General features: G+C 57.1%; 54 protein-coding genes (2 of these 54 running past the window's edge). 28 read left to right on the forward strand and 26 right to left on the reverse strand.

Going from position 1 to position 56,863, the window contains the following annotated elements; translation table 11 throughout:
• The 6 genes from rsmA to slmA form a co-directional block, all read left to right on the forward strand.
• Positions 1-406: the end of a 16S rRNA (adenine(1518)-N(6)/adenine(1519)-N(6))-dimethyltransferase RsmA gene (gene rsmA, locus Q0Y21_RS00410; RefSeq protein WP_297790465.1), read on the forward strand. Its footprint begins 425 nt before the window's first position; the window shows 406 of its 831 coding nt (coding positions 426-831); its start codon lies off the left edge, out of view; it ends in the stop codon at positions 404-406.
• Positions 399-1,199, forward strand: coding sequence for a symmetrical bis(5'-nucleosyl)-tetraphosphatase (locus tag Q0Y21_RS00415; RefSeq protein ID WP_297790467.1), 801 nt, complete (start codon positions 399-401; stop codon positions 1,197-1,199). Before rsmA ends, Q0Y21_RS00415 begins: the two co-directional genes overlap by 8 nt.
• A 13-nt stretch (positions 1,200-1,212) precedes the next feature.
• Positions 1,213-1,599, forward strand: a complete 387-nt coding sequence (locus tag Q0Y21_RS00420) for a DUF423 domain-containing protein (RefSeq protein WP_297792441.1) — start codon at positions 1,213-1,215, stop codon at positions 1,597-1,599.
• Positions 1,600-1,601: 2 nt separating this feature from the next.
• Positions 1,602-1,802, forward strand: a complete 201-nt coding sequence (thiS, locus tag Q0Y21_RS00425; RefSeq protein ID WP_297790469.1) for a sulfur carrier protein ThiS — start codon at positions 1,602-1,604, stop codon at positions 1,800-1,802.
• A gap of 70 nt (positions 1,803-1,872) precedes the next feature.
• Positions 1,873-2,682: a thiazole synthase gene (locus Q0Y21_RS00430; protein ID WP_297790471.1), complete on the forward strand. Its 810-nt coding sequence runs from the start codon at positions 1,873-1,875 to the stop codon at positions 2,680-2,682.
• A gap of 98 nt (positions 2,683-2,780) precedes the next feature.
• Positions 2,781-3,368, forward strand: coding sequence for a nucleoid occlusion factor SlmA (gene slmA / locus Q0Y21_RS00435; protein WP_297790472.1), 588 nt, complete (start codon positions 2,781-2,783; stop codon positions 3,366-3,368).
• Positions 3,369-3,806: 438 nt separating this feature from the next.
• Here slmA and Q0Y21_RS00440 read toward each other — a convergent pair whose 3' ends face one another.
• A complete protein-coding gene (locus Q0Y21_RS00440; protein ID WP_297792443.1) occupies positions 3,807-4,622 on the reverse strand; it encodes an inositol monophosphatase family protein in 816 nt (271 codons plus the stop codon).
• Positions 4,623-4,937: 315 nt separating this feature from the next.
• Between Q0Y21_RS00440 and Q0Y21_RS00445 the strand changes: the two genes are divergently transcribed.
• From Q0Y21_RS00445 to Q0Y21_RS00460, 4 genes are read left to right on the forward strand one after another with little or no spacing between them, the layout of a single operon-like run.
• Positions 4,938-5,297: a hypothetical protein gene (locus Q0Y21_RS00445; protein WP_297790473.1), complete on the forward strand. Its 360-nt coding sequence runs from the start codon at positions 4,938-4,940 to the stop codon at positions 5,295-5,297.
• Positions 5,298-5,332: 35 nt separating this feature from the next.
• The gene (locus Q0Y21_RS00450) at positions 5,333-6,298 is read left to right on the forward strand and encodes a hypothetical protein (RefSeq protein WP_297790474.1); all 966 of its coding nucleotides are present in this window, start codon (positions 5,333-5,335) and stop codon (positions 6,296-6,298) included.
• 22 nt (positions 6,299-6,320) lie between these two features.
• The gene (locus tag Q0Y21_RS00455) at positions 6,321-6,848 is read left to right on the forward strand and encodes an ATP/GTP-binding protein (protein WP_297790476.1); all 528 of its coding nucleotides are present in this window, start codon (positions 6,321-6,323) and stop codon (positions 6,846-6,848) included.
• 26 nt (positions 6,849-6,874) lie between these two features.
• Complete coding sequence (locus tag Q0Y21_RS00460; RefSeq protein WP_297790478.1) at positions 6,875-7,264, forward strand: hypothetical protein; 390 nt, start codon at positions 6,875-6,877, stop codon at positions 7,262-7,264.
• A gap of 58 nt (positions 7,265-7,322) precedes the next feature.
• Here Q0Y21_RS00460 and Q0Y21_RS00465 read toward each other — a convergent pair whose 3' ends face one another.
• The 5 genes from Q0Y21_RS00465 to Q0Y21_RS00485 all read right to left on the reverse strand — a co-directional run bounded on the left by Q0Y21_RS00465 (position 7,323) and on the right by Q0Y21_RS00485 (position 14,083).
• Positions 7,323-8,624, reverse strand: coding sequence for an aminotransferase class I/II-fold pyridoxal phosphate-dependent enzyme (locus Q0Y21_RS00465; RefSeq protein ID WP_297790479.1), 1,302 nt, complete (start codon positions 8,622-8,624; stop codon positions 7,323-7,325).
• Between the two features lie 99 nt (positions 8,625-8,723).
• On the reverse strand, positions 8,724-9,464 hold the full coding sequence (locus Q0Y21_RS00470; protein ID WP_297790480.1) for a transporter substrate-binding domain-containing protein: 741 nt from the start codon (positions 9,462-9,464) through the stop codon (positions 8,724-8,726).
• Between the two features lie 118 nt (positions 9,465-9,582).
• Entirely contained in the window at positions 9,583-9,897 is a 315-nt protein-coding gene (locus tag Q0Y21_RS00475; RefSeq protein ID WP_297790481.1) for a DUF3301 domain-containing protein, read from the reverse strand.
• Positions 9,894-12,980, reverse strand: coding sequence for an efflux RND transporter permease subunit (locus Q0Y21_RS00480; protein ID WP_297790482.1), 3,087 nt, complete (start codon positions 12,978-12,980; stop codon positions 9,894-9,896). The genes Q0Y21_RS00475 and Q0Y21_RS00480 overlap by 4 nt, the downstream gene beginning before the upstream one ends.
• Positions 12,980-14,083, reverse strand: coding sequence for an efflux RND transporter periplasmic adaptor subunit (locus tag Q0Y21_RS00485; RefSeq protein ID WP_297790484.1), 1,104 nt, complete (start codon positions 14,081-14,083; stop codon positions 12,980-12,982). Before Q0Y21_RS00485 ends, Q0Y21_RS00480 begins: the two co-directional genes overlap by 1 nt.
• Positions 14,084-14,293: 210 nt before the next feature.
• Between Q0Y21_RS00485 and Q0Y21_RS00490 the strand changes: the two genes are divergently transcribed.
• The gene (locus tag Q0Y21_RS00490) at positions 14,294-14,818 is read left to right on the forward strand and encodes a DnaJ domain-containing protein (RefSeq protein WP_297790486.1); all 525 of its coding nucleotides are present in this window, start codon (positions 14,294-14,296) and stop codon (positions 14,816-14,818) included.
• 4 nt (positions 14,819-14,822) lie between these two features.
• Here the strand turns inward: Q0Y21_RS00490 and Q0Y21_RS00495 are convergent, their stop codons facing one another.
• On the reverse strand, positions 14,823-15,629 hold the full coding sequence (locus tag Q0Y21_RS00495; RefSeq protein WP_297790488.1) for a secretin N-terminal domain-containing protein: 807 nt from the start codon (positions 15,627-15,629) through the stop codon (positions 14,823-14,825).
• A gap of 338 nt (positions 15,630-15,967) precedes the next feature.
• Between Q0Y21_RS00495 and Q0Y21_RS00500 the strand changes: the two genes are divergently transcribed.
• Positions 15,968-17,029 carry a 3-deoxy-7-phosphoheptulonate synthase gene (locus Q0Y21_RS00500; RefSeq protein ID WP_297790490.1) on the forward strand — a complete coding sequence of 354 codons (1,062 nt, stop codon included), beginning with the start codon at positions 15,968-15,970 and terminating at the stop codon, positions 17,027-17,029.
• On the opposite strand, the gene Q0Y21_RS00505 is transcribed toward Q0Y21_RS00500, so the two are convergent.
• Positions 16,974-17,645: a LysE family transporter gene (locus Q0Y21_RS00505; protein WP_297790492.1), complete on the reverse strand. Its 672-nt coding sequence runs from the start codon at positions 17,643-17,645 to the stop codon at positions 16,974-16,976. The genes Q0Y21_RS00500 and Q0Y21_RS00505 overlap by 56 nt on opposite strands.
• Before the next feature lie 162 nt (positions 17,646-17,807).
• Between Q0Y21_RS00505 and Q0Y21_RS00510 the strand changes: the two genes are divergently transcribed.
• Complete coding sequence (locus Q0Y21_RS00510) at positions 17,808-19,250, forward strand: dihydrolipoyl dehydrogenase (RefSeq protein ID WP_297790494.1); 1,443 nt, start codon at positions 17,808-17,810, stop codon at positions 19,248-19,250.
• Here Q0Y21_RS00510 and Q0Y21_RS00515 read toward each other — a convergent pair.
• Positions 19,216-19,488 (reverse strand): DUF2061 domain-containing protein, encoded by a 273-nt coding sequence (locus Q0Y21_RS00515; RefSeq protein ID WP_297790496.1) that lies wholly within the window; start codon positions 19,486-19,488, stop codon positions 19,216-19,218. The two genes, Q0Y21_RS00510 and Q0Y21_RS00515, sit on opposite strands and share 35 nt — an antisense overlap.
• 239 nt (positions 19,489-19,727) lie before the next feature.
• Between Q0Y21_RS00515 and Q0Y21_RS00520 the strand changes: the two genes are divergently transcribed.
• Both Q0Y21_RS00520 and Q0Y21_RS00525 read left to right on the forward strand, forming a co-directional pair.
• Positions 19,728-20,201 carry a Dps family protein gene (locus tag Q0Y21_RS00520; protein ID WP_297790498.1) on the forward strand — a complete coding sequence of 158 codons (474 nt, stop codon included), beginning with the start codon at positions 19,728-19,730 and terminating at the stop codon, positions 20,199-20,201.
• 196 nt (positions 20,202-20,397) lie between these two features.
• A complete protein-coding gene (locus tag Q0Y21_RS00525) occupies positions 20,398-21,387 on the forward strand; it encodes a porin (RefSeq protein ID WP_297790500.1) in 990 nt (329 codons plus the stop codon).
• Between the two features lie 78 nt (positions 21,388-21,465).
• On the opposite strand, the gene Q0Y21_RS00530 is transcribed toward Q0Y21_RS00525, so the two are convergent.
• From Q0Y21_RS00530 to Q0Y21_RS00555, 6 genes are all read right to left on the reverse strand, one after another.
• Positions 21,466-22,590, reverse strand: a complete 1,125-nt coding sequence (locus Q0Y21_RS00530; RefSeq protein WP_297790502.1) for an NAD(P)/FAD-dependent oxidoreductase — start codon at positions 22,588-22,590, stop codon at positions 21,466-21,468.
• On the reverse strand, positions 22,590-23,909 hold the full coding sequence (locus Q0Y21_RS00535) for a cyclopropane-fatty-acyl-phospholipid synthase family protein (RefSeq protein ID WP_297790504.1): 1,320 nt from the start codon (positions 23,907-23,909) through the stop codon (positions 22,590-22,592). The genes Q0Y21_RS00530 and Q0Y21_RS00535 overlap by 1 nt, the downstream gene beginning before the upstream one ends.
• 170 nt (positions 23,910-24,079) lie before the next feature.
• On the reverse strand, positions 24,080-25,375 hold the full coding sequence (locus Q0Y21_RS00540; RefSeq protein ID WP_297790506.1) for a TRAP transporter large permease subunit: 1,296 nt from the start codon (positions 25,373-25,375) through the stop codon (positions 24,080-24,082).
• Positions 25,372-25,917, reverse strand: coding sequence for a TRAP transporter small permease subunit (locus Q0Y21_RS00545; RefSeq protein ID WP_297790508.1), 546 nt, complete (start codon positions 25,915-25,917; stop codon positions 25,372-25,374). Before Q0Y21_RS00545 ends, Q0Y21_RS00540 begins: the two co-directional genes overlap by 4 nt.
• A gap of 100 nt (positions 25,918-26,017) precedes the next feature.
• Positions 26,018-27,094: a TRAP transporter substrate-binding protein gene (locus tag Q0Y21_RS00550; protein WP_297790518.1), complete on the reverse strand. Its 1,077-nt coding sequence runs from the start codon at positions 27,092-27,094 to the stop codon at positions 26,018-26,020.
• Between the two features lie 134 nt (positions 27,095-27,228).
• On the reverse strand, positions 27,229-28,272 hold the full coding sequence (locus Q0Y21_RS00555) for an acyltransferase (protein ID WP_297790520.1): 1,044 nt from the start codon (positions 28,270-28,272) through the stop codon (positions 27,229-27,231).
• A 125-nt stretch (positions 28,273-28,397) separates the two neighbouring features.
• Between Q0Y21_RS00555 and Q0Y21_RS00560 the strand changes: the two genes are divergently transcribed.
• From Q0Y21_RS00560 to Q0Y21_RS00570, 3 genes are all read left to right on the forward strand, one after another.
• Positions 28,398-29,465, forward strand: a complete 1,068-nt coding sequence (locus Q0Y21_RS00560; protein ID WP_297790522.1) for a beta-N-acetylglucosaminidase domain-containing protein — start codon at positions 28,398-28,400, stop codon at positions 29,463-29,465.
• 38 nt (positions 29,466-29,503) lie between these two features.
• The gene (locus tag Q0Y21_RS00565; protein ID WP_297790524.1) at positions 29,504-30,019 is read left to right on the forward strand and encodes a macro domain-containing protein; all 516 of its coding nucleotides are present in this window, start codon (positions 29,504-29,506) and stop codon (positions 30,017-30,019) included.
• 131 nt (positions 30,020-30,150) lie between these two features.
• Complete coding sequence (locus Q0Y21_RS00570; RefSeq protein ID WP_297792445.1) at positions 30,151-30,963, forward strand: DMT family transporter; 813 nt, start codon at positions 30,151-30,153, stop codon at positions 30,961-30,963.
• Between the two features lie 6 nt (positions 30,964-30,969).
• Here the strand turns inward: Q0Y21_RS00570 and Q0Y21_RS00575 are convergent, their stop codons facing one another.
• Together Q0Y21_RS00575 and Q0Y21_RS00580 are read right to left on the reverse strand one after the other, a co-directional pair.
• A complete protein-coding gene (locus Q0Y21_RS00575) occupies positions 30,970-31,959 on the reverse strand; it encodes a ChaN family lipoprotein (RefSeq protein ID WP_297790526.1) in 990 nt (329 codons plus the stop codon).
• A gap of 34 nt (positions 31,960-31,993) precedes the next feature.
• Complete coding sequence (locus Q0Y21_RS00580) at positions 31,994-32,170, reverse strand: CopG family transcriptional regulator (RefSeq protein WP_297790528.1); 177 nt, start codon at positions 32,168-32,170, stop codon at positions 31,994-31,996.
• Positions 32,171-32,299: 129 nt separating this feature from the next.
• On the opposite strand from Q0Y21_RS00580, the gene dauA reads away from it, so the two are divergent.
• Positions 32,300-34,033: a C4-dicarboxylic acid transporter DauA gene (gene dauA / locus Q0Y21_RS00585; protein ID WP_297790530.1), complete on the forward strand. Its 1,734-nt coding sequence runs from the start codon at positions 32,300-32,302 to the stop codon at positions 34,031-34,033.
• A gap of 17 nt (positions 34,034-34,050) precedes the next feature.
• Here dauA and Q0Y21_RS00590 read toward each other — a convergent pair whose 3' ends face one another.
• Positions 34,051-35,295: a hypothetical protein gene (locus Q0Y21_RS00590; protein ID WP_297790532.1), complete on the reverse strand. Its 1,245-nt coding sequence runs from the start codon at positions 35,293-35,295 to the stop codon at positions 34,051-34,053.
• 74 nt (positions 35,296-35,369) lie between these two features.
• Here Q0Y21_RS00590 and Q0Y21_RS00595 point away from each other — a divergent pair, with 74 nt between their 5' ends.
• From Q0Y21_RS00595 to Q0Y21_RS00620, 6 genes are all read left to right on the forward strand, one after another.
• A complete protein-coding gene (locus tag Q0Y21_RS00595; RefSeq protein ID WP_297790534.1) occupies positions 35,370-37,316 on the forward strand; it encodes an ion channel DMI1 in 1,947 nt (648 codons plus the stop codon).
• 237 nt (positions 37,317-37,553) lie between these two features.
• Positions 37,554-39,146, forward strand: coding sequence for an isocitrate lyase (locus Q0Y21_RS00600; protein ID WP_297790536.1), 1,593 nt, complete (start codon positions 37,554-37,556; stop codon positions 39,144-39,146).
• Between the two features lie 379 nt (positions 39,147-39,525).
• Entirely contained in the window at positions 39,526-40,317 is a 792-nt protein-coding gene (locus Q0Y21_RS00605) for a dentin sialophosphoprotein (protein ID WP_297790538.1), read from the forward strand.
• Between the two features lie 54 nt (positions 40,318-40,371).
• The gene (locus Q0Y21_RS00610; protein ID WP_297790540.1) at positions 40,372-40,722 is read left to right on the forward strand and encodes a hypothetical protein; all 351 of its coding nucleotides are present in this window, start codon (positions 40,372-40,374) and stop codon (positions 40,720-40,722) included.
• An 18-nt stretch (positions 40,723-40,740) separates the two neighbouring features.
• On the forward strand, positions 40,741-41,433 hold the full coding sequence (locus Q0Y21_RS00615) for a C39 family peptidase (RefSeq protein WP_297790542.1): 693 nt from the start codon (positions 40,741-40,743) through the stop codon (positions 41,431-41,433).
• A 139-nt stretch (positions 41,434-41,572) separates the two neighbouring features.
• Positions 41,573-41,926 carry a hypothetical protein gene (locus tag Q0Y21_RS00620; RefSeq protein WP_297790544.1) on the forward strand — a complete coding sequence of 118 codons (354 nt, stop codon included), beginning with the start codon at positions 41,573-41,575 and terminating at the stop codon, positions 41,924-41,926.
• 5 nt (positions 41,927-41,931) lie between these two features.
• On the opposite strand, the gene Q0Y21_RS00625 is transcribed toward Q0Y21_RS00620, so the two are convergent.
• The gene (locus tag Q0Y21_RS00625; protein ID WP_297790546.1) at positions 41,932-42,993 is read right to left on the reverse strand and encodes a transporter; all 1,062 of its coding nucleotides are present in this window, start codon (positions 42,991-42,993) and stop codon (positions 41,932-41,934) included.
• A gap of 19 nt (positions 42,994-43,012) precedes the next feature.
• Positions 43,013-44,392 (reverse strand): sigma-54 dependent transcriptional regulator, encoded by a 1,380-nt coding sequence (locus tag Q0Y21_RS00630; RefSeq protein ID WP_297790548.1) that lies wholly within the window; start codon positions 44,390-44,392, stop codon positions 43,013-43,015.
• A gap of 255 nt (positions 44,393-44,647) precedes the next feature.
• On the opposite strand from Q0Y21_RS00630, the gene Q0Y21_RS00635 reads away from it, so the two are divergent.
• The 3 genes from Q0Y21_RS00635 (at position 44,648) to Q0Y21_RS00645 (ending at position 48,668) form a co-directional block, all read left to right on the forward strand.
• A complete protein-coding gene (locus Q0Y21_RS00635) occupies positions 44,648-46,459 on the forward strand; it encodes an SLC13 family permease (RefSeq protein WP_297790550.1) in 1,812 nt (603 codons plus the stop codon).
• 109 nt (positions 46,460-46,568) lie between these two features.
• Entirely contained in the window at positions 46,569-47,900 is a 1,332-nt protein-coding gene (gene senA, locus Q0Y21_RS00640) for a selenoneine synthase SenA (protein WP_297790552.1), read from the forward strand.
• A 24-nt stretch (positions 47,901-47,924) separates the two neighbouring features.
• Positions 47,925-48,668: a putative 4-mercaptohistidine N1-methyltransferase gene (locus tag Q0Y21_RS00645; RefSeq protein WP_297790554.1), complete on the forward strand. Its 744-nt coding sequence runs from the start codon at positions 47,925-47,927 to the stop codon at positions 48,666-48,668.
• Between the two features lie 80 nt (positions 48,669-48,748).
• Here the strand turns inward: Q0Y21_RS00645 and Q0Y21_RS00650 are convergent, their stop codons facing one another.
• The 6 genes from Q0Y21_RS00650 to purD all read right to left on the reverse strand — a co-directional run.
• The gene (locus Q0Y21_RS00650) at positions 48,749-50,755 is read right to left on the reverse strand and encodes a hypothetical protein (RefSeq protein ID WP_297790556.1); all 2,007 of its coding nucleotides are present in this window, start codon (positions 50,753-50,755) and stop codon (positions 48,749-48,751) included.
• A gap of 93 nt (positions 50,756-50,848) precedes the next feature.
• Complete coding sequence (locus tag Q0Y21_RS00655; protein ID WP_297790558.1) at positions 50,849-51,490, reverse strand: methyltransferase domain-containing protein; 642 nt, start codon at positions 51,488-51,490, stop codon at positions 50,849-50,851.
• On the reverse strand, positions 51,490-53,061 hold the full coding sequence (locus Q0Y21_RS00660) for a cation:proton antiporter family protein (protein WP_297790560.1): 1,572 nt from the start codon (positions 53,059-53,061) through the stop codon (positions 51,490-51,492). Before Q0Y21_RS00660 ends, Q0Y21_RS00655 begins: the two co-directional genes overlap by 1 nt.
• A 17-nt stretch (positions 53,062-53,078) precedes the next feature.
• Complete coding sequence (locus Q0Y21_RS00665) at positions 53,079-54,011, reverse strand: alpha/beta fold hydrolase (RefSeq protein WP_297790561.1); 933 nt, start codon at positions 54,009-54,011, stop codon at positions 53,079-53,081.
• Between the two features lie 100 nt (positions 54,012-54,111).
• Positions 54,112-56,253 carry a TonB-dependent receptor gene (locus Q0Y21_RS00670; RefSeq protein ID WP_297790563.1) on the reverse strand — a complete coding sequence of 714 codons (2,142 nt, stop codon included), beginning with the start codon at positions 56,251-56,253 and terminating at the stop codon, positions 54,112-54,114.
• Between the two features lie 207 nt (positions 56,254-56,460).
• On the reverse strand, positions 56,461-56,863 hold the end of the coding sequence (gene purD / locus Q0Y21_RS00675; RefSeq protein WP_297790565.1) for a phosphoribosylamine--glycine ligase. The gene runs 884 nt beyond the window's last position; 403 of the gene's 1,287 nt are visible here — the last part of the coding sequence; its start codon lies off the right edge, out of view — the gene reads right to left on this strand; its stop codon occupies positions 56,461-56,463.

Raw genomic sequence — 56,863 nt, forward strand, 5'->3', positions numbered from 1 at the left:
GCGCATGGCTGCCGTGCCCGGTGATAACAATTATGGTCGCTTGGGCATCATGACCCAGTATTTCTGCAAGGTGCAGCCGCTGTTTGAAGTCGGTGCAGGAGCGTTCCGGCCGGCCCCGAAAGTGGACTCCGCCATTGTCCGCATGGTCCCGCATACCACCTTGCCGCACCCGGCCAAAGACCTGGGTACGCTACAGTCTGTCGTCCGGACCGCATTCAATGCCCGCCGCAAGACCCTGCGCAAGGCGCTGGCGGGGCTGGTCACGGTCGAGCAGCTGCAGAGCCTGGGTATTAATGACGGACTGCGACCGGAGAACCTGGGGCTGGCGGACTACGTAGCGATTGCAGACATGCTGGTCGACCGTAAAAACGACAACCCGGCGCAGCACGGGGAGAGTGATGACTGACTACGCCATCGGTGATATCCAGGGCTGTTACGATCGCCTGCGGGACGTTCTGGATAAGGTCAATTTTTCTCCGTCCCGGGACCGGCTCTGGGTCGCCGGGGACCTGATCAATCGGGGACCGGCGTCACTGGAAACCTTGCGGTTCATCGAAGGACTTGGAGAATCTGCCGTTGTGGTTCTGGGTAACCATGACCTGCACTTGCTGGCGGTCGCTTTGGGTGGTCACCAGACCCGCAAGAAAGACACCCTTGATGGTATCCTGGACGCCCCGGATCAGGCCCGGCTGGTGGACTGGTTGCGGCAGCAGAAACTCTGCATCCACGATCCTGATCGCAACCTCTTTATGGCCCATGCGGGTCTGCCGCACATCTGGACGCCGGAACAGGCGGTCGCGCATGCACGGGAAGTGGAAGCGGTCATTTCCGGTAGCGATGCGGAAGAATACTTCACCCACATGTATGGCAATCAGCCTGACCGATGGGATGACAGCCTGACTGGCATGGACCGGTGGCGGATAATCACCAATTACTTTACCCGCATGCGCTTTATCACGGCCGATGGCACCCTGGAACTGGCCACCAAGGAGTCGGCGGACAGCGCCCCGACAGGGTTTGCCCCCTGGTTCGAATTTCCCCGCAGGGATAACGTCAAAGTGATCTTTGGTCACTGGGCGGCCCTGGAAGGCAAAACCGGCAAGGAGCAGTTTATTGGCCTGGACACCGGGTGCGTCTGGGGCGGAGCGCTGACGATCATGAACCTGGACAGCGGGGAAAAGATTCACTGTGACTGCTAGGCATATCGAAGTCATGCGCCCGCCCCTGGTCATCGGTGCCCTGTTGGCACTGGTCGCGGTCATGGCCGGTGCCTTTGGCGCCCATGGCCTGAGGGACCTGGTCAGTGCCCGGGGCCTTGAAGTTTTCCAGACTGCCGTCACCTATCAGGTATACCATTCAATTGCACTGATACTCGTGGCCATATTGACGGGTATGGAGTTGCCCCGCCGCCTGTTGGCGGTGGCTGCGGGATTTTTCCTGGCGGGTATCCTGTTGTTCAGCGGCAGTCTCTATGTGCTGGTACTGACCGACATTCGCTGGGTGGGGCCGATCACCCCCATCGGTGGTGTCTGTTTTATGGTGGGGTGGGCCCTGGTTTTGATCGCCGGACTTCGGCGCCAGAGAGATTTTCAGAGGTAAACATGCAGGTGCAGGTAAACGGTGATGGGTTAGAGCTGCCCGCCGAGGCAACCATCGCAGATCTGATAGAACACATGGCCCTGACGGGCAAACGGCTGGCCGTGGAGGTTAACGAAGACATCGTGCCCCGCAGCCAACATCCGGATTTCCGCCTGAACGACGGCGACCGGGTCGAAGTGGTGCATGCCATCGGCGGTGGCTAGGTGATGCCGCATTGATGCGGCCAGTCCGGCCGATGACGTCCCCAATATTCCATACAGCCTCAGGAAGGTTATGAGCGAACAACCGACAATTCAGCTTCCAGACGACAAACCCCTCGAACTCGCCGGCCGTGTCTATCAATCACGCCTGCTGGTGGGGACCGGTAAATATCGTGACCTGATGGAGACCGGCCATGCCATAGAAGCCAGCGGTGCGGAAATCGTCACCGTGGCTGTGCGCCGGACCAATCTGGGACAGAATCCGGACGAGCCCAACCTGCTCGACGTGATTTCCCCGGACACCTATACCATCCTGCCGAACACCGCCGGCTGCTACACCGCGAAGGATGCGGTGCGTACCTGCAAACTGGCCAGGGAACTGCTGGACGGCCATGACCTGGTGAAACTGGAAGTGCTGGGCGAGGAGAAAACCCTGTACCCGAACATGACCGAAACCCTGGTGGCCGCTGAAGAGCTGATCAATGACGGCTTCAAGGTTATGGTCTATTGCTCCGACGATCCACTGCTGGCCAAGCGTCTGGAAGAGATGGGTTGCATTGCCATCATGCCGCTGGGCGCGCCTATCGGATCGGGCCTGGGCATCCAGAATCGTTACAACATTCGCCTGATTGTCGAGAACGCCAACGTGCCAGTGCTGGTGGATGCCGGTGTTGGCACCGCCTCGGATGCGACCCTTGCCATGGAGCTGGGCTGCGATGGTGTTCTCATGAACACTGCTATTGCACAGGCCAAGGACCCGATCAAGATGGCCCACGCCATGCGCCTCGGTGTGGAAGCCGGTCGCGAAGCGTACCTGGCGGGGCGGATGCCCAAGAAGCTCTACGCCAGTGCGTCCTCGCCCATTGATGGCACTTTCTTCTGATTTAGTGAACAATCCGGTACAAAACTGAATAATACCGAGGGCCGGCGCCAAAGACCGGCCCCAAAAATAACCCAGTTACAGAGCGCTGAAGTCCTGTCATGACCGATCAAAAACCCAGTCGTCGGGAGGCGATCCTGCATGCGTTGGTGGAGCTGCTGGAAACCGATCCCGGAGCCCGTATCACCACCGCCGGCCTGGCCAAATCCGTAGGCGTCACCGAGGCGGCGCTGTACCGCCATTTCCCCAGCAAGCGCAAGATGTTCGAGGCGCTGATCGACTTCGCCGACGAAGCGGTCTTCAGCCGTTGCCAGGTGATCCTGCAGGAGCAGGAGGACGCACGCGCCCGCCTGCAACAGCTGGCCAATCTGGTGCTGGTGTTCGCCGAACGCAACCCTGGCCTGTGCTGTGTGCTGACCGGCGACGCCCTGATGGGCGAAAACGAGGCCCTGCGCAAGCGCGCATCCCACTTCTTCGAACGCCTGGAAACCCAGGTGCGCCAGATCCTAAAGGAAGGCGAGATCCGCCAGGGCTTGCGTCCCCGCACCAGCGCCAATCGCGGCGCGGACTTTGTGCTGGTCTTCATCGAAGGCCGGATTCAGCGGTTTGTCCGCTCGTCGTTTTCCCGCTTGCCCTCGACCGACTTCGACGAGAGTTGGGGGCTGGTTTCTGAAGTCGTCTGGGGCTAACCGGATACCGGGGAGTTTGTTTCTGACTGTAGCCTGACAGAAATGGGGGAGGTCGAAGGCGGGTATGGCCTCCACAGAACCGCTACAAGCACATCCATGTGCGCTTCGTTCCGGCCATCCATGGCCTCCAAGATTCTGTGGAGGCCATACCCGCCTCCGACCAAATCACTTTCGGTGATATCTCGTTTCTCCAATACAGCGAAGTGGGTAACCAGCCGCTGCTGTCTCCAACATTACCTTTGTCGCTACCTGCGATATATCTGCGTAGCTGGATGGTTGGGGGTGTCAGGGCCCTTCCCGGAATTTCGAAGGCCATGGATGGCCTGAGAGAAGCGCACATGGATGTGCTCGTAGCGGTTCCGGGAAGGGCCCTGACACCCCCAGCCCTACTCCGGAACAAACAGGCTACCGAATATAACTCGAGTTAACGCCGAAGCCTCAGTCATACCCGGAAGCAGAACGCAGGATCTGGCGAACAGGCTCCCAGATCGCCGGTGCGGAGATCAGGATATCGCGGCCGTACAGGTCAGCGGGATAGCCATCGGGAACATCGCCGAAGTGGCCAGCGGTGGCGCCGGCTTCCAGGGCGATGAGACGGGCGGCGGCGAAGTCCCAGGGGCTGACGTTTTCGTAGTAGATATCCAGGCGGCCGCAGGCGACCCAGCAGATGTCGAGGGCGGCGGAGCCGATGCGGCGCAGGTCGCGGCAATTGTGGATCATCGCATCCAGGCGTTTTACCAATGGTTCCAGGCTGTCTTTGGTGTAGGGAAAGCCGGTGGCGAACAGGGAATCGCGGGGCACCGTAGCGCCGCTGTGTTTGATCGGTTCGCCATTGAGGGTGGCGCCTTCGCCCTTGGTGGCGCGGAAGGTTTCGCCGGGAAACGGCGCGTGAACCACGCCTGCCTGGACGCGGCCCTTTTCGGCGTAGGCAATGGACACCGCCACCTGGGGGTGGCCGTAGGCGTAATTCACGGTGCCGTCGATGGGGTCAACGATCCACAGCGGCGTCTCCAGTTCCTCCGCCTGGCTCAGGTCCGGCATGGATTCCTCGGAGAGGATGCGGTGGTCCGGAAAGCGTTTGCGAATGGCACCAGTTATGAACTCATCGGCCATGAGATCTGCATGGGTCACCAGTTCGGTTTGCTGTTTGTAGTCGGTGCGCAGGGTGTTGTTCTCGCGTTCACGACGAATCAGTTCGCCCGCTTCAACTGCGACCTGTTCGGCAAAATCCGTTAAGTCTCTCAAAGACGTGATCCTCTCTGGTGCGTCGTTTTAATCAGAAAAAGGTTCCCTTAAATATCTGCGATGTGTGAAGTATGTCACAGATTGCCGTATATTTTTTTAGCCCTTTAAATTCATTCGCTTAGAATATGTATAGGTGGCAAACACGTCCATTCTGGAAACGTTTCATTACAAATTGTAATAACGTTATACCTTCGAAACATATCTATACAACCCCTGTCTTGTGAATGCCCTTGAAGGCTCCTAGTCTCGTTGTGCGGCGCTCCTGGATTTCGAGCAGCCCCGAAACCTTTTCGGAAATGACAACAACTTTGGAGATTGATCGTTATGGCAGACCTGTCCGGTTTGAAGGAAATTGATGGTTTCATTGGCGCCTGTCTGGTGGACAGCGATTCGGGGATGGTTCTTGGCAAGGAAGGAGGAAAGGACTTTGATCTCGATACCGCCGCAGCAGGTAATACAGAAGTCGTGCGTGCCAAGCGTAAGACCATGTCAGCGCTGGGTATTTCCAGCAAAATCGAAGATATTCTGATTACCCTGGATGATCAGTATCACCTGATCCGGCTTCTGAACAGTAATGAGGCAGTCTTCCTATACGTTGTGCTCGACAAAGCCCGTGGGAATCTCGGAATGGCCAGAATGATCACCAAGAAAGTTGAGCAGACTGTGGATATGTCCAGCCTTTAACTCGCTGAATTTAACAACGGATGGGGATCTGCGTTTTGAAGACACTTGCCAGCGTTGGTTTGTCTTCCAAAGACGAGACCGTGTTGAAATCTTTGCTCGATCTGTTTGGTACAAAGACCCGGGATCACTGGGTTTATGCCAACTGGGATCATGCTGATGCCATCGTTCTGGATATGGATAATTCGGAAGCTGTAGCTCAGTGGCACAACAGTGATGAGATGAGGCGCCGGATCCCGATTGCTTTATCTGGCGAGGTTTCCAGCCTCTCTGAGTCTTACCATTTGCCTAAACCCCTGCGTGCGGCTCCATTGATCTCAGTGCTCAACTTGATTGTGGAGAACGGACACCACTCTGCGACGGCACAGTTCCGGGGGCCGGAACAGGGGAGTGCTCCGGATGATGCCGACGTTGATCAAGCAGATTCGCTTGCCCAGAGAATCAAGTCGTGTGATGCCCGCTTCGTGCGGGTAGCTTTTCATCGCGGCAAGTTATTTCTCGATCGTCAGAATCGCCTCTGTGCCACGTCTCTGTCGCTTGAGCAGCTCTCTGGACTCATCGCGGAACTGTCGGAGGATGTTGAGATAAGCGAGAGCGAATCAGTCTTCCCTGATGAAGAAGCCGGTATGGAGTGGGTGGCTGACAAGCCGTTCTTATGGCTGATCGGTATCTCCGGGTCAGAAGGGCGGCTGCTGGCGGGGCTGGCCCCCGATAGCCGGCTCAGGCTGCTGCGCTGGCCCTCACCGGTGTTGATTCGCAGGTCACAGGATTTCATGACCTTGTGTGCTTTGATGAGCCGAAAGTCAGGGATCACCCTGGACGAGATAGTTGCCTCATCAGAAGTCTCCAGGGATCGTGCTATTGCCTTCATCAATGCGGCGTCGCTCATCGGGAGTATCACTGCCGTAACGGCGAATGCAGAATCTTCGCAAAGCAGGGCACCTTCGTCCTCCGGTGTAAGCAAGGGACTGTTAGCAAAAATTCGTTCTCGTCTGAAGGTCTGACGTCAACAAGGGGCTGTCTTTTGTGTCGGAAATAAAACTGATAATTACCGGAACGCCCGGCGCGGGGAAAACGACTGCTATTGCGGCAATCAGCGAGACCCCTCCGGTCAGAACGGATCAGGCAACGACTGATGATCTTGCTGACTTGAAGGAGGAGACAACCGTCGCGATGGACTTCGGGGACCTGACCTTGGAAGACGGGCAGAAAGTGTTCCTGTATGGCACCCCCGGCCAGCGCCGCTTTGAGTTTATGTGGAAAATTCTGGTGCAGGGCGGCCTTGGTTTGATCTTGCTGGTCGACTGCAGCCGGGACGACCCGCTGGCTGATATGGACATGTATCTGGAGAATTTTGCCGATTTTATTGAAGAAACCGGGGTGGTCATTGGCCTGACGAGACGAGACGAATGTGAGTCTCCCGACCTTGATGACTTTTACGAGAGGCTGGATCGATGGGGAACTGTTTTTCCGATTCTGGAAGTGGATGTTCGGAAAAGAGAGGATGTCAGCCTGATGATTAACGCACTTATTTCAACTATCGAGTTTGCTTGAGCGGCACTCGCGACCGGAACGGAATCATGAATCAGCCAAGAATCAGTGAGAGTGGCGAGAAATTCTGTCAGGAAGTCTTTGCGCAGATGATGGAACAGAGCCATGCAGTCTATGGTGTTCTCATCTCAACGGTAGATGGACATGACGTGACCAAACGCTTCAAAAGAGAGATGCCTGTTGCCAAACTGTCAGCCATGATGGGCTCGGTGCTGGCTCTGGGTGAGACCATTGCCAGGGAAGCTCAGCAGGAGCGTTGTCGTTATGTCATCGTTGAAAACAGTGATGGCTTTATCCTGACGCTTAAGCTCAAGGAGAAGTTGGTACTCACCGTTATTGCCTCTGCAGACGCCAACCTGGGATTGCTCCACACCTTGAGCAGGAATGCCGTAGAGAAATTGGCAAAAAGTCTGAAATGAGAAGTCGGCAAGCCAACTGCCCGGCAGGCCGGGCAGTGGCGGACCGGGAGCCTAGGTGTCAGTCAGCCAGGCTCTTCAACCAGTTCTCTGTCTTGTCCATGGCCGTGACCAGGCGGGGGCAGGCCTGTGTTACGAATGTGTCGTCCAACTCCTGCTCTGCGTAGTCACCACCTGCCAGTTTCAGGGCAGCCGCACCATCAAAATCCACGAACGCCAGTCGCGCGCCCAGATGATCCGGAACGAAACCGAAATCACTGGCGGGAAGGATGGCCACGCCGGTGTTCTCCAGTAATGCCTGGCAGAACGCCTGACTGGTTTTGATATCCTTTGCGGCCAGGGCGTCACGGAAGTTTCTGAAATCGGGGAACAGATAGAACGCCCCTTCGGGCTTCTGCACCACTGCGCCCATTTCACTCAGGCGTCGATGCATGTATTCGCCCACAACCTTGAGCACCCGCCGTGACTGCTTGAGGTATTCGTCCATATCGTCGCCCCCGTTGAACGCGGAAATGGCGGCGTACTGGATGGGGGCGCTGGTGGCGGTGTAGGTTTCGCTGGCGATGATGGCCATGGCATCCTGCAGTGGCCGTAACTCCGGCGGGAAGATAAATGTCCCCAGACGCCAGCCGCCGGCGCCGGCCCATTTGCTCAGGCCGGTGCTGATGATTGTGCCTTCCGGGTAGTAGCGGGCGATGGATTTGTGCTTGCCTTCGAAATGCACCTCGCCGTAGATCTCATCCGACAGCAGGATCAGTCTGTACTTCCGCGCCACGTTGGCGATGGCCAGCAACTGGTCGTCGGTGTAGGTACAGCCGGTGGGGTTGGACGGGTAGTTCATGATCAGGATGCGCGGACGTGAAGGATCGTCGCGGCAGATAATGTCCAACTCTTCTGCGGTCAGTTGCCAGTTGTTTTCCCCGTGCGTGGGCAGCCAGTGAACAGAGCGGCCGATGATCCTTGCCTGGGGTGCATAGGATACCCAGCTGGGGCGGGGAATCAGCAGGTCACCGTAGTAGGCCAGTTGCAGGATGAACAGCAGTTCCTTGGACCCGGGGCCGATCAGTACATCCTCCCAGGTAAAGCGCATGCGCTCACTGCGGTTGATGTAGCCTGCAATGGCCTCACGCAGTGATTTCAGGCCCTTGACCGGGAGGTAGTCCTTTTCATGGGCATGATCCTGCAGAGCTTTCACCACGCGGTCGGGTACCGGGAATGGTGATTGCCCCAGGCCCAGTTTGATGATGTCCCGGCCCTCCGAGCGGAGCTGATTGCTCAGTTCATTAATGCGTAGCGTGGCGGAAGGTTGAATACCCCGAACGTTGAGGTTAATCGCATAGCGGTGATCTGTCTGAATGTCCATGGTCCCGATCTGTTGGTTGAGGGTGACACTGGCAGTATAGGAAACCCAGAGAGATCTGTGGTGAGGAGGTTGGTAGGTGATTGCCGAAGAGCAGGCGGGTCAGTCTGTGTTTTCCCGATTCAGGCCGGCCAGCGCCTGATTAAATTGGTCCCTGAGTTGCTCGCCGTCGGGATGTCTGCGTGAAAAAGCCGCTCGAAAGGGACGCTCTTCACCAACCATGCCTGGCACGGCTTCAATGTTGGCCAGTTCGGGATGGACCGGTTGGTGTTTCTCGAGCAGGAAGCGACACACTGACTGTTCGCAGATGAACAGGTCAATCCGGTCATAGGCCACCATTCGCAGGCTGGTAAGATCCGGCTTTTGCTGGCTGATCCTTATGATCTTGATATCGGCGGTTTCCAGCCAGTTCATGAATTCGGGGGCGTAGCTGTAGGATGATGACAGCCCCAGGCGCAAGCCTTCCAGATCATCCAGTGTCTGCCATTCAATATCGCGGTCCGAGCGTGCGAAAAATACGTCCCGCGCGGTGTTGATCGGGGCCGTGAAATAATAATGGCGTGCCCGCTCTTCCGAGTGGGTCAGGGAAAAGATCATATCTGACTGGCCACTTCTGGCACGGGCTTCCGCACGTCTCCAGGGGACGACCACAAACGCCGGTTCCATCCCCATGCGGTCAAGGACCTTGCGGACGGTTGTTACATCCTCACCGACAAGTGCTCCATCCTCCAGGTATTCGAATGGGGGGTACTCCGATGTGGCAATACGAAGGGTAGGAGGATCAGCCAGTGTGGAGCTGGAGAGTACCAGAAACAGCAATCCGTACGTCAATTGCAGCAGCATGGGGTCTGTCGGTTCTCAGGTCATGGGTGTGTGGCTTGGCGGCGATGCCAGTATAGTCCTGATAGGCCTCTTCTGCACGGACCCAGGGGAAGGAGGAGCGACGTTCAGAGGTTTCGTCTCAGTTGAGCCGGTGAGGCTCCAGCTCCATATGCAGTATACGTGGGCCGAGCATAATCACCCTGCCCACGTATCTTTCCTCGCCAGTAGATGTGAAATCGAACAGGAAGCGTCGCCATACCCGCAGTTTTCCTGTTTCATCGCGCTTGAACCAGAGCCCACGCAGGTAGACGGCGTCATCCAGCAACATTACATCCATTTTCTTGCAGTAGTTCCTGGCCGCCTGCAGGACGAAATCCTTGATGGCCTTGGCCCGCCACCAGTACCAGATGGCGAACGCGGCCCCGAACAGCCAGAACAGCGTTCCCAGAGTCACTGTGTCGGGACCGATGCGTTGTCACTGTTGCCGTTACCGTATTCCTCCGCAGCGGAACCGTGATGGTCACGGGCCAGCAGGATGTAGAATGCCGGCAACACGAAAATGGTGAACAGTGTGCCAATACCGAGACCGGCGCTGATGGTCAGGCCGATGGCAAAGCGGCTTTCCGCACCCGGGCCGATGGCAATCAACAGCGGCACCATGGCAAAGATCAGTGCCAGTGATGTCATGATGATGGGCCGCAACCGGATAGCCGCCGCCTCGATCACCGCATCCCGCTTGTTCAGTCCCCTGTCGACCTGCAAGGCGTTGGCAAACTCTACAATCAGGATACCGTTCTTGGACACCACGCCAATCAGGGTAATCAGACCCACCTGGGTGTAGATGTTCATGGTGGCGAATCCGAGCACAATGAATGCCATGGCACCGGCCACGGACATGGGGACCGAGACCAGGATAATGAACGGATCACGCCAGCTTTCGAACTGGGCTGCAAGCACGAGATAAATCACCAGCAGCGACAGGAAGAAGGTAACCACCAGGGCGCTGCCCTGATTGGCGAACTGTCGGGATTCACCGGTGTAGTCGGAGGTGAAGCCCTGAGGGAACACCTGGTCTGCGGTTGACTCCATGAACGCCATGGCATCTCCCATGGTCACCCCGGGCATCACCACACCTTGCAGCGTCAGCGAGTTCAGCTGGTTGAACTGGGTGCGTTGAGATGGCTCGATATCGTGCTTGAAGCTGATAACACTGCCGAGGGGAACCAGCTGGCCGTTATCGGCGCGGATGTAATAGTCGTTGAGTGCGTCCGAATCCATGCGGAAGTCCCTCTCGACCTGCGGGATCACCTGGTAGGAGCGACCTTCCATGTTGAACCGGTTGATGTAACCGCCGCCAAGCATGCTGGACATCGCCTGTCCCACATCCTGCATCGACAGCCCCAGGTCCGCGACCCGGTCACGGTCGACTTCGATGCGTGTTACCGGCCGATCAAAGTCGATGGATTTCTGCAGGAACATGAAGTTACCGCTGGCCATGGCTTTGCCAAGCATCTCATTGGCAACGTCGTTGAGACGGTTATAGTCTTCCCCTGTGGTAATCACGAACTGGAAGGGCAGGCCGCCACCGGAACCGGGCAGGGAAGGCCGCGGAAATACCGCAGTCTGCAGGCCGGTAACCTGTTTGAGCGCACTGTTCAGTTGCGGCTGTACTTCGAACTGGCTGACCTCACGATCTCCCCAGGGTGCCATCTTGAACCCGCCAAAGACGGCGTTGGGCGCAGTAATCCCCAGAATCATGAAGTCCTCGTTGTAGCCGGGAACCTTTTCCATGTGTTCCAGCACCTCATCCCCGTGCTCCTCAAGGTAGTCCAGGGTTGCGGTCTGAGGCGCCAGCCCCTGATAGAACAGGATGCCCTGGTCCTCGGTGGGAGCCAGTTCGCTCTGGCTCATCATCACCATAAAGTAAATGGACGCCAGCACCACAAGGGCAAAGAAGATCACCACGGACTTGGTTGCCATCAGGGAACTCAGTGCCGCTTTGTAGCTGTTGGCAATCCCGTTGAACGACTGCTCCACCAGCTTTTCGAAGCGTCCCGGATTGCCATGAGGCTTGAGGATTTTTCCGGACAGCATCGGTGAAAGCGTTAGCGCGACAATCCCTGAAATCACAACAGTGCCTGCCAGGGTAAAGGCAAACTCGGTAAACAGTGATCCGACCAGTCCCCCCATGAAACCAATCGGGGCATAGACAGCTACCAGGGTGGTGGTCATGGCGATGATGGGCACGGCCATTTCCCGCGCGCCGTTGATGGCGGCGTCAAACCGGGATTCCCCCTGCTCGATGTGGCGATGAACGTTCTCCACCATGATGATGGCATCATCCACCACCAGACCTATGGCCAGCACCATCGATAGCAGTGTCAGCAGGTTCAGGGAGAACCCCATCATCAGCATGACGAATGCGCCACCGATCAGCGACAGGGGCACGGCCACCGATGGGACCACCGCGGCCCTGACTGAGCCCAGGCACAGGAATACAACGACCAGTACGATGAGTATGGCCTCCAGCAGAGTCTGGATAACCTCGTTGATGGAACTGTCGATGAAGTCGGAGGCATCGTAGGCCAGTCGTACGTTCAGGCCGGAGGGTAACTGGCTTTCGATATCCGGCAGCTCGCTCTTTACCAGGTCGGCAACCGTCAGCGGGTTGGCGCCGGGGGACAGTTCGATGGCGACATAGGTAGCGGGTTCACCCTTATAAAGGGCCAGTTGGTCGTAGGTTTCCGATCCCAATTCGACCCTGGCAATATCCTTGAGCCGGATCAGCGAGCCATTGGATTCCTTGACCACCAGCTCCCGGAACTGGTCGGGGTCTCCCACGTCGGTGTCGCTGGTCATGCTGATCTTGGTGTATTTGCCCTCGGTGTTACCCACGGCGGCCTGGTAGTTGTTCTTCAGCAGAACCTGAACCACCTCCTGAGGCGTCATATCGACCGCGGACAGGCGCTCCGGATCAAGCCAGGCGCGCAGAGCAAACTTGCGTCCCAACAGCTCTGCTTTGCCAACGCCCGGTAAAGCCTGGAGTTTGGGCTGGACAACCCGTGTCAGGTAATCCGTTATCTGTGGCACTTTCAGTTCATTACCGTAGAAAGCAATGTACATCAGCGCTGTCGAATCCCCGGTGGTGGAGGAGATGACCGGGTCCTGCGCATCTGCCGGCAGCACGTTCCGCTGACTGGCTACCTTGGCCTGGATTTCCGCCAGTGCCGCATTGGCATCGTAGTTCAGCTCCATCTTGGCTTCGATGGTGGAGAGGCCCTGGGAACTGGTGGAGGTCAGGTAGTCAATGCCACTGGCTTCGGCGATAGCCTGTTGCAGTGGGGTGGTGATAAAACCTTTAACCAGGTCCGAACTGGCGCCCGGATAGGCAGTGGTCACGGTAACGGTCGTGCTTTCCAGTTCGGGATACTGGCGAATTTCCATCTCCATGGCTGCCCGGGCGCCGAGCAGCAGGATCAGCAGGCTGACCACCGTCGCGAGGACGGGTCGCTGAATGAATATGTCGGTGAAACGCATTATTCGGACGCCTCCGCCGGGTCGTTATCGCTTTCCTGCACTTCCACCCGTTGTCCGGCGCGGAGTCTCAGCAGGCCCTTGGCGACCACTTCCTCGCCCTCTGTCAGGCCCTCTTCCACAGCAACACGGCCATTGCGTACTTCGCCGGTCTGAACCGTCCGGCGGTTGACGATCAATTCACCTTCTTCGTTCTCTTCCACCACGAAGACGAAGTCGCCGTATGTGTTGTAGGAGATTGCAGTCCGGGGCACGGTGACAACGTCACGATCCTGGGGCTGGTTGGTCAGGATGGTGGTAAACATGCCGGGGCGCAGAGCATTTTCAGGATTGGCCAGCGTGGCACGAATGCGGACGGTCCGGGTTTCCGGGTTGACCGAGGTGTTGATGGCGCTGACCTTGCCGTCAAAGGTTTTGCCGGGAACCGCGGCAACCGTGGCGGTAACGTCATAGCCGGTTGCGATTCTCGGAAGGTCTTTTTCGGACAACGTATAATCCACGTAGATAGGGTCCAGCATGTTGATTTCGACGATCGGCGTGCCGGTGGGAATGTACTCGCCCTGGTCCACCAAACGAAGGCCGAGGGTGCCATCGAAGGGAGCACGAATCACTTTCTTGTTGAGCTGGGCCTCCGCCTCGTTGACCCGGGCGCGGGCAGCATCAACATTTGCTTTGGCTTCGTCGAACTGGGCTTGTGATACCGCGCGTTTCGGAAGCAGGTCGGATATCCGCTGGAACTCCTGCTCTGCCAGTTGAGCTTCGGCCCGGCGTGTCCGCAGCGCAGCTTCGTCGATGGCGGCATCCAGTCGAATCAGGATATCGCCTTTACTGACGGTGTCGCCGGATTCAAAGCCAATCTGTTCAATCACGCCCGGAACCTCATTGGCCACCTCAATGCCATTGATGGCCTCGACGCTCCCCACAGCCTTGACGGCGGGCGTCCATCGAGCACTACTGGCTTTGGTAGTGGAAATCTGGGCCGGCGGTTGTGGCTGCGACAATTGCTTTTTAAGCTGACCGAACTGGTAAAACTTGTATCCAAATATGCCGCCAAGTACAACGCCAAGGAAGATAATGACGATCAGGAAACGGGGAGCCGTGCGCATAATTCAAGTCCTGGGTATCAGTGTCCATTTGGAAATCGCCCAACGTGGCCGGTCAGGCTCGTGAGTGATTGTCCCTGTTTATCTGTAACGGGATGAGTGTGTAACTGATTCTTAACAGCGATGAATAAAATAGCATCCTATACAAAGCGGGGGTGTTTTGTCATCGCTTGAACACCAGAATTACGGTAGGTAAGCGTAAGGGATTTCACTATGCACTGGATATTGGGGCTGGCCCTGACGGCTGCGGTTTTTGTCATACTGAAGCAGTGGGGAGCGTTGTCAGCGGAGAAAAAGAAGACCGCCGTCTGGAAGATGGCGTTGGTGATCGGTGGCGCTGTCCTTCTCTTTCTGGTGTTAACCGGCCGCGTGCATGTACTGACGGCGGCCGTGGCGGCGCTGGTTCCCCTCCTACGAAAATTGCCGGCGTTGTTGAAGTTCACGCCCATGGTAAACCGGATGTACCGGCAACAGCGTCAATCGGGCAATGACGGGGCCGGCGCCGGTGGCGCCAGGTCGGGCGATGCGGGGCAGCGGACCGGGGCAGAGCCGATGTCTGTGCGCGAAGCCTGCGATGTGCTCGGGGTTTCTCCGGACTGCTCGGAGGATGAGGTGATCATGGCTCACCGGCGGCTGATGCAGAAGATTCATCCTGATCGTGGCGGTAATGATTACCTGGCCGCCCAGGTCAATGAGGCAAAAGCGACCTTGCTTGCGTCACGCAAAGGGGCGGCCTGACGATTCAGAACATCTCTACCCGAACCTCAACGGTCTGATTTTCCCTCTGGTCGCCGCCAACCTGATAGGTGATGCCGGAGCGGTTGCTGGTCTGCCTGCTTCGGGTGCTGCCAAGCTCGATCCATTGCCCGGGTTCCACCCGGCGAATGGTCATCAGAGCCTCGGTTTCATAGCCGGGTATATCGTCCGCCGGGTCTTCCTCGAAGGAGACGATATTGAGCTCAATGGTTCGGTCGGAAATAACCTGCGGGCTGACCAGAAAGCCGCTGCGTGTCTCTATCTGTCCGAGGATGGCAGCGGGGTTACGCCCACCTCGAATGGCGATCGGGACTGTTCGCACCTGTCCGGAATGGATATGGGCTGACTGACCGTCCTGAACCACCAGGGTGCGCTCCTGATTGCGGCGAGTCGTCGTGACTCTGCGTTCAACGTTGGCACTGGCCTGGCCGTTGCTGATGGTGATATTGCCACCTCCGCTTTTGGCGTCCAGGTTGCTGCGGGTCCGCACGGTGATCCGCATCTGTACCGGGGCGACGTCCATGGTTTGCACCAGAGATCCAATTTCGTCCAACACCTCTGGCTCTCCGCGTACGATCATCTGCTGTCCCCTGGTGGTAATGGCAACCTGGCCATCGGGGTACAGCTCCCTGACTTGCGCGCCAACCTGTTCAGAGGAGCGGTTGTTGAGCTGGTAGGTACGGGCCTCTGGTGCTGCCAGTGCGGACAGGGGCATGACGAACAGGAACATCCAGAGGGCGATGATTGCTGACCCGTTCCGGGAGACAGTCTGGTTGGTTTGTATCGCAGTCACGGCAAAAGATTCCATCAAATTCGGGATTGCGGGTTGCAAAGCCGAAAACCGGAGGTATATATTGAAAAGCATGAAGACTACACACGCGACCTGTCAATTGAATGTTCTGAAAGCTTTCGGTGCGAAACCGGCAGCTGCGGTCGCTGCTGTGTTTTTCTGGTGGTTTGGTTATGGCTTTTATTTTAGCCAGAGCCAGGGCCGCCCATAAGATCTTCATCGACTGAATTACGAGGAAGGCAGCCCGGCAAAACCCAGGCTGCCACCGGACTCGAAAAAGCCCCGACTGGTAGCCCAGCCGGGGCTTTTTTGATTCTGACACAGGGAAACGGACAACTGACATGAACATGCCACTGAATATCGACACCCTGACTGACGGGGCCAGCGCCGGGAATTCCACCGCCCCCAATCGCAGGGAAGAGATTCTTCCGACAGCGTCAGAGCTGAGGACCCGCCTGCCACTGGCACCTGCCGTGGAGCACCAGATCCTGCGCCAACGTGATGATATCCGCCGGGTACTTAACGGTGACGACCCGCGCACGCTGATTGTGATCGGGCCGTGCTCGATTCACGATGAGGTGGCCGCGCTGGAGTACGCAGACAAGCTTAAGGAACTCGCAGCGTCTGTCAGCGACCGTTTCCTGATCGTGATGCGTGCCTACCTGGAAAAACCCAGAACCACCGTGGGCTGGAAAGGACTGTTGTACGATCCGGACCGTACCGGAGCCGGTAACCTCAACGACGGTCTGGTGCGGTCCCGCCGGCTGCTGTTGAACCTGGCGGCAACCGGTCTGCCGCTGGCGACCGAAGCCCTCAGTCCATTCGCCATGGATTACCTTGGTGACCTGATCAGCTGGAGCGCTATTGGCGCCCGCACCACGGAATCCCAGGTGCACCGGGAACTGGTCAGCGGTCTGCCGATGCCGGTGGGCTTCAAGAACGGCACGGATGGGGGCGTGACGGTGGCGATCAATGCGATGAAATCCGCTGCCCACCCGCACCACCACATGGGCATTGCCAGCACGGGCGCCCCGGCCATGATCACCACCGAGGGCAACCCGGATACCCATCTGGTCCTTCGGGGCGGACGAGGCATTACCAACTACGATGCCGACAGCATTGGCCAGGCCATTGAGTCACTGTCAGACGCTGGAGTGTCCACTGCCGTCATGGTGGACTGCAGTCACGATAATGCCTGCAAGCAGGCAGATCGTCAGCTGGATATTGCCCGGGAGGTCGTGGCCCAGCGAGCCGCCGGCAACAACTGCATTCGGGGCCTGATGCTGGAGAGCTTCCTGGAGCAGGGCCGCCAGAATGACGGCGCCGATCTCATATACGGTTGCTCCATTACCGACCCGTGTATTGGCTGGGCCCAGACGGAGGCTCTGATCCGCTCACTGTAGAAAACAGCAGCTGCCCGGCCAGCAACAACAGCACACCGCCCATCATCCGGTCGAGCCAGTGGCCGAATCGGTTAAAGCCGCGTCGTACCCTGGGCAGGGTGAAAAAGCTGGCCACCAGGGTGAACCACAGGCCCGTGGCCAGGGCCATATAAAGACCGTAGCTGGTTTGCAGCGCGATGGGGGTATCGGGACTGATCACCACGGAAAACAGTGATACGAAGAACAGGGTTGCCTTGGGGTTCAGAACATTGGTCAGGAATCCCAGCCTGAACGCGGCAAAGCCACTTTGTGGCGATGCGTTGTCTGTTTCAACATGAATGCTGCCTGCCCGTGATCTTAGGCACTGCACCGCTATCCACGTCAGATACAGCGCACCAATGACCTTGAGAATAGTGAAAAGCAGCAACGACTGTTGAATGAGAATGCCAATCCCCAGCAGTGAATAGGTCACGTGCACAAGTATGCCAATGCCTATGCCGGCTGCGCTGAGCACGGCGTTGCGCCGACTCTGGCACAAAGCCTGGCGGAGCATGACCGCGAAGTCGGGCCCCGGGCTGGCAACCGCCAGCAGGTGGACGACGGCCACGGTCAGGAATTCGGCCCAGTAGGTCTGCATGTTCTGTTCTCCTTGCCAATGCAGGACGTGATTGAAAAAAACTTGTTGGATGAAGGCAAGGATATAAGTGATGGTGAAAAATATCCTGTGCCAAGCGCAACTATTCCTGACGGCTATACTCACCAGAACCACTTTGACGGAGAACGGGCAGGAGAGGCAGTCATGGAGATACGCAGGGTAGACGTTGCGATTATCGGGGCCGGCACTGCCGGCATGGGAGCTTATCGCGCGGCACGGAAACACACCGACAACCTGCTGCTGATTGAGGGCGGTCCTTTTGGCACCACCTGTGCTCGTGTTGGCTGCATGCCCAGCAAGTTGCTGATTGCCGCCGCAGACAGCGCCCATGGCATGGAGCTGGGGCCGGTTTTTGGTATCCATCCCGGCGGAGTGCAGGTTGATGGCAAGGCAGTGATGGATCGGGTCCGCAGTGAGCGCGACCGTTTTGTCGGTTTTGTCCGGGAGACCATTGATGAGATGCCGGAATCTCATCGCCTGAGCGGCCATGCCCGGTTCGTGGATACCCACCGCCTGATCGTTGATGAAAAAATTGAAGTAATCGCGGACCGGATTGTTCTGGCCACTGGCTCCCGACCCAATATTCCCGGATTTCTCGAAGAGGCCGAGGACCGGCTGGTGGTCAATGACGACGTGTTCGAGTGGAACGAGTTGCCGGCCTCGGTTGCGGTGTTCGGCCCGGGCATTATTGGCCTGGAACTGGGGCAGGCGCTTAGCCGGCTGGGCGTTCGTGTTCGCATGTTCGGTGTCGGCGGCGCTGTTGGACCTATACGGGATGACCGCATCCGGGAGTACGCCCTGGAAACCTTCAGCCGTGACTTTCCGCTGGACCCGGATGCCAAGGTGAAAATCGTGAAGCGGACAGTCGACGGCGTCGAGATCACCTTTGTGGATAAATCAAAAGGCAAGGTGACTGAAACCTTTGACTATGTTTTGGCTGCAACCGGACGAAAAGCCAACGTTGATCATCTGGATATCCAGAATGCCGAGCTGGAGCTGGATGAACACGGTTCACCGCTGTTTAACCGATACACTCTACAGTGTGGCGACAGTCATATTTTCATTGCCGGCGACGCCAATAACGATGCCCCGCTGCTTCACGAAGCCGCAGATGAGGGGCGCATTGCCGGTGATAACGCCGGGCGATACCCGGATGTCCGCGCGGGCTTGCGTCGCACGCCGCTGGCGGTGGTCTTTACCGACCCGCAGATAGCTACGGTGGGGCTGACCATTGATCAGGTGAATGAGCGTTGCAAGGGCTGTTTTGCCGTTGGCGAAGTGTCCTTTGAAGATCAGGGGCGCAGCCGGGTGATTGCCAGGAATAAAGGGTTGTTGCGGGTCTATGGTGAGCAGGGCAGTGGCCAGTTTCTTGGCGCGGAGATGTTTGGTCCGGCGGCTGAGCACATCAGCCACCTGCTGGCGTGGTCAGTCCAGCGGCGAATGACGGTGAGTGAGATGCTGGACATGCCGTTCTATCATCCGGTTATCGAGGAAGGAGTGAGAACGGCGTTGAGGGCGCTCAACCGCAACCTGAATATCGGACCGGAGGTCATTACACGCTGCATGGACTGCGGTCCCGGGGGCTGATCACTGGTTGCGAGGGCTGGGTGCGGCGTGCCCAGATCTTCTCGTGAAAGAAGTAGGCGACGGTATTGATAGCCGGCTCCACCATGGCAATCAGACTGCCGATGAGAAGGTCGCCGGTCAGCAGAAAAGCCACACTGAACGCCACGGTGAAATGGGTGATGGCAAAGGTGATCGTCTTTAATAGCGAATGGTCGCCGCTTGCTCCGTGGTCGTGGACAAACAATTTGAGCGCACCCATGATCAACTCCGCTTATGAGATGTTTATGAGCCCATTTAAAGACAAATGATAATCACTGTTAAATAAATTGTTCATTGATCTTTGATAGGATCTGGCTATAAATAGGATTTGGTTTTGACCTTTTCAATGTCGATAGGTTAGTGCTATCGAAGGCATTGGGAGACTAAACTTCACTGATTTCAGTCTTTTGGCTTATATTTCAGCCAGATTTACTTCATTAACTGTCAAGGAGGCATGTTATGGGCAAAAATTTTATTGGACTGGACACGGAAAAAACCGAGCAGCTTGCCAACGCCCTGAACGATCTGCTGTCGAACTATCAGATCTTCTACATGAACGTTCGCGGCTATCACTGGAACATCAAGGGTGACAATTTCTTCGAATTGCACGTGAAGTTTGAGGAGCTCTACGACGATCTGCTGCTGAAAATCGACGAGATTGCTGAGCGCGTGCTTACCCTCGGACATCGTCCGGCGCACGCTTACAGCACCTACATCGAGAAATCCGAGGTGCCTGAGCGCAAGGACGTCTCCGATGGCAAGGTGGCCATGGAGAACATTGTGGAAAGCTTCGCCAAACTGATTGGTAAGCAGCGCGAACTGTTGAGCCTCGCCGGAGATGCGGACGACGAAGGCACTGTTGCGCTGATGAGTGATTATATCTCGCAGCAGGAAAAAACGGTCTGGATGTACCGCAGTTATCTGGGGCAGTAATCCGTTTTCGGCACGTTGAGAAGGTGGCGGCCCTCGGGTCGCCATTTTTTTGCCGGTTCGGTGAGCCTATCTTCGTTTCCTCGCACCAGTCACCAAACTGCCATAGATCATTAACAAATCGTTAATAAACCCTCTCCATAGTGTGATCACGAAATTCAACACCGATCAAACGTGATCACTGATGGAGAACACACGAATGAAAAAGCAGTTGCTGGCTCTGGCTATCGGTTCCATGGTTGTTGCGCCCTCCGTTGCGATGGCTGACAAGGGACCAATCGTTTACGGCAAAGCCAACGTGTCCTACGAAAACCAGGATAACGATGTAGAAGATGCCTGGAAGCTTCAGAGCAATGCCTCGCGCCTGGGTGTCAAAGGAGACCTGGATCTTGATTTCAACGAGATCAAAGCGATCTACAAGGCAGAATTCGAAATCTCAATCGACGATGGTGACAAGGGCGGAGAAACCTTCAGCCAACGCAATATCTACGGCGGTTTTGCCCACGACACCATGGGTACACTGATTGCCGGTAAATTTGATACACCGCTTAAAAAAGCTCAGGGCAAGGTTGACCAGTTCAACGACCTGCAGGGTGACATCAAGAACATCATGGCCGGCGAGAACCGCACCAGCAATATGGTGCAGTACAGCTCTCCCAGCTTCGCAGATGCGTTGTCCGTGAACGTGGCCTTGATTCCGGGTGAAGATCAGGAAGAAGGTACCGACGAGAATGGCATTGCCGACGCGGTCTCCAGTTCCATCGTATTTGATCAAGGCATGTTCTACGGTGCCCTTGCCTATGATTCCGAGATTGAAGATGAACTGGTCGCTGATTCCACGATGGAAGGCAGGTTGAACATTCTTCGTGCCGCCGGGCTGGTTCGGCTCGACATGTTCGAGTTTGGCGCGTTGTACCAGCTGGCGGAAGAGGAGGACGGTGACGGTGAAGAAGACAGCTATCTGCTCAGTGGTGCCGTGAAGTTCGACCGGGTGAAACTGAAAGCCCAGTACGGCCTGACCAAAGCGGATCTGTCAGACGAAGAACTGACCCTTATTGGCGTTGGTGCTGATTACAAGCTTGCCAGTAAAAGCAAGGTTTACACCTATTTCTCCCAGGTGAAACAAGACATCGGCGATCAGGAAGACACCACTTTCGGTGTGGGCTTTGAACACAAGTTCTCTATGTAAGACGGAAGTAAAGAAGCGCAGTATCGTGTTGGCGTCATTGTTTGCCGGGGCAATAGCCCCGGCTTTTTTGTTGCAGCCCTACACGGCAACATCCAGTAGCGGCACCTCCTGATGCAGGAACCACTTCTCGGTCACAACCTTGCGGGTAAACCAGTGTGAGCGCATAAGGGCACTGGCCACTGGTGCTTTCACCCATTCCGGGAGATGCCAGCCCTGTTCCGCCTCTGCCGCACGGTTACCAAACCGTTGGGCAATGGTTTCACCATAGGCCTGCAGCGTCTGGGCTGAATAATCATCCGCCTCGCGAATCACCTGGGCTGCGATCAGGGCGGATTCAATGGCCGGGCGAATACCTTCCCCGCTCTGGGTATAGGCCAGTCCAGCGGAGTCGCCGATCAACATGACGCCGTCGTCCACCAGCGGGCGTTCCGCATGATCGTACAATAGATAGGCATGGCCCTTGAAACGTCCGGGCAGATCGGCCGGGATACGGCCACTGGCCTTCATTTCCGCCACAAACCGTTCGAGATGGTCGGAGAGCTTGTGGTTGTCCTCCCGGCCCAACCCGATATTCAGGAAATTACCCTTGCGGAACACCCAGGCATAACCTTTCAGATCCTTGCAGAACCACAGCTCCGGCGTGTCTCCCCGGGCCTGGCAGACCTCGGATTGTTCCGGCGTCATTTCAAACTCGACTTCCTTGGCGGCAACCACGGTCTCATGGCTTCCGGGCCCATCACCCAGGAGTTTGGCCACCGGGCAGAAGTGGCCGCCGGCACCGACTATGAGTGGCGCTTCCCAGGTGTCATTAACTACCCAGTTGCCGTTTTTTCGGGTAATGGATTTGACCGGGGTGCCCAATTCCTGCGAAGCGGTCACCCGATTGAGCAGGTAGTGGTCAAACTCACAGCGGCGAATGCCGTAGCTGACCACGTCATCGTGATTGTTCTCTACGGCAGGTTGTCCCATCATGCCGATGCGAAAGCGGCGAATGGGTTGCAGGGTGCGCTCCCTGGCGTAGTCTGATAGATCAATGTCGAGACTCGCCATCACCGCCGGGGTCACCCAGCCTGCACAGGTCTTGTCGCGGGGGAAGGTTTTCTTGTCGATGACAAGAATGCGCTTGCCACTGTCCCGAAGCGAATGAGCGAGCGTGGCGCCGGCGGGGCCGGCGCCGACGATGATCAGGTCATAATAATCCATTAACGGGCCTCCGGTGCTGCGGGCGTTGTATAAAGGTCCTGGCGGCTTTGTGGTAACCGGTTATTGTCGCCGTGGGTGAAGACGACCTGAAAGAGCTGTAGAGAGCCGGCACGGAAGGCGGCGATGGAGCCGGCCAGGTACATGCTCCAGGCCCGGGTGAAGTGCTCGTCGTACATCTCGGACACCTGGTCTTCGTTAGCCGTAAACCGCTCCATCCAGTGGGTGAGAGTCTGGGCGTAGTGCAGGCGCAGGTTCTCCACATCCAGCACGGAAAAATCGCCGTGTTCACAGAGAGTCATGAATTCGCCGATGCTGGGAGGGTAGGCACCGGGGAAGATCCGTTTTTCGATCCAGGCATTCATTAGCATCGGGCGGTTCCGACCAATGCTGTGGAGCAGGGCAATACCGTCCGGCTTCAGGGAGCGCTTGATCAGCTCCGATAATGCCGGGTAGTTGTCCTTGCCGACGTGTTCGAGCATGCCAATGGATACGAAGGCGTCGTACTGGCCCTGAATGTTGCGGTAATCGTCTTCCACATACTCAATCAGGTGGCCCAGTTGCTGGCGTTCAGCCTCGGCGCGGGCGTAGGCGAGCTGTTCCTTCGAAATGTTGTAGGAATACACTTTTACGCCATAGTTCCTGGCCATATAGCGGGCGAGACCACCCCAGCCGCACCCGGCTTCCACTACTGTCATGCCGGGCTTGAGACGGAGTTTGCGACAGACATGCTCCAGTTTGGCCAGTTGTGCCTGCTCCAGAGTCAGGTCCGGACTTTCGTAATAGGCGCAGGTGTACTGCATTTCGGCCTCGTCCAGCCATAGCTGGTAGAACTCATTGCCGAGATCATAATGGTGGTGAATATTTTCCTTGGCCTCGGATATGCCGGTTGGACGGGGGTTATGATTGCGCCACAGAGCGTCCAGCCATCTGGGCCAGCGCTGACGGGCCTGGTGAACCGAGCGATAGAGTGCTTCCATCAAATCAGGCAGGTCGCCGTCGACCACGAGGCGACCGGCGCTGTACAGGTCGCCAAACGCCAGGTTGGGATTGGTCACCAGAGAAACCAGCGCCTTGGGGTCGGTCAGGTGAATCGTAAAGCGGGCCTCGCCGCAGTCAGGCTCAATGACCTCGTCATTCCACAACCGGAACCGCACCGGCGGCGAGCCTGCCATTCTCATCAGCTTGGCGACCAGCCAAAGCTCGTAGGAATGAGGTTCACGGTCAGCCTGAAGGTTTTCCAGGGGGAGCTTCAGAACGTGTGCTTTCTGGTCGTCCTGGTGTTTGGAATCATCCGTTTTCCGAACAGTGCTCTGATTCATGAACTCTCGTCTCCCATAGCCTACTGTTTAATTCAGTATAGAAAACGATCAGGTTTTGTCATGTGGAGACGGCACTAAAGATCTTTATCAAAGGAATAGAGGGTCGGGATTCGGGGGCTTGAGCAGGAGGGGCAAACAGGGCCGGAGCGTGCCTCCGGCCCTGGTCGGGGTCAATAGGAAGAGCTCATCCCGAACCATTCCGGGAAAATCACAATGAGCGCAAGCACCAGCATCTGCAGCAGGATAAAAGGAAGAACCCCTTTGTAAATATCCGTTGTCTGCACATTGGGTGGAGCGACGCCCTTGAGGTAGAACAACGAGAACCCGAACGGGGGCGTCAGGAAACTGGTTTGCAGGTTCATGGCGATCAGGATGGCAAACCACAGCATGTTGATGCCCAGGGCTTCAGCCACCGGCGCGAGGATCGGCACGATGATGAACGAAATCTCCACGAAATCGATAAAGAAGCCCAGTACCAGAATGACCAGCATGGCCAGGATGATAAAGCCCCATTTCTCGCCCGGCAGCTGCAGTAACCATTCTTCAAGCAGGTAGTCGCCACCGGTATAGCTGAACACCATGGAGAACGCGGTGGCACCGATCAGGATGGCGAACACCATGGCGGTGACCTTGACGGTATCCTTGGAGGCATCCCACACCATTTTGAAGGAAAACTGCCGATAGATAATCGCCAGAACGACAGCCCCCACGCCGCCCAGTGCAGAGGATTCAGTGGGTGTGGCAATACCGGTGAAAATTGAACCCAGCACCACGACGATCAGTGCCAGCGGCGGAATGATGGCCAGCAGCGCATTGAAAACTTCCTGTTTACGGGATACGCCGCTTTCATCAGGCATGGCCGGTGCCGTTTCCGGTTTGAAACGCGTCATGATCAGGATGTAGCCAATGTACAGGCCGATCAGCACGACGCCGGGCCATACGGCGGCCTTGAACAGGTCGCCCACCGGCAGGCCGAGTACGTCACCCAGAATGATCAGTATGATCGAAGGTGGAACGATCTGTCCCAGAGTACCGGAGGCGCAAATGGTACCGGTCGCAAGACGCTTGTCGTATTTGTGAGCCAGCATTACCGGTAAGGAGATCAGGCCCATGGCCACAACGCTTGCACCCACCACGCCGGTTGATGCCGCGAGGAGTGCTCCCACCAGGATGGTGGAGATAGCCAGACCGCCGGGCAAGCCGCCAAACAGGCGACCCATGGAGGTCAGTAACTGTTCCGCCAGTTTGGTGCGCTGAAGCACAACGCCCATGAAAATGAACAGTGGGACAGCCATCAGTACGGTATTCTGCATTACGCTCATGATGCGGTAGGGCATGAAGGCAAACAGATCCATGCCTTCTGCAAACACACCAAAGAAGAGCGCTACGCCACCAAAGGTGAACGCCACGGGGAAGCCCAGCATCAGCATGATGAGGGCGGCGCCAAACATTATCATACCGATCATGCCAGTCCCCCTCCGCTGTGCTCGCCTTCGTATTCTTTTTCACCGGACATGACGCGCAATGCGAACGTCGCCATGTTGAGGCCGGCGATGGCGGTGAAGATGGCGGTCAGGGGGATTACTGACTTGATGATCCAGCGATGGGGTAGACCGCCGGGATCGCCGCTACCTTCACCCATGTTGTATGAATTCACGGCGAAGTCGTAGCCATAGATGCCGATCAGGTAGGCGAACGGGATAACGAAAATGAACGCGCCCAGCAGGTTGATCCACGCTTTCGCCTTGTTGCTCCAGCGCGTGTAGAACACATCAACCCGCACGTGCCCGTCAGTGCGCAGCGCATAGGGAATGCCGAACAGGAAGACCACCGAATAGAGGTGCCATTCCATTTCCTGCATGCCGATTGAAACGTCATTGAATGCGTAGCGGGCGACAACATCGTAAAAGACGTTGGCTGCCATCAGTATCATTGCGACACAGGCAATCCAGCCACAAAGAATAGACAGTCGGGCCAGGCCCTCGTCCAGTTTGATAATCCACCGCATTGATGATCCCCTGCCAGGTGGTCTGGCGATTTTTCGTTACTAGAAACGACAAAGCCGGGATCACTTCTGGAGCGATCCCGGCCCTGTTACTACCCGTATCTTACTCGACTTCGGTCATGGTGTTGAGGTACGCCCGCTCGGAAATGTTCGTATAGGCGCGGCTCTGTTCCAGGTAGTTCTGCTGGGACTCAATGATCTTGGCCGCCATTTCACTGCCTTCTGCAGATTCCTTCAGCAGTTTCTCGTTGGCATCGTACATCGCCTGGAAGATGTCATTCGGGAACTGCTTGATCTGCACGTTCGGATATTCCTCCTTGATGCTGGCCCAGGCTTTGGCGTTTTCATGCTGGGAGTGCACCAGCATGTCGTAGGACGCGGTGCGCATGGCCACACGCATGATTTCCTGCAGGTCCGCCGGCAGCTTGTCCCACACGCGCTTGTTCACCAGGAACTGGAGTTCGGTAGCAGGTTCGTGCCAGCCGGTGTAGTAATAGTCAGCAATCTGCTGGAAGCCCAGGCGCAGATCCAGGGCCGGACCGACCCACTCAACCGCATCAATGGTGTTGCGTTCAAGGGCGGTATAGAGTTCGCCCGGCGCGATGTTGGTCGGGTTGACGCCCACTTCCGCAAAGACTTCGCCTGCGAAGCCGGGAATGCGCATTTTCAGGCCTTCGAGATCTTCCAGCGATTTGATTTCCTTGCGGAACCAGCCGCCCATCTGTACGCCGGTGTTACCGCCCGGGAAAGACAGCATGTTGTGGGGCTCATAGACTTCCTGTATCAGCTCCATGCCGCCGCCATGGTAGAACCAGGCATACTGCTCCATGGCATTCATGCCGAATGGCATGCTGGTGAAAAACAGTGTCTCGGGAACCTTACCTTTCCAGTAGTAAGACGCGGAGTGGCCCATGTCATACTGACCGGCCTTGACCATGTCAAAGACACCGAAAGGGGCCTTGTGCTTGTTGGCAGAATCAATGCGAACCTTCAGCCGTCCGTCGGACATTTTTTCGACAGTTTCGGCGAAGCGCTTGGTGGTGTCACCAAAGATCGGGAAGTTCGGTCCCCAGGTTTCGGCGAGACGGAGTGTAAAGGTATCTTGGGCAAGCGCCTGTGCGGAGGCAAGGGTAGTTGCGACTGCCAGCACAGTTGCGGAAAGAACAGAACGGATCTTCATTGCTCTTCTATCCTCTGATGTGATTATTGTCTTATTGGGTGTGTCGGGAGCGTTATCCGTTTGGGATTAACAACCCTTTACTCTAGTCCAAAGTAGCAGTAAATGTGGGGAAACGGAAAGCAAATACCGGGTTTCTAAGACGTAGGTCGTAGGGGGATTTCGAGGTGTTTCACAGGTTTGTTCCGGATTTTCCGGAACCATCCCAGTGCTGGTTTCTCGATGGTGTAGTGGATGGCGGAGGCGATTGCCAGCGCCAGCGAGAGGGCCAGGCAGACACCGACCCATCCGGGCAGGCCGACCTCGTAGCCCCAGGCGATCACACCGTAGCCAATGTTCTGATGTACCAGGTAGAGGGCATAGGACAGGCTGCCGAGCCAAAGCATGGCGCGATTCGCCAGTAGGTTGAGATAACCCGCCACCGCAAGCACGAACACCCCGTAACAACCCAGCACGAAGACGTTGAACGGTGCTTTGTACGCCACTGCTGCATGGCCGATGGCGAGCGCGAGCAAGAGCATGTCCAGGGCCATGGGCCGGCCGTGCTGGTGCCAACGGTAAATCAGCATGCCACTGACAAACAGCGGTGCGTATTTCACGAACAGCAGATCCTTGATCAGAAAATCCAGGGCATCGGGGATGGCGTTCCACCAGATGACGCCGGCATAGCTGATTGCCACCCAGATCCACAGGGCGATGCGAATACGGCCCCATTCTTTCAGGCCGTAGAACAGCAGGGTTATCCAGCAATAAAAGGTGGCTTCAATCACCAGGCTCCAGTAGGCGCCGTCTACGTGAGGGAATTCCAGATATTCATGCAGCAGGGTGACATTCAGCAGGGCGCTGCCGAAGCTCACAGCGCGATCCTCCGGTCCCAGGGCATGGACCATCAGGAAGGTGATGGCGATGCCGGCCCACAGCGCGGGCATCAATCGAAAGGCCCGCGCCAGGCCGAACCAGCCTGCGGTCCGGGTCCTTTCCAGGGTCATGAAGATCACAAAGCCGCTCAGAATAAAGAACAGGTGCACGCCGTAGCGGCCATAATCCAGCATGGCAGGAGGAGTGAACGTATGGCCGTACAATCGATCGTAATAAGGCAGGTAATGAAACAGCACCACGCCGAGAGCAGCAATGCCCCGGAGTGCATCAAGAGCTGACAGCCGCTGTGAAGATTCTGCCATAGTCACGATTCCGTGTAGGTTCAGGCTATAGTAGCCTGCTTTGGGGCATAGCAGTACTAGTCAGATATACCGTTGTCTTGCCGCTGGCTTAAGATGTATTAACCTGCTTGTATCGGGAGGGAACCATGAGTACTGAACTTGGCATTATCGAAGGCTTTTACGGTCCCCTGTGGAGCTGGGAGGAGCGGAAAGAGCTGGTGATGGCGCTGGAACCTCATGGTTATGGGTTCTACCTTTATGCGCCCAAGGCGGACGCGTTCCTGCGCCGACGCTGGGATGAGCCTCATCCACACGATGCGGCAGTCAGTCTGGCGGATTTTGCCCATTTTTGCCGCCGGCATGGGGTGCGTTTCGGCGTTGGTCTGAGCCCCTTTGAAGTGTTTAACGACTTTAATGAGGCTGCGCGGCAGGCTCTGACCAGGAAGCTGGCGTTCCTGGATGAAATCGGTGTTCAGGAGCTGGCGATCCTGTTTGATGACATGCGCAGTGATACCCCGGACCTGGCTGCCCGGCAGGTGGACATTGTGCACTGGATCCGCGACCGGACCCACGCGGAACAGCTGACAATCTGCCCCAGCTACTATTCTGATGATCCGGTGCTGGACCGGGTGTTCGGAGACCGCCCCAGTGATTATCTGAGCACTCTGGGCGAGAGGCTGGACCCCGCTATCCGGGTGTTCTGGACCGGGGAGGAGGTCTGCTCGCGGGAGATATCACCGGGGCACCTCAAGCGGGTCAGCAAGGCGCTCGGTCGTAAGCCACTGTTGTGGGACAACTACCCGGTCAATGACGGTGACCGCATGTCCCGGCATCTGCACCTCAGGGGCTTTACCGGCCGACCGGCGGCCAATGCTGCCTATCTGGCCGGGCATGCCATCAACCCGGCGCTGCAGCCGACGCTCACCGCCATTCCCGCCATTACCCTGGCGGAAAGCTACCGGCAGGGGCCGGAGTACCAGTACGGCCAGGCGTTTCGCCATGCCACGCGGGAAGTCCTGGGCATCGATCTTGCCGACGAGGTGATGGCAGACCTGCTGGTCCTGCAGGATGCTGGCCTTCATCGGATCAGCGATGACAAGAAACAGGCCCTGCTGGAGAAATACCGGGGCTATTCCCACGCCGGTGCCGAGGAAGTTGTTCGTTGGTTATCGGGTGAATATCAGGTTACGGATGAAATGGTGCAGACTCAGTAACTCCCGGGGGCCCAGTATCGCAGGAGAGGAGAGCAGCGATGACGGATTTCACCATTGAATGTATCCAGGGCAACATTGCCCATCAGCCGGACATGGATGCCGTGGTTAACGCCGCCAATGCCCAGCTGATGCCGGGCGGTGGCGTTGCCGGCGCCATTCATGCGGCGGCCGGGCCGGGGCTGGCGGACGAGTGTCGCGCCAAGGCGCCTATCAAGCCCGGAGAAGCGGTGATCACCACCGCCCATGACATGCCGAATGCCCATATTATTCATTGTCTCGGGCCGGTTTACGGCGTGGACGAGCCGTCAGACCGGTTGTTGGCAGACTGCTACCGTAATGCCCTGAAACTGGCGGATCAGGCCGGGCTTGAATCCGTGGCGTTCCCGGCGATCTCCGCCGGGGCGTTCGGTTATCCATTGGAAGACGGGCTTGTCATAGCCGTGCGCACCCTTCGGGACGCCGCCCCCGAGTGCCGTCGTGTGCGCAAGGCGCGATTTGTCCTGTTCGGTGAGGATGATCTGCGGGTGTGTCAGGCGGTTCTGGGTCGTACGTAAGTTCAAGTTCGGGCACGACTATCGAACGGTACGCTGGATTGCTTCGGGCGCGTACACTCCGGCCATAACAACAAAACCATGGGGGGGTGCTTGTGGTCCAGCTACGCGTGTTTTGCTTAACCGCCCTTGCGATGACCGCCTTTGCAGGAAACTCCTTGCTGTGTCGGGTGGCGTTGCGGGACACCGACATCGATGCCGCGAGTTTTACGTCGGTGCGTCTGGTGTCCGGAGCCCTGATGCTCTGGCTGCTGTTGTCACTTCGTGGTAATCGGCAGCCCCTCAAATACGGTTCCTGGGGATCCGCATTGGCGCTGTTTGCCTACGCAGCCACTTTTTCCTTTGCCTACGGTGGGGTGTCGGCAGCCATGGGAGCGCTGCTGTTGTTTGGTGCGGTGCAGGCAACCATGATCGGCATTGGTATCTGGCATGGCAATCGCCCCAATGGGATGCAGTGGGCAGGTTTTGTCGTGGCGTTTTCAGGACTGATCGGCTTGCTGCTTCCGGGGCTCTCTGCGCCGCCCGTTGGCAGTGCGATGTTGATGATTCTCGCGGGTGTTTCCTGGGGAATCTATTCCCTTCGGGCGAAAGGGGCGGGTGAACCGACTGCTGTTACAACCGGCAATTTTATCCGTTCGGTACCATTGGCGCTGGCCCTCAGCCTGGTCATGCTTTTCCGTGTGGAAATGGATGCCGACGGATTCCTCTACGCGGTCGCTTCCGGAGCGATTACCTCTGGTATGGGCTATGCCATCTGGTACATGGCGCTGCCTCTGTTGCGGGCAACATCGGCCGCCACCGTTCAGCTTAGTGTGCCGGTGATCGCCGCTTTGGGCGGCGTTCTGCTGTTGAGCGAACCCCTGACCCTGCGGCTGGTGGTGGCCGGGGTGGCCATTCTGGGCGGTATTGCCATTGTGATCCTGGCCGGTAACAGAAAGCCGGCCTGAGTTGGGTCAGTCGCAGGATATGTCCGCGGCCTGGCGAAACTGCTCCCGGATGGCATTCCTGCGGCGCTCGTTGTCTGTGTATTCCTGCGGCAGGGGCTGCAGGAAGTACAGAAAATCCCCTTTCTGCTGATGGGCTTCGACCAGGCCCTGGAAGTCATCCCCGGGCTGCCAGAACGCCGGACTGATAACGGCCACGGATAAATCTGGGCGTTTCTTCTCCAGTACGGCCACCATGCCCAGGCGACTTTCAGCGTGGAAGGTGCCCGTCAGGTGAATTACCTGGTGACCGGGGTAGTCCCGCAGCGCCTGGATTACCTGGTCTGCCATGGTGTTATCCCGCAGGAGCTGGGCCTTGTAGCTGTTTTCAAAGCGGGCATCGGTGCCGGAGCTGTGGTTTTTCCCCAGGGTGTCAAAGAATTTCTCCCGGTAAGCTGGGGTGTCTGTGAACGGCGACTTTGGTAACTGGCTGCGCTCAGCCATTTCCAGAGAATCCAGGTAGACCTCACCCTGGCGTCCGATACAACGAACGGTATCCGCGGGGGCGTTGGCGGCAACGACCGGAATGTTCCGGGACTTGGAAAACTCCACCAGGGGGCGATAGGAGGCCTTGTAATTCGACCAGGCCCGGGCATCGGCAATCAGCTCGGATTCTCCGGACAGTCCGGCCAGGTAGCGATCCAGTTCCTGCTGATGGTCCAGAGTGAACTGTTCCATAGTCAGCACCTGATGCGGGCGCTGTTGGTATAGCGCGGACTGGAGCAACGATTGCAGCAGGTGGGAACCGTGGTGGCCGTGATATTCCCCGATGACGATCACGTCGGCAGCCCGCAGCTGGCTGGCCAGCTGGTTAATAGAGAGCAAAGCCCCTTTGCCATTCGTGATGATGGCATCGTATTGCGTTTGCGGCGGCAGCACCTGCGTCCGATGGCTGGGCAGGGCCGTGCAGCCCGCAAGGAGCAGGTATGTAAGCAGCAGGGTCAGGCGCAAGGCATTCATGGTTCTCTATACGACCACGAAACACATTCGGTTGTCAGCTTTCAGGTGGGTTTTCTCGCCAGTTTTCACCAAGTCTCGCTTCCACGTATTCGCGAATGAACTGCCGGACCTTCTGTGATGGTGTGACATCCTCTTCTTTGCACAGGGCTTCAAAGGCGGCTTTCTTTTGGGGATCTATCAGCAGGGTCAGGCGGGCTGTACGGTTTTCCATGGTTGTTCATCACGCTCGTGCAGTTGTTGGCGGGTCTTGCATACATCATATGTTAATCAGATTAACATTGAATGACATTATGATGAGAATATAATGTAAGCATAGCTGATTCAACAGTCGAGAACCTTCATGCCGCACCGCGCCCACCTGTTTTCCCTGCGACTGGCACACGCCTTCCGGGAGGCCTGTCTCTATGAGCCTTACACTGGCCGGCGCCTGTCCCGGGATGTGATGGCCGGGTTGACGGTGGGGATTATTGCCATTCCGCTGGCCATGGCTCTGGCCATCGCCAGTGGTGTTCCGCCCCAATACGGGCTTTATACCGCATTCATTGCCGGTTTCCTGATCGCCCTGTTGGGCGGCAGCCGGTTCAGTATCTCAGGGCCGACCGCTGCGTTTGTTGTCATCCTTTATCCCATTGCGCAATCCCATGGTCTGGGTGGCCTGTTGCTGGCGACGCTGATGTCCGGTGTGCTGCTGGTGATCATGGCGCTTATGCGTCTGGGGCGGTTCATTGAGTATATTCCGGAATCCGTCACGCTGGGGTTCACTGGCGGTATTGCTGTAGTCATTGCAACTCTGCAGGTAAAAGACTTTTTCGGGCTGAGCCTGGAGACCATGCCCGAGCATTTCTGGGACAAACTTGCTGCGCTGGCTCAGGCGCTGCCAGGCGTGGATGCCATGAGTACACTGGTGGCGGTCACGACACTGGCCGTTATGCTGCTGTGGCCCCGCCTGAGAACGCCTATCCCGCCCCACCTGCCTGCTGTGCTGTTTGGCAGTCTGCTGGCACTGTTTCTGAACACCAACGGTGCCGACATTGCAACGATCGGTTCCCGTTTCAGCTATCTGATGCCTGGCGGTTCAGCGGGGACCGGTATTCCCCCCTTCCTGCCGGAATTTAACTGGCCCTGGCTGCGCCCGGATGCTGAGGGCCACCCACTCGGCATCAGTTGGACCATGGTGCAGGAGCTGCTGCCAGCGGCGTTTGCTATTGCCATGCTTGGCGCCATTGAATCCCTGTTATGCGCGGTTGTACTCGATGGCATGACCGGAAAACGCCACAGTGCCAACAGCGAGTTGCTCGGCCAGGGCATTGGCAACATTGTCACCCCGTTCTTTGGAGGGATTACGGCAACGGCTGCAATCGCCCGTTCCGCTGCCAACTACAAGGCTGGAGCCGAGTCGCCGGTGGCGGCGATGATTCACGCTGCTGTGGTGTTGCTGGCCCTGGTTTTTCTGTCCCCATTGTTGGCGTACCTGCCGATGGCGGCCATGGCCTCGTTGTTGATCATGGTGGCCTGGAACATGAGTGAAGCGCCGAAATCGGTGCACCTGCTGAAAACCGCTCCGAGGAGCGATGTGCTGGTTTTCCTCACCTGTTTTTCCCTGACCGTGGCACTGGACATGGTGATCGCCATTACCACCGGTATCCTGCTGGCGGCCGTTCTGTTCATGCGGGAAATGGCTCAGATGACCAGGGTCACGGATATTACCGGCAACCAGCGCATAGTGAGCGCCGGACTGCCTGAGGGCTGGCAGGTCTTCAAGATCAATGGTCCGCTGTTCTTCGCGGCGGCTGATCGTATCTTTGGCGAATTGGCCGGTCTGTCCCGTAATGCCCGTGGCTTTATCCTTTACATGGACGGTGTAACGGTCCTGGACGCTGGCGGGTTGTCGGCCCTGAACAAGCTGGTTGAGGTCTGCCAGGCAGAAGGCACCCGGATCGTGGTCGCCGATCTTCAGTTCCAGCCGCTGAAAACCCTGGCGCGGGCCGGCGTAGGACCTGTTGAGGGTGTCAGCAGTTTCTACTCCTCCCTGGAGGCCGCCCTGACCGCGGTCAGGGCCCGGCCCAGCCGGTAGTGCGTTCCCTGAAACCGTTACATTGGCCAGTGCAGTTGAAGGTTGCCGCCGCCGAACCCGAATTTGTGCAAGTAGAATGTCGGGTTCAGTGTCAGTACCGCATGATCCTGTTTGGAAATGATGGTTTCGAACGGCAGCGCAAGCTTGCCGGTAAAGCCATGATGGCGGCGGTCGCGGTTCTCGGCAAAGCTCTGGCGAATGTCGGGAGTGCTCAGATATAGCCCCGGGGATAACCGGGACCTGGGAGATAATGGAAGGGATAAGCCGCCGTATACAGTGGGCTCCCGGCGCCGGACGGATCCGATATCGTTCAGCGCCCTGCCGAAGAATCCTTCCTCATCCAGGTCAAGGTATGACAGACCGATATGGGGATGAAAGCGTCGTCCGGTATCCGTCACGCGGCTATCCAGCTTGATGTGGTCGCGGGAGAAGGCGGAGGAAGCCGGCTTATCTGCGCCGAATAGCTGGTAGTCCCGGCGTGTCCGTTCGCCGCTGACTTCCAGGTGCCAGCGCCAGTTATTCCAGCGGAAGCGATGGGTCAGCGCGGCCTTGAGGGATTCGTTTACCACTTGCAGGTTTTCGGTTCGGCTCAGAAACTCGGACTTTGGTGACACTGTGAGGGAGGCTGTAGTGCCGAGGGTCGGGTGTGTCGCTTCCGGCGCCTGGTGCCATTGCATGAAAAAACTCTGGGGCTTGTGAATGAACTCGTCGTCGGTATCGGATTTGTCATTGAAATACGTGTCCGGCAGGATCCAGCTGCCATGAATCCAGCTGTTTCCGTTGAGATATTGGCGGGCACTGAAATAGACGTCAGACTCTGATTTATTGGAGAACACGTCCCCCTGAATCCACAGCTCCGTGCGGTCCGTCAGGTTATGGCGGAAACCCACTAGCTGGCGTTGGTAGGCTCCGTCCAGGTCCTCGCTGCGCTGGATATCGAGCAGGAACCCTTGCCGGTCGTGGTCAAACCCGAAGTCGTTGCGGAAACGGAAATCCAGATACAGGCGTCGGCTACTGACACTTCCCCCGGTGCCTCTGATGCCGTTATCCGTGACGGCCGGGATTGCCTGCAGGTGATCAAACGTCAGTTCATGGAGGAAGCGTTCGGTGTTGTAGGCCTCATCCCGCCCCTGAACCACTGCATCCTGTCGCCAGGGTTGGGGAAGGTGAGCATTGCTGGATAAGGCATGGGGAGCCAGGGCGCCCGAGATGGTCAGGGTGATGCCAAGAACGATTCCGTTGGAAATCAGGCGCCGCTTCATGCTCTTCGGGACCTTCGTCAGTGTTATTACGCTATGCTACGTGTGTTTTGCATCCAGGGGCAAAAGGAAGCCACATGCTGCCATTTCGCATTATTGATCGAATCAAATTTATTGTAGAACGTCAGCTGGTTAAGGGGGCGGGATTTCAGTTGCTGGTGGTCGGCGTGTTCATCGGTCTGATCTCTCTGATTGGCGGTTTGCTGGTGATGCCCCAGGACGATGCCTTTGACACCACCGGCTCGGCCATCTGGTGGGCTTTCCTGCGTCTGACCGACCCGGGGTATCTGGGGGACGATGTCGGCACCTGGCAGAGGTTCGTGTCCACGCTGCTGACCATCAGTGGTTACGTGGTTTTCATGGGCACGCTGGTGGCGATCCTGACCCGCTGGTTGATCGCCAAGATGGCTGATCTCGAGCGCGGGCTGACACCGGTCACCCTGAAGAATCACGTGGTGGTACTGGGCTGGACCAGTCAGACCCTGCCGCTGCTTTCTGAACTGCTGGGCTCGTCGGGGCGAATGCGCCGGTTTCTGGAAAAGCACGATACCCAGACGCTCAATCTGGTGGTGCTCTCGGAACATGCTTCGGCGTTACAGGTCCATGAATTGAGGAACGAGCCGGGCATCAGGGGTAAGGCTCGTCGAGTTATTCTGCGCGCCGGGTTGGCCATCCAGCCGGACGCGTTGCATCGGGTCGCCTGCCTGGACGCAGCGGCGGTGATTGTTCCCAGTGCTGTCCATGAGGCGGGCACGCTGGTGACCTCCGATGTGGAAACGGTCAAGGCATTGTTGTCGATTGCGGCCCAGGCGCGGCATTTCGGCGCCCCCCTGCCTTTTGTAGTGGCGGAAATTCAGGATATCCGCAAGCATCCGGTCATCGAGCGCGCCTACCCGGGGGCGGTAGAAGTGGTGGGTGGCGATGCCACCATCAGTCGGTTGATGGTACAGAATATCCTGCATCCGGGATTATCCGAGGTTTACAACGAACTCCTCACCGCTGGTGAAGGGAATGAAATCTATGTGCGTGGCGGTGAGTCCGTTGCTGGTATGACTCTGGGAGAAATCGCGGCCCAACGTCCGTTGGCTGTTGTGCTGGGGATTCTGAAGCCGAGAGGGAGCAGTTGGGATGTGCGACTGGTTGCCCCCTCAGATACTCCGATTGAAATGACGGATCGGGTCATCATGCTGGCCCGCGATTATTCGGAAACTGAAGCCAATTCCAAGCTCGCTCCGTTGTCCGTCATTACCCGGGGGGAACCCGGTCGGTACCTTCACAAGACCGCAGGCCGTCCTCGTACGGTGCTGGTGTTGGGGTGGAATCGCCGGGTGCCCAGTTTGATTGCGGAGTTTGGCAGTTATGTGCGGCAGCCGTTTAATGTGGATATTGTTTCTGTCGTGTCGGCGACAGAAAGGGAGCGGGATATCGCCAGGTACATACAGGATCACCACCAGGTCACCTGCCATCATATTGAGGCGGATTATATGGTCGAGGATGAATTGCGCAATGTCCGCCCTGCCGATTACGACGCCGTCATCCTGCTGAGTAGTGACCGCCTGGCTTCAGGTGAGGAGGCCGATGCCCGGGCGATGGTGGGGTATCTGCAACTGGAAGATATTCTTGCCGAGAGCTACCGCAGGCCTCAGATAATCATGGAGCTGAGCGATCCTGACAATCGCCATCTGTTATGCGGTCACCAGAGTGAGATGATGATCAGCCCGATGATTCTCAGCCATGTCCTGGCGCAGGTGGCCTTGCGAAGGGAATTGCGGGTAGTGCTCGACGAACTGTTTACCGTGGGTGGTGCGGAAATACAGTTTCGTGATCCTCGGGATTACCCGTTGCCCGCGAGTGTCGATTTTCATCTGCTGGAGCGAATCCTGTCAGAGCGAGGCGAACTGGCATTGGGAGTGTTTCGACACAGTGGGGGCTCAGATGGCAGGCGCCTGGAATTAAATCCACCGCGCAAGCGGTTTCTGGACCTTCAGCCGGATGACCAGTTGGTTGTGATGGCGAATACCTGACGCCGAATGGCGAGGCAGCAGGATCGGGGCCAGGTGTGTTTATTCTGGCTGTCTTGATCATTCACCAGGAAAATGCCGAAAATAGATAATATAAATTTCAATTATAAATTCAAAGGTACTAAAGTAGCTTCCATCGTCAGCAGCCTGAGCGATTTTTGAGCGGGTTGTTGGCTCACTGGAGTAGTATTCTGCTTCTGATGAAGAGCACCTCAAACCCTAAACGACAGGACTGAGATCATGCCATACGCAAAAGACGTTGACGCCATTGCTTCTATCCTGAAGCAAAACCCGACCTGGAACGCCATCAATCCGAAGCACGCAGCCCGCATGCGCGCTCAGAACAAGTTCAAGACCGGTCTGGATATCGCCAAGTACACCGCCAAGATCATGCGCGAAGACATGGCGAACTACGACAACGACACTTCCCAGTACACCCAGTCTCTGGGCTGCTGGCACGGCTTCATTGGCCAGCAGAAGATGCTGTCCATCAAGAAGCACTTCGGTACCACCAAGCGTCGTTACCTGTACCTGTCTGGCTGGATGGTTGCTGCCCTGCGCTCCGAGTTCGGTCCGCTGCCTGACCAGTCCATGCACGAGAAGACCGCTGTATCTGGTCTGATCGAAGAGCTGTACACCTTCCTGCGTCAGGCGGATGCCTGGGAACTGAACCACCTGTTCCGTGCTCTGGAAGAAGCTGAGAACGCCGGCGACACTGCCAAAGCTGAAGAGCTGATCAAGCAGATCGACAACCACGAAACTCACGTTGTGCCGATCATTGCTGACATCGACGCTGGTTTCGGTAACGCCGAAGCGACCTACCTGCTGGCCAAGCAGATGATTGAAGCGGGCGCTTGCTGTATCCAGATCGAGAACCAGGTTTCTGACGAGAAGCAGTGTGGCCACCAGGACGGTAAAGTAACCGTTCCTCACGCGGACTTCCTGTCCAAGATCAACGCCGTACGTCTGGCGTTCCTGGAACTGGGTGTGGACGACGGTGTTATCGTTGCCCGTACTGACTCCCTGGGCGCAGGCCTGACCCAGAAGATTGCGGTGACCAACGAGCCGGGTGATCTGGGTGACCAGTACAACAGCTTCATCGATGGCGAAGTTATCGAGAAGGCTGAAGACATCAACAACGGCGACGTTGTTATCAAGCAGAAGGGCCAGCTGGTTCGTCCGAAGCGTCTGGCTTCTGGCCTGTTCCAGTTCAAGCCGGGCACCGGCGAGGACCGTGTGGTTCTGGACTGTATCACCAGCCTGCAGAACGGCGCTGACCTGCTGTGGATCGAAACCGAGAAGCCGCACGTTGGCCAGATTGCTTCCATGGTTAACCGCATCAAGGAAGTGGTACCCGACGCCAAGCTGGTTTACAACAACAGCCCGTCCTTCAACTGGACTCTGAACTTCCGTCAGCAGGTATTCGACGCATGGCAGGAAGAAGGCAAGGATGTATCTGCCTACGACCGCGCCAAGCTGATGAGCGAAGAGTACGACAACACCGAGCTGGGTCAGCTGGCAGACGAGTGGTGCCGTAACTTCCAGCGTGACGGTTCACGCGAAGCAGGTATCTTCCACCACCTGATCACGCTGCCGACGTACCACACTGCAGCCCTGTCCACCGACAACCTGGCCAAAGGCTACTTCGGTGACGAAGGCATGCTGGCCTACGTAGCAGGCGTTCAGCGTAAGGAAATCCGTCAGGGTATCGCCACCGTTAAGCACCAGGATATGGCTGGTTCCAACATCGGTGACGACCACAAAGAGTTCTTCGCAGGTGATGCGGCTCTGAAAGCTGGTGGTAAAGACAACACCATGAACCAGTTCGGTTAATCGAACGGTCAGGTGTCTGTCGGCCGGGGGAAAAAGTCCCTGGCTGAATCCCAAAACCCCGCCCTGGTGCGGGGTTTTGTTTTTTTAACACTGATCGTTTTCTCTATATTTCTGAATTTCCTGCATAAACTATCCGCATTGAGCGCATGCGCCGTAAATGCTGTTTCAGTGTTGAAACAGTTTTAATAACCAGTCATTGCTTAAAGCCCCACCTTAATTCAGTAAAAGCCCTTTTAAAACAGCACGTTAAATTTTATTAAGAAAAGCTGGCACGGTAATCGCTGAGGTATAGGGGCGGGTCTGACCATGTGTTGACGGTAGTCAGTTCAGGTGGAGCGGATCCTTTCGAAGCTGAAACCATGGATAAGGAAGGTATGTCATGAAAACCAGAAAGAGCTTGCTAGCGATTGCTATTGCTATGGGACTCGGGCTGTATGGAACCGCCGTGGCCGATCAGGGCGGCGATGGCAGCCCGAACACCAACGCTGATGATGGAAGCTTTGCCGCCAACGTTGCCGATAGTGCGAATGACAATTCGGACAACTCAACCAATGTGGACGTTGCGGACAGCGGCAATGACAACTCCACGGATAGTTCAGACAACAGCACCAATGTGGCTGATAGCGCCAACGACAATTCGGACAATAGCACTGATGTGGACGTCGCAGACAGCGGCAATGACAACTCCACTGATAACTCAAACAACAGCACCAACGTTTCGGATAGCGCGAACGATAACGACGATAACAGCACTAATGTGACTGATTCGTTCAAGATCAAGGACAGCGGTAACGACGAGTCGGACAACAGCACCAATGTTGATGTTGCTGACAGCGGTAATGACAACTCCGATAACAGCATCAACGATTCGTTCAAGATTGCGGACAGTGGTAATGACAATTCGGACAACTCCGATAACAGCACTACCGACCTGGATCTGCATGTGTTCCTGAACGAAGCCGATCTGGATGGTACTGTTTCAGGTGTTGCGACTGTCAACGCCCTTGACGGTGATAAGGGTGGTATGGCCGCAGTGACCAACCACAATGAGATTTCCGGTGGTTCTGCAAACTACACCGGTGTAGGGGCCTTTGCCCAGAGTGCTGGCACAGGCAATGTCACACAGGCGAACGTCAGTGTGATGTCCAACCTGAGTACCAGTGGCAACTGATGGTAACTGGCCGCACCCATACCGGGTGCGGCCCCGTTACCCGGGAGAACGAACATGGGTAATGTCATCAGATGCAAACTGGGCGCTGCCCTGTTGATGCTGGCGTTGGGATGGGGAGTGCAAGCCCAGGCTGAGGACTGGTTGGCGGGCGAAACTCTCTCTGCTGATCAGTTGTCGGATGCCAGCGGGCGTCAGGGTATTCCGTTGCAATGGCAGATCAACGATACCCAGCAGAATGCCGCAGTTTCCGACAACCTGCTGTCAGGTCATGTGGTTACGGGGGATAACATTATCTCGGACCATGCATTTGACAATATGAATGGGGTTGCCACGGTGATCCAGAATACCGGGAACCAGGTGGTCATTCAGGACAGCACCCAGATCAACGTAATGATTAACCATTAAACAGGAAGGAGGTGGGTCATGGCTGCACGCACGCTGACAATCTTGTGTGTGGGAGTCGGGCTGCTGTGGTCCACCGCATTTGCCGGTTCTGTAATGGTGCCGGGCATCGGCGGTGATGTAAGCGTCAGTGTCACAAACTATCAGGAGCGGCGGTTTTCCACTATTTTGCGGCAACAGTACGATTTCAGCTGTGGTTCGGCTGCACTCGCCTCGTTGTTGTCCTACCACTATAGCCACAGGGTATCGGAACAGGATGTTTTCTTTTCCATGCTGAAACTGGCAGACGAGGAAAAGGTCCGCCAGGAAGGGTTTTCGATGTTGGATATGAAGCGGTTTCTGGAATCCGAGGGCTATCGGGCCGATGGCTTTCGCATGCCGTTGTCAGGGCTCAAGGAAAAAGTGCGTCTACCCACCATTGTGCTGCTCAATCTGGACGGCTTCAGGCACTTTGTCGTGATCAAGGGGATCAGTGATACCGAGGTGCTGGTGGGTGACCCGGCCCGCGGGCTGAAAGTCTACTCGTATCGACAGTTCGAGGAGTACTGGGATGGAACAGCCTTCGTCATCCGGAGCCATCTCCAGCAAGGCCGGGAGTCGTTCCTGGGGGATGGCAATTGGCCACAGGTCGCCCGGGCTCCCCTGCAAAAGGGGCAGGGTGATACGTCGCTGGGGCATACATTGCCTTATTGGCCTTCGTCTAGGGAGTGGTGACATCATGAAATCGGGAAGATTATTGATCGTGGCTGCACTGGCATGTTTACTCTGGAATCCGACACTCCGGGCCGAACTTGTGTTACCTGTCACCCCTCTGGCTGACCCCGAATTGGCCAAACTGAGGGGGGGATTTGAAATGGGCAATCTGGAGATCGCTATTGGTCTGGAGCAGATCGTGTCAGTGAATGGCGATACTCTGGTGGTGAACCGATTGACCATTCCCAACCTGAATCAGGCCGTCCGTGATGGTACCGTGGAGCACCATATGGAGACTGTATTGCAGGTGGCAGGGCCGGACCAGAAAATCGGTTCACGGGTGTCAGGCGACCTGAGTGATTCTTCCGGTTGGATGACCCTCATCCAGAATAACCTGGACCAGACCATGATCCAGAATGTTCAGCACCTCAATATCGAATTGAACAATGTCGGTAACGGTACGCAGCTGCCGAACAGTCTGAATGACCACCTGATGCAGTTCCTGGGGCGCTGAGTTAGTCAGAGGCTAATGGGTAGTTTCAGGGTGATCTCGCTATTGGGTGCGTTGTCGGTCACCCCGACGCTGACCGTAAGGCTCAGACTGGTGCTGTTACTGAGGCGCTGGGAAAGTCCAAAGGACAGGGAGCCGACCTGAATCCGGCTAAAACTCGCGTCCAGCAGGTTGTTGTTGTCCTGCTCAAAGGTTGTTTCGCGGATGACCGAGTGATCATAGCCAAGACTGAACGAGGTTCTCTCGTTAAATGCGAATCCCATACCGAAACCGAAGCGTACGACATCGCCGGGATCCACCTCACCTCCATTCTCGATGCCCTGGTCTTCCTCTACAGTCCAGACATAGCTTAGATTGCCAAACAACACGGCGGGATCACTGGGATAAATAAAGGAGAATCCGGGCTCAACAGACCAGAACCCGGACCCCGTGGGGCGCTCTCTGAGCTCGATGCCAATCGGGTTACCTTCGCTATCCTCAATCACCCGCTGCTCCACATCATAGGGGCCTTCCCCTGTCGGCGGTTTTACCCGGAGTACACTGATGATATAGGGCATGCCATCAAGCCCATCGTTCAGTTGGTAACGGAGCGAGAGCTCCACGTCCCCCAAGCCTCTTCCGGTAGACTCCCTGACAGTATCCACCGGCGTACCCTGGAACGCCTGCCGTTCTCGCAAGTCCTCATTGATGCTCAGATGAGGAACACGCAATGCAGCTTCAAACCTGCTGGTGAAGCCATACTTCAGCGACAGCGCAGTGACGAAAATATCCCGCTGGATCTCGGAAATATTAATCAGTCCGACCAGCAGGGCGGGTATAACGGTGAAACCCTCTATCGCAACGACCGTTGAGTTGCTGTGAGCGTGGGAAAACGAGGGTTCAAGGGTCAGCCGACCGGGCCGGGTAACAATCCCCCGATCCGACGTGATGGAGGCGATGTCCGTTGCGAAGTCGCCGGCAGTCTCCGCCTCCCGGCTCTGGCCATAGTCGTCGTACTCCGGCTCAGCGATAGCGCTGAGCGGGAGAACTAACGTGGTCAGTAACAGAGGGGTTATATGACTGTTGGCCATTTTTACTGCTCCCTGTTAATTAATGATGGTTCCTCAATGGCTTATCCTGGCGGGGTTGATTGTGTGGGCCATATTTATCCATTAATCGATAAAAGGACACCCGTGAGATATTGAGAATCCGTGCGGCCGCGGATACGTTCTGGTGGGAAAGCTCGAGGCTGCAAGTCAGCGCCTGTCGATCGGCCCTTGCGCGGAAGGCTTCAAGGCTGAGGCCAGACTTCCCCGGCGAGGATGCAGTGAGTTCAGCCAGGCCCAGATCTGCCGGCTCGATCATGGCCGACTCACTGAGCAGCATCGCCTGGCGCAGCCGGTTTTGTAACTCGCGCAGGTTCCCGGGCCAGTCATGCAGCGCGAGGCTCTGCATAGCCTGGTTGCTGAGTTTGCGGACTCCGAATGCTGTATGGATATTGGCCAGGAGTTTGTTGGCAACGATCGGAATGTCCTCGGGCCTGTCACGCAAGGCCGGAAGTTGCACCTCCAGGCTGCCTAACCGATAGTAGACGTCGCTCCGGAATTCTTCCGTCTCCACCAGTTTCTTCAGGGGGCGGGAGCTGGTAGCGATAACCCTTACGTCCACCTTCCTGGACTGGCTACCCCCGATTCTCTCGATCTGGCCGTCCTGCAGGAACCGTAGAATGGCGGATTGCTGCTCGGGCACCAGTTCATCGATTCCCGACAGGAGCAGGGTGCCCCCATCTGCTGATTCCAGACGACCACGGCGACTGTCAAGCGCATGAGTAAAAGCGCCTTTCTCATAACCGAACAGCTCGCTTTGAGTCAGGGAGACTGGCAACGCTGCGCAATTGACGGTGACCATTGGGTGCGTACTGCGGGACGAGTGGGCATGGATGAAACGGGCTGCGGTATCTTTGCCAGTACCGTTTTCTCCGAAAATCAGTACGGGCTCCTGGGTCTTGGCAAATCGCCGAAGCATGGCCCGGACCTGCCGGATGGCCTGGGATGCGCCTTCCAGTGCGGCCTCCCGATAACTATCTTGGGGTTCGGCGCCGGACTGACGTTGCAGTTGGGCCATGCCCCACAGGTGCCCAATGACCGTATTCAAGCGATCTGGGTCCAGGGGCAGGGTATGATAATCGGTGCAGTGCCGGGAAATGAGTGTTCCCGGTGGTGTGTTCTGGTGGGGAGGGGACGGCAATATACCGACCCAGTAAGGGATCTGGAAAGCTTCAATCCACTGGTCCAGATAGGGCGTGCCCTGATCCGGATAGGTGCTCAGGTCCAGCACCCCAACCCTGGTCTTACCGGCGCCGGCAAGACCAAATGGGGGTGGCTCGGTCAGATCAAAAGGATGTATGTTCCATTGTGATAGAAGTGCTGGATTGAGAGGCTTGTCGGCGCTGGTAGCTGACAGCCAGACAAGCGGTCGTTTTTCCTGCATGGCGGATCTCCTGGAAATGGCGTTCTTGAAAACGGACACCACGACCTTCAGTAACGTGTTAACTGCTGCTGGGACTGCCAAACGCGGCCACTGCCCTGTGACTGGTTACAACCGGAAGAGCGGGTAAAAGAGGCCTTGCCATGACAACATTCATGTAATGTGCCAGATGATAGAGCCCGCGTATTTTCAGTGAGTTGAAATGGACTGAAGGATTGAGACGCGAAAACCTGTAAATTTTGCCGACAGGGGGATTGGGTGAGTACGGAACAGGGGTTGGTGTTTGGCATCCTGATAGCCACTCTGGGTTTGTTCATCTGGAACAGACTGCGTTTTGACGTTGTCTCGATGTTGGCCCTGTTAGCAATTGCTCTAACAGGGCTGGTACCTTCTGGCGAACTGTTTTCCGGTTTCGGTCATCCCGCTGTAGTGACGGTTGCCGCGGTGTTGGTGATCAGTCAGGGACTGGTCAATGGGGGATTGGTTGACAGTATTGCCCGCTTGCTTGGCCGGGTGGGCCATCGTCCTACCCTGCAGGTGTTGATGTTGACGGGGGTGGTTGCGCTCTGCTCCGGTTTTATCAACAACGTTGGTGCCCTCGCCCTACTGATGCCGGTAGCTGTGTGGATGTCGCGGGAAGCGGGCCGGTCGCCCTCCCTGCTGCTGATGCCCCTGGCCTTTGGTTCCCTGTTGGGAGGCACCATGACGCTGATCGGGACGCCGCCCAATATCATCATCGCCAGTTACCGTGAGGCCGGCTCCTTCGGATTGTTCGATTTCGCCCCCGTCGGCGCAGCAATCACGCTCGCCGGTATAGCGTTCATTACCCTGGCAGGCTGGCGCCTCACGCCTCAGCGGCAAGATAGTGAGGAGGAGGGGGGCAAGCTGTTCAGTGTCGGTGATTATGTCACCGAACTGCAGGTGCCCGAGGCATCGTCCTACGCTGGGGGCACCCTCCACAACCTGTTAACCGACGCTGACAGTGAGGAGGATGTGGTCGTTCTTGCCCTGATCCGGGGAGAAAGCCGGTCATTGGCGCCATCCACCTATAAGGTCCTCAAAGAGGGTGATGTCCTGTTGGTGGAGGCCGACACGGAGAGCCTGCAGGAATTTCTGGATCACACGGGGCTCGCCCTTGCCAGTGCCAGTGACGACGAGGGTGATGAATCCGCGCAGGAAGAGTCCGCAGCCCGATCCCGCAAGGAACTGTCTGCCGGCGAAGTGCGGCTTATGGAGGTCGTGGTTACCCCCGAGTCAAGCCTGGTAGGGCAGACGGCCAACCGCCTTAACCTGAGGGAATACCACGGTGTTAACATTGTTGCACTGGCGCGTCAGGGGCACCGGTTAAAGCGTCGGCTGGGAGATGTGCATATTCAGGCCGGGGATATCCTGTTAGTGCAAGGGCACGAGGATTCCCTCAGCGGGACCCTGCAGCGATTGGGATGCCTACCATTGGCTGAGCGCGGGCTCAGGCTGGGGCGGGATCGCAATGCGCCGTTGGCCGGTGGCCTGTTCATCGCTGCCATCGTCACTATTGTCGCCGGTTGGCTGTCACCACCGGTGGCACTGGTCGGCTGTGCATTGTCGATGGTGCTGACGGGCCTGCTTAGCGCCCCTGACGCCTACAAGGCCATCGATTGGTCAGTCATCGTTCTGCTTGCCGCAATGATTCCGGTTGGTCAGGCGCTGGAAACCACCGGCGGTGCCGAGCTGATTGCCACGCAGGTGCTGGCGCTGAGTGAAGGGCTGGCACCGGCCGTTGTACTTACGGTGGTATTGGTGGGCACCATGCTGCTGTCCAACGTGGTTAATAACGCGGCTGCGGCGATCCTTGTGGCACCTATTGCACTCAGCCTGTCGGCGGAGCTGGGCATGGCCTCCGACGCGGTGTTGATGGCTGTTGCCGTGGGAGCATCCTGTGCATTCCTGACGCCCATCGGCCATCAGTCCAATGCGCTGGTTATGGAGCCGGGAGGGTACCGGTTCGGAGACTATTGGCGTCTGGGGCTACCCATGTCAGTTCTGGTGACAGTAGTGGCCGTGCCCATGATCATGCTGGTCTGGGGGTAGGTCAGCCACGGACTGGCAAGAAACATGGTAAAAATTCAACGTCCGGACACTCATCCGGCGGGCAGTTTGTTATCGTACTATCAGACCGGCGTGTATGGAGAGCGAGAGCGTGGACAAAGCAACCCTGTTGGCCGAACTGGATCATACCCGACAACGTACACGGGCGCTGATTACCTCGTTGCCAGATGACATGCTTGATGTGCCCTATCACCCTGGCGTTAATCCCCCATTGTGGGAGATGGGGCATGCCGTTTTTTTCTACGAAGTGTTTGTGTTTAACCTGTTGGATGGAACGTCAAGCTATGATCCCTCCATGGATGACCTGTGGGATTCGTTCCATGTTGACCACAAGGATCGCTGGTGCCGGGAGCTGTTCCCTGGCCGTGAGGACACCCTGGCCTATTTCGATACCATCTATGATCGTCTGAAGGAGCGGATTAACAGTAAGCCGCTGACCGACGAGGAACTGTATCTGTACCGTTACGCCATCTTCCACCAGAACATGCATATCGAGTCATTGATTTGGTGCCGACAGACAGTGGGGTATCCCGCACCTCCCGACCATAATCCTGAACGCGTTGCGCCCGGCGACCGGGTTGACGGCGATGTCACCATCCCGGCAGGTCGATGGGTGATCGGGATGCCCGGCGAGTCCCCGGAATACGCTACCAATGATTTTGCATTTGATAATGAGAAGCCCGGTTTTGAGGTGGAGCTGGAGTCCTTCGCGATCTCCCGTCTACCGGTGTCCAATCGGGAGTTTCTCGATTTTGTCGAGGATGGTGGATACCGGCGCCCCGAACTCTGGTCCTTCGGGGGGCGCAAGTGGCTGCAGACCGAGATCGATGTTTCACTGGTCCATAACTGTGCCGGTCCGCTGATGCACCTGCCGAAACAGCCGCTCTACTGGCGCTGGCACGACAACCAATGGCAGGAGCGCCTTTTCGATGACTGGCAACCGCTGAACCTGGACGCTCCGGTGATCCATGTGAGCTACTGGGAAGCGGAAGCTTGGTGTCGTTGGGCTGGCCGGAGGCTGCCGACTGAATATGAGTGGGAAGTCGCAGCGTTGGGTAACCGGCCTGGTGAGCCTTTCCGCCGATTCCCCTGGGGGAACGACCCGGTGGGCCCGGCACGTGCCGATATGAGTGGTCGCACCATGGCACAAAATCCGGTCTGGGATTACCCTGAGGGAGAGAGCCCGTTTGGTTGTCGCCAGATGATCGGTACTGTCTGGGAATGGACCAGTAGCCAGTTTTTCCCCTACGACGGCTTCAGGATCGATATGTACCCATTCATGTCGACACTGCAGTTCGGTGACCACAAGGTCACACGCGGTGGCAGCTGCGCCACGTCCGCCTCACTGATTCGGGGTACCTATCGGCAGGCGTATCTGCCCATGAGAAGCGACGTCTACACCGGGTTCCGCAGTTGTGCGTGACCGAAACACTGCTGAGGACCAACCATGAACGTGTACGAAACCGATGAACTGCTCAGTCAGTATTTGGGATTTCATTTCGGCGATCACTATTTTGGCGTGAGTAATTACCCCGCACGATGTGCCGGTATCTGTCAGGAAATGATGGCTGGGCGGGACAAGCGCAAAGCGCTGGATCTGGGGTGCGCCGTGGGCCGCACGGCCTTTGAACTGGGCCGGGTGTTTGAAGAGGTCGTGGGCATCGATCTTTCCAAGCGGTTTGTGGATGCCGCCCATCACCTCAAGCAACACGGTGAAATCGATTACTTCCGCCGGGATGAAGGTGAACTGGGTGAGCGAGTGACCATAAGCCTGGAAGAGCTGGGCCTGGCCAGGGCCGCCGAGCGGGTGTCGTTCGCCACGGAAGATGCCTGTCAGCTGTCGGCGGAACATCAGGATTATGACCTGATTTTTGCTGGTAACTTGATCGACCGGCTACAGGCCCCCGGATCGTTTCTTGCCGGCATCCACGAACGTCTTGCGATAGGAGGTACACTGGTTATCAGTTCCCCCTACACCCTGATGGAGGAATTCACACCCCGAAACAACTGGATTGGCGGTTTCGAACTGAACGGGCAACCGAGGAGTGTATTGGATGGCATGCGGGACATATTGTCCGATCATTTCGAGCTGATCCAGCCCCCGATGGATGTGACATTTGTGATCCGGGAAACCCGGCGCAAGTTTCAGCACACGATTGCCGAGCTGACGGCCTGGCGAAGAGTTCGCTGAGCCCGGGTATGATCTGATAACAGGTAGATTGCCAAGCAATGCGGGGGCGCCAAGTTCGCCCTCGCATTGCTTGGGAAGAATCAGGGTAGCTCGACCAAAACGACCAGTCCCAGTTCTTCGAAAGCTACTGGTCCCGTGCCGTCTGGATCAAAAGACGTACGTAGCACGCCCAGGGACCCATCGTGGCTGATGAAGCCATCCATGGTGGTTACACCGTCTCCACCACTGGCCTGGGACGCGCTCATGCTGAGTGCTCCGCCACCGGTGACGCTGACATCCAGAGTATTATCCAGCGCAAAGGTCTCTTTGCCCACTTCCGCGGCGAGACCTCCACTTTTCACGACGGAGACATAATCGGCCGTAATCTCCGCCGCTGTTTCGTTGGTGAAGGTCACGGTGGAGTCAAAGCCCGTGTTGTTGAGGAAAATGCTGCCATTGTCCCTGAAGGTCACCGACAGCAAAAATACCCGGTAGGTGCGGTCGGTCAGGCTCGGTGCCGAGCCGTCTGGTAGTTTGACCATCAGGGTATGCTGGATATCTGCGAAGTCAGTGCCATCGTTGGGGTTGGCCCCGTCGAAATCCGGTACAGCCAGGAAGTCGAAGGTATCGTTGATAAAGCCATTGGCTGGCCCTCCGATATCGCTGATGGTGCCATCAGCCTCCAAAGTGATAGATCCTGATCCACCATCAGGGGTGCTGGACAGTGTGGTAGTGCCGCCGGTGGCGTCGCGGTTGATTTCAAGAAGACTGCCACCGCTCAGGGTAAAGTTACCGGCACCGTCAAAGTTGACCGTGCTTTGTTCGCTCTCGACACGAATGCCGGCGCCCTCTTCCAGGTAAGTGGACAGGCTGATCAAACCAAAATCACCACTCAGGTCGCTGTTTGTGGCGTTTTCTGGCAGGCGGGCAAAGTATTCCAGGGAGCGCATGACTTCGTCACCGTCCTTCTGATCCGGGTCGACGGCATCTTTCTCACCGTCTTCATCGGTGTCGATGGTGCGGTAGCGGACCGCGGCCTCCTGCGCAAGCAGGAAGAACAGGTTGTTCTCTGTGTTCTTCTGCAGCCGATAGGTCACGGGTGGGTGGCGGAAGCCGAAGTCGCCATCGATATCCTCTTCGAACTCGCCATCCAGCGTCAGCACGCCATTGCTGCTGTAGGTGCCGGTGAAGGACTCAGTCTCGTTATCCGCGAGTTCCGGGAAGTACTCCACCATCGCGCTGCCATCGTCGGCGCCGCCCAGGAAGGCGTAGGCCGAGGCATTGGCGCTCAGGGTCACGCCCACCTCGCCATCACCGTTGTCAGTAAAGGTGAAATCGTCACTGTATGTATCGGTGGCGAAGCTGCCAAAGCCCTGACCATCGGAATCGTGCAACTCCAGGTTCAGGGCAGAGCTGCGAAAATCGCCGGCGATTTCAGTGACGTCCCCTTCGGGTGTGGAAATGGAATCCACCTGGCCTTCGACGAAGTCACCGATTTCCTCATCCAGTTTGGCGAACATTGACGAAAGATCCGCCTCTGCGGTCAGGTCAAATTCATCCGCCTGGCCGCGCAACTTGACAACTTTATCGGTTTCCAGGCTGTCGAGATCGGCTCCCCTGTCGATAAATTTCTGCAGGACAAACTCCGATATCGGATCAATGTCCACCTCCTGGTCGACCACCTGGGAGCGTAATTGTTGGTTGTTGCTGCCGGTTATCCGCACAATGAGATTGCCGGCAAGGCTGGTACCATCGGGCACTGTCAGGGTGTAGTCGCCGGTGATGGAGGTGGTTGTCCGGGCCAGCACGTCACCGACCTGGTTACCGGCGTTATCAACACGGATGAGTTCGACATCCGCTCCGTCCACTGGCTCGAGTCCGGTGATGGCTGCAGCAGCGCCTGGAACAAAAAACGCAACCGCCACCTCAAGCGGAGACCTTGATTCCAGCTGGGCGACCATGCCGCCTGGCGCTGTTACTTTGCCGCCTACCTCTGTGCCTGTTGTGTCCGCCGTATCGTCGCTGCTGCTGGACGAATTACTGCAGCCGGTAACCGCCAGACTGGCCGTAATCGCCGATAACAATGCTAACCGTTTGAATGAATGCATTTCGATCACCCGTATCGATTTATTGGTGTTTGCCGGGTGACTATTGCAAAAGCAAGGCGAGGCAAAATCCCCTAAATAGGGTATTCGTCGGATTCAGTCCCGTTGGGTGAAGACCGCTGTCTGAGTTGGGTGGCCAAATTCCGGATGGCATTCCCCGATGCCGCCAAACTCCACCTGATAGCCATTGCGTTTTGCTACACCACTGGCCCAGCGACGAAACTTGCAGCGATCCCATTCGAACCGGTGGTCCTCCTCGCGAAATTGATCGGCCGCCAAACCAAACAGCGGGTTGTATTCACGATTAGGTGTGGTCATGAACAGGTAGCGTGGCCGGTATTCTCCAAAAACCACTGTTTCTACCCGGGAGAGTGCCCCGGGATGCACATGTTCAATGGTTTCCACCATGGCGGCTGCATCATATCCGGCCAGCGCCGGGTTACTCTCGGCATAGGAGCCGCGGATCAGCTGGATACGGGGGGCACTCTCGGAAAGGTAGGTGGCCAGGATCGTGCGGGCCTGTTGCAATGAAAGGCCGGAGTTTTCCAGTCCGGTTACTTCCTGAAATTGGGGGTCGGAAAGCAGTCGGTACAACAGGGAGCCAGAGCCACACCCGAGATCCAGCACACGGGTGGCTCCGGTTGCCTTGAGTGCCTGAAAGGCGAGGTCCAGACGTTGCTCGTGTAGGCAGGTCATCTGGGTCATCCGGCTGCCGCTGGACTTCGCTGGCGCCGACATCAGGACTCGGCTCTGTTGCTGTGCGGCGGCTTACTCTGCCGTTTTTTCAATTGGCTGGCCAGCGCCACGCCGGTTTCACTCATAGTGAGGTAGGCCTGGTCTGCGCCTGCCGCGCGGATCTGCTGGGCTTCATCCTCGTACAGAGTGTGAGCCACAATGTATCCGGAAAAGCCCTTCTTGCGGAGATTCCTGGCGGCAATGAGCTTGCCCTCTATATCACCCATAGTAAGGATAACTGCCTCAACAGCCGGCATATGGAGACCCTGCCAGAAGGAGATGTCCTCTGCGTCTGCGAAGACCACATTACGGTCGGCTTTCTGGTGCTGGGATACTTTAGCCGGGTCAGAGTCGAGCCCCATAACACGGGGTTCTTCGTCCGACAGGTGGTCGTAGGCTGCAGTGCCTGTCCGTCCCATCCCCATGATCAGTACTTTTGTGCTTCCCAGGGAGATCGGCTGTTCGTCCGGGTGATGGCGTCTGCCCTCGTAAGGCGTCAGGCGGGTATTGAAGCGCTCATAGAGCGTGTGGGCAAAGCGATTGACCGGCGCGGAAACAAGGAAGGAAATCGCGACCGTGAGGGCGAGTGGCACCAGCCACTCTGGCAGAGCGACACTGGCGACAATCAGTCCAAACTCGCTGTAATTGGTGAGCGACAGGGCGCTCAGAAAGCTGCTGCGGGCTCGCAGCCGGAAGGCGAGTAACAGAAAGAAGAACAGCGCGCCTTTTAACGGCAACACCAGTGATGCGATCAGAGCGAATAACAATGCGTTGCCGTCCGGCAGTCCCCCGATGCCGATCTGCAGGAAAAAACCGACCAGGAAAACTTCCTTGACGCTCCACAGGGACTTGGACAGCTCCTGGGAACGCGGGTGGTTGGCAAGCATGGCGCCAAACACCAGGGCCCCCAGTTCCGGGCTTAAGCCGACGGCCTCAAAACCAAGCCCTCCGAGGGCCAGGGCTAGCAACAGTCCCAGAAGGACCAGCAACTCGTCGTGGCCGCTGGCGTCCAAAAGCCGGAAAAGGAGGGGGCGGAGCAGGGGCAGGCCAAAGACCACGAGTGCCCATTGCGAAGGTGTCTGTCCAGCAGCCAGGCTCATGACGACCAGGGCGATCAGGTCCTGCATGATCAGGATGCCAATGGCGACACGGCCATGAAACGCCCGCAGTTCCCGTTTGCTTTCCAGAACCTTGGCAGCGAGTACGGTACTGGAAAAAGACAGGGCAATGGACAGTAACACGGCAGTCTGCCATGTCAGGTCCATCAACCAGTGCAGTCCTGGCGCAAACACAGCACAGGTGATCGCAAAGTGGAACAGGCTGCCGCCTATGACCTCGGTGCTGATGATGGAGCGCAGCTTGAGTTTGAGCCCCACGGTGAACAGCAACAACAGGACACCGAGATGAGCAATATGCTCCAGTGCGTTGGTCGCCTCCACCGTAATGTTAAGGGGGGCTGCCAGACCACTTAGCAAGAACCCGGCCGCCAGGTATCCGACCAAGGGCGGCAAACCAACGGTTTTCACCAATAGCCCCAGGCCAAAGGCGAATGTAATCCAGATAGCTTCGGGCATGGTGGTCTTCTGTTGGATCAATTACTGGATTGAATGAACTGTCGGAACAGTCTAGCGGATTCTTCCGGCACTTCTATCATGGGTGCATGGCCTACGCCATCCAATAGGACCTTTCGGGCATGGGGAATGCGCTCGACAAAAATATCGGAATTGCGATAATTGATTACGCGGTCTTTCTTTCCCCACACTACCAGTACCGGTGCCTCAATGCGCTCGATGTCGTTGCGGAAACCTGGTTCGTAGCCGCTGTCCCGAATGGCGGCGAAGATCACCTCATTGACTTCACGGTTGGCGATGGCTTTTTCTTCCATCACATCGAGGATCGGCCAGGGCGCAAATGGCCTTTTTTCCAGGGCAAAGTCCAGAAGCCGATCGAAATCCCCGGGCTTCTTGGGAATCAATGGGTTATCCCCTTCTGTCACCAGCTCCACGAGCTCACTGTCATACTCGAAGATTCCGGCCGGATCGAACAGGACTGCAGAACGGACCTGGCCGGGAAAGGTTGCGGCATAGAGGGCAGTGATGGCTCCCCCCATGGAGTTGCCCATCATGTGCGGCTGGTCGATGTCCAGCGCGGCTATAATGCGGGACACGTGCTGCACCTGATCCTCGAAACGGTAACCAAGGTCCAGTTCCTTACTGCTGTCACCGTGACCGGGTAGGTCGATGGCATAGACGTTGAAGTCGTCGGTCAGCTCTCCGGCAAAGCGGATCCAGTTGTCTTTATTGGCTCCAAAACCGTGTAATAGAACCACAGGAGTACCATTGGTGATCTTTTGATTTCGTAGATAGGCGATGTCCAGCTCACCAATCTGGATGCGGTCCTCCGTCAGCCCGGCGCGGGAACGTTCCCATTCGATGGCCGTCTCATAAATACTCTGACGGGAGCAGGCTGTCAGAAACAGGCTGATGAAAATCAGCAGGACAATGGGAAGTGAAGACCGGTGCATGCGCAGTTCCTTCTATCAAACTCGGGTTGCTAACAGTACCGCAAAAAAAAGCCCGGTCAATGACCGGGCGAAATACCTGAGTGGAGACGTGAGGCTGGGCTCAGAAACTGACGCTCACGCCCAGCGACGCTGTGCGCGGCAGGTTCGGCCGAGCGCCATCGGGCAGTCGTGACACAATGCTCCGTTCGTCGAGCAGGTTGTCTACCTTGAAGAAGACATCTGCGCTCGGTGTTAGGGCGTAGCGGCTGATATAGTCGACAACGAACAGGGACTCGGTTTCATCCAGGCTGGTGGATGTGTTGTTGCAGCCTGCGCTGACACACATCTCATCCAGATAACTGGCCACCAGGTAGTTGTCCCAGCCATTCTGATGCTCAAGACCTACCCGCAGGCTCAGCTGGTTCTCGGGTACGTCCTTGAGTTGCTCACCCTTCTGCAGGCCCGATGCAGCATTATCTTTACTGATTTCCGCCTGTGTGTACGTGTAGGTGAAGTTGACGGGCACATAGAACTCACCGGCCCGGGTTCCGGTCTCCAGTTGGAATTCGACACCGGCAATCTCCGCCTCACCCGTTACAAAGCTGCCTGACGTGGCGCCATTGCTACAGGGGGAGCCCACAGAACAGTTCTCTGCTTTGTTGGAGAAGTCGCTGTAGAAGCCGATCATCTCTGCAAAGAATGCCTCGCCAAAGTAGCGGGCACCGAGCTCATAGTTGTCACTGGTTTCCGGATCTTCATTTTCTTTAGCGCCGCCACCAAGGGGGGAGAAGCCGCGATGCACGCCACCGAGTACCTGCCAGCTTTGGGACAGATCGTAGGTGAAGGAAGCGCCTGGCAGAAGCTCGCTGCTGTTGTTGCTGCGGGTACCGTCTACGGTCGTGCGCCCTGCGTCGGCGTACTGAGTGCGGCTGGTTTCCACGTCCTCGTAGCGGAGGGCGAAGTTCAGGGCGAGCCTGTCGGTAGCCTGCCAGCTGTCAAGAATCCAGAGGCTCAGGGCCTCGCCGGTCTCGAAGCGGTTATTGCCACCGGTGGGAGCAACGGTGTTCTGGAACACGAGGGAGCCGTTGACCTGGTCGTAAACATCTACCGGCTGGAAGCGGTCCATTTCATCTTCGTGGTAACGGGCGCCGACGGAAACCCGGTGTGCGCCCAGGTCGATGTCGACGTTGGTCTGCAGACCTTCGGACACGTATTCACGGGCGTTGTTTTTGTAATCAAGTCCAGCGACGTCCACGTTACCGTCGAGAATGCCCTGAGCAATAGCGTCACCGGCGTTTGCCTGATCGACGAAGGTTCCGCCACCGCTGAGTTTGAACCAGTTTCTCTCGAACTCGTTGCGGTAGAGGGTGGTGGTACTGCTCAGAGTGTCCGTCCAGGCAAATTGGTGGGTCAGGCTGAAGCCGTAATGTTCGTTGTTCATCTGATCGATGCTGGACAGGCCATAGCGGCGATCAGGGTCCTGGTCAAAGTCTGCATCGGTGAGGCCAAGGTAGCTGGCATTGGAAGTCTCCTCGGAGTACTGCAGTTTGGCGATTACGCTCTGGCGTTCACCCTGCCAACGGACCTTGCCAACATAGTCCTCGATATCGAAACCGGTATCGCGGTTGCTGCTATCAATATTCTTGAAACCCTGTCCAGAGCGCTGCACGGTCTCCAGCAGGTATCCCCAATCGCCAGCTACATCACCGAAGCTTGCATGAACGTCTGTGGAGCCTCGCTCATTGGTAACGGCTTCCAGCTGCCCCTGACGCTTTTCGGGAATTGGCGTTGAAATCAGGTTAACGACACCGCCCGTGGTTTGCGGGCCATGACGCAGCAGGGGGGCGCCCTTGAGCACTTCAACTGAGGACATGCGCTTCATTGTCGGGAAGTAGTACGCAGCGGGATTGGAGTAGGGCGCCGGAGCGATCAGGATACCGTCCTCCATCAGTGTCACGTTGCTGCTGCGCTCGGCAGTGGCTCCGCGAATACCTATATTGGGACGCAGGCCATAGCCTTCTTCCTCACGCACGTATACACCCGGGACGGTTTTCAGCACCTGGTGGATGTCAGTGACGACCTCAACCTCCATCTGTTCCTCACCGACAACGTAGCCGGATCCCGGCAGTGTCTGGGCCGCGGATGCCTCACCAATGATTTCCATGGGCTGAAGGGCTTTGGGCTCTTCATTATTTGCCGCCCAGCTGGCGCCGGGAGCAAGGCAAACTGCCACTGCTAGTGACAAGGGGGAGTGCTTGAACATGCAGTTGATCTCCATTCGTATGTGGATATGAGTATTAAAATAATAATCATTTGCAACAATGTCGGCGGGAGATTACGGGGGTTTAATGACAGAGTCAACTGGGAGTATGGGCCAGATGCGCGGAGGGGGCCCGGAGTGAGTCGGGGGTGTAGAAGGAAACAATCCCCGGGGAGGCCGGGGATTGTGGAGAGGTAGTCTGGATCGGTCTCAGTCGGTTTCCCGGGCGATGGCCCGGAATGCTATATCCTTGCGATAGAACGCCCCATTCCATTGGATCTGTGAGGCCAGTTCGTAGGCACGCTGTTGGGCTTCGGTGACGGTATTGCCCAGTGCCGTTGCACAGAGCACTCGTCCGCCGTTGGTGACCACCTGGTCTCCGTTTAGCCGAGTCCCGGCGTGGAATACTTTTTCGCCTTCGGTTTCGGTTTCCGGCAGGCCGGAGATAGCGTCGCCCTTGTTGTAACTGCCAGGATAGCCACCGGCCGCCAGTACAATGCCGACAGAGGCGCGGTCATCCCATTCGGAGTCACACTGTTCCAGTTTGCCATCAATGGCGGCACCACACAGTTCCACCAGATCGGACTTCATGCGCAACATGATCGGCTGGGTT

This window comes from uncultured Marinobacter sp., from assembly GCF_947259545.1.
GTDB lineage: Bacteria > Pseudomonadota > Gammaproteobacteria > Pseudomonadales > Oleiphilaceae > Marinobacter.

Bases quoted from the DNA above. Each gene is read 5' to 3' on its own strand.
- Q0Y21_RS00415 (WP_297790467.1), top strand. From the start codon at position 399: ATGACTGACTACGCCATCGGTGATATCCAGGGCTGTTACGATCGCCTG.
- Q0Y21_RS00420 (WP_297792441.1), top strand. From the start codon at position 1,213: ATGCGCCCGCCCCTGGTCATCGGTGCCCTGTTGGCACTGGTCGCGGTC.
- thiS (WP_297790469.1), top strand. From the start codon at position 1,602: ATGCAGGTGCAGGTAAACGGTGATGGGTTAGAGCTGCCCGCCGAGGCA.
- Q0Y21_RS00430 (WP_297790471.1), top strand. From the start codon at position 1,873: ATGAGCGAACAACCGACAATTCAGCTTCCAGACGACAAACCCCTCGAA.
- slmA (WP_297790472.1), top strand. From the start codon at position 2,781: ATGACCGATCAAAAACCCAGTCGTCGGGAGGCGATCCTGCATGCGTTG.
- Q0Y21_RS00445 (WP_297790473.1), top strand. From the start codon at position 4,938: ATGGCAGACCTGTCCGGTTTGAAGGAAATTGATGGTTTCATTGGCGCC.
- Q0Y21_RS00460 (WP_297790478.1), top strand. From the start codon at position 6,875: ATGAATCAGCCAAGAATCAGTGAGAGTGGCGAGAAATTCTGTCAGGAA.
- Q0Y21_RS00465 (WP_297790479.1), bottom strand. From the start codon at position 8,624: ATGGACATTCAGACAGATCACCGCTATGCGATTAACCTCAACGTTCGG.
- Q0Y21_RS00470 (WP_297790480.1), bottom strand. From the start codon at position 9,464: ATGCTGCTGCAATTGACGTACGGATTGCTGTTTCTGGTACTCTCCAGC.
- Q0Y21_RS00480 (WP_297790482.1), bottom strand. From the start codon at position 12,980: ATGCGTTTCACCGACATATTCATTCAGCGACCCGTCCTCGCGACGGTG.
- Q0Y21_RS00485 (WP_297790484.1), bottom strand. From the start codon at position 14,083: ATGCGCACGGCTCCCCGTTTCCTGATCGTCATTATCTTCCTTGGCGTT.
- Q0Y21_RS00490 (WP_297790486.1), top strand. From the start codon at position 14,294: ATGCACTGGATATTGGGGCTGGCCCTGACGGCTGCGGTTTTTGTCATA.
- Q0Y21_RS00500 (WP_297790490.1), top strand. From the start codon at position 15,968: ATGAACATGCCACTGAATATCGACACCCTGACTGACGGGGCCAGCGCC.
- Q0Y21_RS00505 (WP_297790492.1), bottom strand. From the start codon at position 17,645: ATGCAGACCTACTGGGCCGAATTCCTGACCGTGGCCGTCGTCCACCTG.
- Q0Y21_RS00510 (WP_297790494.1), top strand. From the start codon at position 17,808: ATGGAGATACGCAGGGTAGACGTTGCGATTATCGGGGCCGGCACTGCC.
- Q0Y21_RS00515 (WP_297790496.1), bottom strand. From the start codon at position 19,488: ATGGGTGCGCTCAAATTGTTTGTCCACGACCACGGAGCAAGCGGCGAC.
- Q0Y21_RS00520 (WP_297790498.1), top strand. From the start codon at position 19,728: ATGGGCAAAAATTTTATTGGACTGGACACGGAAAAAACCGAGCAGCTT.
- Q0Y21_RS00525 (WP_297790500.1), top strand. From the start codon at position 20,398: ATGAAAAAGCAGTTGCTGGCTCTGGCTATCGGTTCCATGGTTGTTGCG.
- Q0Y21_RS00530 (WP_297790502.1), bottom strand. From the start codon at position 22,590: ATGGATTATTATGACCTGATCATCGTCGGCGCCGGCCCCGCCGGCGCC.
- Q0Y21_RS00535 (WP_297790504.1), bottom strand. From the start codon at position 23,909: ATGAATCAGAGCACTGTTCGGAAAACGGATGATTCCAAACACCAGGAC.
- Q0Y21_RS00540 (WP_297790506.1), bottom strand. From the start codon at position 25,375: ATGATCGGTATGATAATGTTTGGCGCCGCCCTCATCATGCTGATGCTG.
- Q0Y21_RS00545 (WP_297790508.1), bottom strand. From the start codon at position 25,917: ATGCGGTGGATTATCAAACTGGACGAGGGCCTGGCCCGACTGTCTATT.
- Q0Y21_RS00550 (WP_297790518.1), bottom strand. From the start codon at position 27,094: ATGAAGATCCGTTCTGTTCTTTCCGCAACTGTGCTGGCAGTCGCAACT.
- Q0Y21_RS00555 (WP_297790520.1), bottom strand. From the start codon at position 28,272: ATGGCAGAATCTTCACAGCGGCTGTCAGCTCTTGATGCACTCCGGGGC.
- Q0Y21_RS00560 (WP_297790522.1), top strand. From the start codon at position 28,398: ATGAGTACTGAACTTGGCATTATCGAAGGCTTTTACGGTCCCCTGTGG.
- Q0Y21_RS00565 (WP_297790524.1), top strand. From the start codon at position 29,504: ATGACGGATTTCACCATTGAATGTATCCAGGGCAACATTGCCCATCAG.
- Q0Y21_RS00570 (WP_297792445.1), top strand. From the start codon at position 30,151: ATGACCGCCTTTGCAGGAAACTCCTTGCTGTGTCGGGTGGCGTTGCGG.
- Q0Y21_RS00575 (WP_297790526.1), bottom strand. From the start codon at position 31,959: ATGAATGCCTTGCGCCTGACCCTGCTGCTTACATACCTGCTCCTTGCG.
- Q0Y21_RS00580 (WP_297790528.1), bottom strand. From the start codon at position 32,170: ATGGAAAACCGTACAGCCCGCCTGACCCTGCTGATAGATCCCCAAAAG.
- dauA (WP_297790530.1), top strand. From the start codon at position 32,300: ATGCCGCACCGCGCCCACCTGTTTTCCCTGCGACTGGCACACGCCTTC.
- Q0Y21_RS00590 (WP_297790532.1), bottom strand. From the start codon at position 35,295: ATGAAGCGGCGCCTGATTTCCAACGGAATCGTTCTTGGCATCACCCTG.
- Q0Y21_RS00595 (WP_297790534.1), top strand. From the start codon at position 35,370: ATGCTGCCATTTCGCATTATTGATCGAATCAAATTTATTGTAGAACGT.
- Q0Y21_RS00600 (WP_297790536.1), top strand. From the start codon at position 37,554: ATGCCATACGCAAAAGACGTTGACGCCATTGCTTCTATCCTGAAGCAA.
- Q0Y21_RS00605 (WP_297790538.1), top strand. From the start codon at position 39,526: ATGAAAACCAGAAAGAGCTTGCTAGCGATTGCTATTGCTATGGGACTC.
- Q0Y21_RS00610 (WP_297790540.1), top strand. From the start codon at position 40,372: ATGGGTAATGTCATCAGATGCAAACTGGGCGCTGCCCTGTTGATGCTG.
- Q0Y21_RS00615 (WP_297790542.1), top strand. From the start codon at position 40,741: ATGGCTGCACGCACGCTGACAATCTTGTGTGTGGGAGTCGGGCTGCTG.
- Q0Y21_RS00620 (WP_297790544.1), top strand. From the start codon at position 41,573: ATGGGCAATCTGGAGATCGCTATTGGTCTGGAGCAGATCGTGTCAGTG.
- Q0Y21_RS00625 (WP_297790546.1), bottom strand. From the start codon at position 42,993: ATGGCCAACAGTCATATAACCCCTCTGTTACTGACCACGTTAGTTCTC.
- Q0Y21_RS00630 (WP_297790548.1), bottom strand. From the start codon at position 44,392: ATGCAGGAAAAACGACCGCTTGTCTGGCTGTCAGCTACCAGCGCCGAC.
- Q0Y21_RS00645 (WP_297790554.1), top strand. From the start codon at position 47,925: ATGAACGTGTACGAAACCGATGAACTGCTCAGTCAGTATTTGGGATTT.
- Q0Y21_RS00650 (WP_297790556.1), bottom strand. From the start codon at position 50,755: ATGCATTCATTCAAACGGTTAGCATTGTTATCGGCGATTACGGCCAGT.
- Q0Y21_RS00655 (WP_297790558.1), bottom strand. From the start codon at position 51,490: ATGTCGGCGCCAGCGAAGTCCAGCGGCAGCCGGATGACCCAGATGACC.
- Q0Y21_RS00660 (WP_297790560.1), bottom strand. From the start codon at position 53,061: ATGCCCGAAGCTATCTGGATTACATTCGCCTTTGGCCTGGGGCTATTG.
- Q0Y21_RS00665 (WP_297790561.1), bottom strand. From the start codon at position 54,011: ATGCACCGGTCTTCACTTCCCATTGTCCTGCTGATTTTCATCAGCCTG.
- Q0Y21_RS00670 (WP_297790563.1), bottom strand. From the start codon at position 56,253: ATGTTCAAGCACTCCCCCTTGTCACTAGCAGTGGCAGTTTGCCTTGCT.